At 61.0% G+C, this 55,797-nt stretch carries 53 protein-coding genes (2 of these 53 running past the window's edge); 35 read left to right on the top strand and 18 right to left on the bottom strand.

Annotated features, from left to right (window positions below):
- The 5 genes from cobT to ABEH28_RS16935 form a co-directional block, all read left to right on the top strand.
- Positions 1–547: the 3' portion of a nicotinate-nucleotide--dimethylbenzimidazole phosphoribosyltransferase gene (gene cobT / locus ABEH28_RS16955; RefSeq protein WP_346630618.1), read on the top strand. It extends 506 nt beyond the left edge of the window; the window shows 547 of its 1,053 coding nt (coding positions 507–1,053); its start codon lies beyond the left edge, outside the window; the stop codon is at positions 545–547.
- Positions 544–1,116, top strand: coding sequence for an alpha-ribazole phosphatase family protein (cobC, locus tag ABEH28_RS16950; RefSeq protein WP_346626504.1), 573 nt, complete (start codon positions 544–546; stop codon positions 1,114–1,116). The genes cobT and cobC overlap by 4 nt, the downstream gene beginning before the upstream one ends.
- Complete coding sequence (locus tag ABEH28_RS16945; protein ID WP_346630617.1) at positions 1,117–1,854, top strand: adenosylcobinamide-GDP ribazoletransferase; 738 nt, start codon at positions 1,117–1,119, stop codon at positions 1,852–1,854.
- 86 nt (positions 1,855–1,940) lie between these two features.
- Positions 1,941–2,888, top strand: a complete 948-nt coding sequence (locus ABEH28_RS16940) for a GlxA family transcriptional regulator (RefSeq protein WP_346630616.1) — start codon at positions 1,941–1,943, stop codon at positions 2,886–2,888.
- Positions 2,889–2,981: 93 nt separating this feature from the next.
- Positions 2,982–3,533 carry a glutathione peroxidase gene (locus tag ABEH28_RS16935; protein ID WP_346630615.1) on the top strand — a complete coding sequence of 184 codons (552 nt, stop codon included), beginning with the start codon at positions 2,982–2,984 and terminating at the stop codon, positions 3,531–3,533.
- Positions 3,534–3,643: 110 nt separating this feature from the next.
- On the opposite strand, the gene ABEH28_RS16930 is transcribed toward ABEH28_RS16935, so the two are convergent.
- The 3 genes from ABEH28_RS16930 to ABEH28_RS16920 form a co-directional block, all read right to left on the bottom strand.
- Positions 3,644–4,936 (bottom strand): outer membrane protein transport protein, encoded by a 1,293-nt coding sequence (locus ABEH28_RS16930; RefSeq protein ID WP_192172842.1) that lies wholly within the window; start codon positions 4,934–4,936, stop codon positions 3,644–3,646.
- A 177-nt stretch (positions 4,937–5,113) separates the two neighbouring features.
- On the bottom strand, positions 5,114–5,566 hold the full coding sequence (locus ABEH28_RS16925) for a hypothetical protein (protein ID WP_346630614.1): 453 nt from the start codon (positions 5,564–5,566) through the stop codon (positions 5,114–5,116).
- Between the two features lie 291 nt (positions 5,567–5,857).
- Positions 5,858–6,082, bottom strand: coding sequence for a hypothetical protein (locus tag ABEH28_RS16920; protein ID WP_122535677.1), 225 nt, complete (start codon positions 6,080–6,082; stop codon positions 5,858–5,860).
- A gap of 1,080 nt (positions 6,083–7,162) precedes the next feature.
- Between ABEH28_RS16920 and rmuC the strand changes: the two genes are divergently transcribed.
- The 3 genes from rmuC to ABEH28_RS16905 all read left to right on the top strand — a co-directional run bounded on the left by rmuC (position 7,163) and on the right by ABEH28_RS16905 (position 10,651).
- Complete coding sequence (gene rmuC / locus ABEH28_RS16915; RefSeq protein ID WP_282367612.1) at positions 7,163–8,527, top strand: DNA recombination protein RmuC; 1,365 nt, start codon at positions 7,163–7,165, stop codon at positions 8,525–8,527.
- A 364-nt stretch (positions 8,528–8,891) separates the two neighbouring features.
- The gene (locus ABEH28_RS16910) at positions 8,892–10,343 is read left to right on the top strand and encodes an NCS1 family nucleobase:cation symporter-1 (RefSeq protein ID WP_346630613.1); all 1,452 of its coding nucleotides are present in this window, start codon (positions 8,892–8,894) and stop codon (positions 10,341–10,343) included.
- Between the two features lie 182 nt (positions 10,344–10,525).
- Positions 10,526–10,651 carry a PA1414 family protein gene (locus ABEH28_RS16905; protein WP_122535674.1) on the top strand — a complete coding sequence of 42 codons (126 nt, stop codon included), beginning with the start codon at positions 10,526–10,528 and terminating at the stop codon, positions 10,649–10,651.
- A gap of 125 nt (positions 10,652–10,776) precedes the next feature.
- Here ABEH28_RS16905 and ABEH28_RS16900 read toward each other — a convergent pair whose 3' ends face one another.
- Complete coding sequence (locus ABEH28_RS16900) at positions 10,777–11,067, bottom strand: hypothetical protein (protein ID WP_346626511.1); 291 nt, start codon at positions 11,065–11,067, stop codon at positions 10,777–10,779.
- A 351-nt stretch (positions 11,068–11,418) separates the two neighbouring features.
- Complete coding sequence (gene speB, locus ABEH28_RS16895; RefSeq protein WP_192172838.1) at positions 11,419–12,369, bottom strand: agmatinase; 951 nt, start codon at positions 12,367–12,369, stop codon at positions 11,419–11,421.
- 165 nt (positions 12,370–12,534) lie between these two features.
- Between speB and ABEH28_RS16890 the strand changes: the two genes are divergently transcribed.
- Both ABEH28_RS16890 and ABEH28_RS16885 read left to right on the top strand, forming a co-directional pair.
- Complete coding sequence (locus ABEH28_RS16890) at positions 12,535–13,428, top strand: LysR family transcriptional regulator (protein ID WP_282367551.1); 894 nt, start codon at positions 12,535–12,537, stop codon at positions 13,426–13,428.
- Positions 13,429–13,438: 10 nt separating this feature from the next.
- On the top strand, positions 13,439–14,029 hold the full coding sequence (locus ABEH28_RS16885; protein ID WP_346630612.1) for a DTW domain-containing protein: 591 nt from the start codon (positions 13,439–13,441) through the stop codon (positions 14,027–14,029).
- A gap of 12 nt (positions 14,030–14,041) precedes the next feature.
- On the opposite strand, the gene ABEH28_RS16880 is transcribed toward ABEH28_RS16885, so the two are convergent.
- The 3 genes from ABEH28_RS16880 to ABEH28_RS16870 form a co-directional block, all read right to left on the bottom strand.
- Complete coding sequence (locus tag ABEH28_RS16880) at positions 14,042–14,263, bottom strand: DUF6316 family protein (protein WP_192172835.1); 222 nt, start codon at positions 14,261–14,263, stop codon at positions 14,042–14,044.
- A gap of 153 nt (positions 14,264–14,416) precedes the next feature.
- The gene (locus tag ABEH28_RS16875; RefSeq protein ID WP_346630611.1) at positions 14,417–15,031 is read right to left on the bottom strand and encodes an NAD(P)H-dependent oxidoreductase; all 615 of its coding nucleotides are present in this window, start codon (positions 15,029–15,031) and stop codon (positions 14,417–14,419) included.
- Complete coding sequence (locus ABEH28_RS16870; RefSeq protein ID WP_346630610.1) at positions 15,024–16,418, bottom strand: class II fumarate hydratase; 1,395 nt, start codon at positions 16,416–16,418, stop codon at positions 15,024–15,026. The genes ABEH28_RS16875 and ABEH28_RS16870 overlap by 8 nt, the downstream gene beginning before the upstream one ends.
- A 261-nt stretch (positions 16,419–16,679) precedes the next feature.
- On the opposite strand from ABEH28_RS16870, the gene ABEH28_RS16865 reads away from it, so the two are divergent.
- Positions 16,680–17,216: a DUF2059 domain-containing protein gene (locus ABEH28_RS16865; RefSeq protein WP_065992947.1), complete on the top strand. Its 537-nt coding sequence runs from the start codon at positions 16,680–16,682 to the stop codon at positions 17,214–17,216.
- 12 nt (positions 17,217–17,228) lie between these two features.
- Complete coding sequence (locus ABEH28_RS16860; RefSeq protein ID WP_346630609.1) at positions 17,229–17,525, top strand: BolA family protein; 297 nt, start codon at positions 17,229–17,231, stop codon at positions 17,523–17,525.
- 50 nt (positions 17,526–17,575) lie between these two features.
- Here ABEH28_RS16860 and ABEH28_RS16855 read toward each other — a convergent pair whose 3' ends face one another.
- The 3 genes from ABEH28_RS16855 to ABEH28_RS16845 form a co-directional block, all read right to left on the bottom strand.
- Positions 17,576–18,139, bottom strand: a complete 564-nt coding sequence (locus ABEH28_RS16855) for a TetR/AcrR family transcriptional regulator (RefSeq protein ID WP_346630608.1) — start codon at positions 18,137–18,139, stop codon at positions 17,576–17,578.
- Between the two features lie 105 nt (positions 18,140–18,244).
- Complete coding sequence (locus ABEH28_RS16850; RefSeq protein ID WP_346630607.1) at positions 18,245–18,946, bottom strand: glutathione S-transferase C-terminal domain-containing protein; 702 nt, start codon at positions 18,944–18,946, stop codon at positions 18,245–18,247.
- A gap of 133 nt (positions 18,947–19,079) precedes the next feature.
- Entirely contained in the window at positions 19,080–19,706 is a 627-nt protein-coding gene (locus ABEH28_RS16845) for an NAD(P)H-dependent oxidoreductase (RefSeq protein ID WP_346630606.1), read from the bottom strand.
- Positions 19,707–19,930: 224 nt separating this feature from the next.
- Here ABEH28_RS16845 and ABEH28_RS16840 point away from each other — a divergent pair, with 224 nt between their 5' ends.
- From ABEH28_RS16840 to ABEH28_RS16820, 5 genes are all read left to right on the top strand, one after another.
- On the top strand, positions 19,931–20,902 hold the full coding sequence (locus tag ABEH28_RS16840) for a rhodanese-related sulfurtransferase (RefSeq protein WP_346630605.1): 972 nt from the start codon (positions 19,931–19,933) through the stop codon (positions 20,900–20,902).
- A 36-nt stretch (positions 20,903–20,938) separates the two neighbouring features.
- Positions 20,939–21,541 carry a DsbA family protein gene (locus ABEH28_RS16835; RefSeq protein ID WP_192172951.1) on the top strand — a complete coding sequence of 201 codons (603 nt, stop codon included), beginning with the start codon at positions 20,939–20,941 and terminating at the stop codon, positions 21,539–21,541.
- Positions 21,489–23,375 (top strand): ABC transporter ATP-binding protein, encoded by a 1,887-nt coding sequence (locus ABEH28_RS16830; RefSeq protein WP_346630604.1) that lies wholly within the window; start codon positions 21,489–21,491, stop codon positions 23,373–23,375. The genes ABEH28_RS16835 and ABEH28_RS16830 overlap by 53 nt, the downstream gene beginning before the upstream one ends.
- 265 nt (positions 23,376–23,640) lie before the next feature.
- Complete coding sequence (locus ABEH28_RS16825) at positions 23,641–26,106, top strand: EAL domain-containing protein (protein WP_346626521.1); 2,466 nt, start codon at positions 23,641–23,643, stop codon at positions 26,104–26,106.
- Positions 26,107–26,141: 35 nt separating this feature from the next.
- On the top strand, positions 26,142–26,939 hold the full coding sequence (locus ABEH28_RS16820) for an iron-containing redox enzyme family protein (RefSeq protein WP_346630603.1): 798 nt from the start codon (positions 26,142–26,144) through the stop codon (positions 26,937–26,939).
- A gap of 4 nt (positions 26,940–26,943) precedes the next feature.
- Here ABEH28_RS16820 and ABEH28_RS16815 read toward each other — a convergent pair whose 3' ends face one another.
- The 5 genes from ABEH28_RS16815 to ABEH28_RS16795 all read right to left on the bottom strand — a co-directional run bounded on the left by ABEH28_RS16815 (position 26,944) and on the right by ABEH28_RS16795 (position 31,734).
- A complete protein-coding gene (locus tag ABEH28_RS16815; RefSeq protein WP_346630602.1) occupies positions 26,944–27,870 on the bottom strand; it encodes a GGDEF domain-containing protein in 927 nt (308 codons plus the stop codon).
- 286 nt (positions 27,871–28,156) lie between these two features.
- Positions 28,157–28,903, bottom strand: a complete 747-nt coding sequence (locus tag ABEH28_RS16810; protein ID WP_346630601.1) for a YciK family oxidoreductase — start codon at positions 28,901–28,903, stop codon at positions 28,157–28,159.
- A 58-nt stretch (positions 28,904–28,961) separates the two neighbouring features.
- On the bottom strand, positions 28,962–29,633 hold the full coding sequence (mupP, locus tag ABEH28_RS16805; RefSeq protein ID WP_346630600.1) for an N-acetylmuramic acid 6-phosphate phosphatase MupP: 672 nt from the start codon (positions 29,631–29,633) through the stop codon (positions 28,962–28,964).
- A gap of 3 nt (positions 29,634–29,636) precedes the next feature.
- On the bottom strand, positions 29,637–30,335 hold the full coding sequence (gene ubiG, locus ABEH28_RS16800) for a bifunctional 2-polyprenyl-6-hydroxyphenol methylase/3-demethylubiquinol 3-O-methyltransferase UbiG (RefSeq protein ID WP_192172823.1): 699 nt from the start codon (positions 30,333–30,335) through the stop codon (positions 29,637–29,639).
- 67 nt (positions 30,336–30,402) lie between these two features.
- A complete protein-coding gene (locus tag ABEH28_RS16795) occupies positions 30,403–31,734 on the bottom strand; it encodes a TRZ/ATZ family hydrolase (protein ID WP_282367515.1) in 1,332 nt (443 codons plus the stop codon).
- A 163-nt stretch (positions 31,735–31,897) separates the two neighbouring features.
- On the opposite strand from ABEH28_RS16795, the gene mtnA reads away from it, so the two are divergent.
- From mtnA to fabF, 17 genes are all read left to right on the top strand, one after another.
- A complete protein-coding gene (mtnA, locus tag ABEH28_RS16790) occupies positions 31,898–32,974 on the top strand; it encodes an S-methyl-5-thioribose-1-phosphate isomerase (RefSeq protein WP_282367513.1) in 1,077 nt (358 codons plus the stop codon).
- A 305-nt stretch (positions 32,975–33,279) separates the two neighbouring features.
- On the top strand, positions 33,280–36,090 hold the full coding sequence (gene gyrA / locus ABEH28_RS16785) for a DNA gyrase subunit A (RefSeq protein ID WP_346630599.1): 2,811 nt from the start codon (positions 33,280–33,282) through the stop codon (positions 36,088–36,090).
- Positions 36,091–36,348: 258 nt separating this feature from the next.
- Entirely contained in the window at positions 36,349–37,434 is a 1,086-nt protein-coding gene (gene serC, locus ABEH28_RS16780) for a 3-phosphoserine/phosphohydroxythreonine transaminase (protein ID WP_346630598.1), read from the top strand.
- A complete protein-coding gene (pheA, locus tag ABEH28_RS16775; RefSeq protein WP_192172818.1) occupies positions 37,434–38,528 on the top strand; it encodes a prephenate dehydratase in 1,095 nt (364 codons plus the stop codon). The genes serC and pheA overlap by 1 nt, the downstream gene beginning before the upstream one ends.
- Positions 38,529–38,582: 54 nt before the next feature.
- Positions 38,583–39,695 (top strand): histidinol-phosphate transaminase, encoded by a 1,113-nt coding sequence (gene hisC / locus ABEH28_RS16770; protein WP_346630597.1) that lies wholly within the window; start codon positions 38,583–38,585, stop codon positions 39,693–39,695.
- A 28-nt stretch (positions 39,696–39,723) separates the two neighbouring features.
- The gene (locus ABEH28_RS16765; protein ID WP_346630707.1) at positions 39,724–41,931 is read left to right on the top strand and encodes a bifunctional prephenate dehydrogenase/3-phosphoshikimate 1-carboxyvinyltransferase; all 2,208 of its coding nucleotides are present in this window, start codon (positions 39,724–39,726) and stop codon (positions 41,929–41,931) included.
- On the top strand, positions 41,928–42,617 hold the full coding sequence (gene cmk, locus ABEH28_RS16760) for a (d)CMP kinase (RefSeq protein ID WP_065992981.1): 690 nt from the start codon (positions 41,928–41,930) through the stop codon (positions 42,615–42,617). The genes ABEH28_RS16765 and cmk overlap by 4 nt, the downstream gene beginning before the upstream one ends.
- Before the next feature lie 121 nt (positions 42,618–42,738).
- On the top strand, positions 42,739–44,430 hold the full coding sequence (rpsA, locus tag ABEH28_RS16755; protein WP_065992985.1) for a 30S ribosomal protein S1: 1,692 nt from the start codon (positions 42,739–42,741) through the stop codon (positions 44,428–44,430).
- A 201-nt stretch (positions 44,431–44,631) separates the two neighbouring features.
- Positions 44,632–44,931: an integration host factor subunit beta gene (ihfB, locus tag ABEH28_RS16750; protein ID WP_037011901.1), complete on the top strand. Its 300-nt coding sequence runs from the start codon at positions 44,632–44,634 to the stop codon at positions 44,929–44,931.
- A 17-nt stretch (positions 44,932–44,948) separates the two neighbouring features.
- Positions 44,949–45,188 (top strand): lipopolysaccharide assembly protein LapA domain-containing protein, encoded by a 240-nt coding sequence (locus ABEH28_RS16745; protein WP_346630596.1) that lies wholly within the window; start codon positions 44,949–44,951, stop codon positions 45,186–45,188.
- A gap of 196 nt (positions 45,189–45,384) precedes the next feature.
- The gene (locus ABEH28_RS16740; RefSeq protein ID WP_346630595.1) at positions 45,385–46,758 is read left to right on the top strand and encodes a phosphomannomutase; all 1,374 of its coding nucleotides are present in this window, start codon (positions 45,385–45,387) and stop codon (positions 46,756–46,758) included.
- A 123-nt stretch (positions 46,759–46,881) separates the two neighbouring features.
- Positions 46,882–47,850 carry an SDR family oxidoreductase gene (locus ABEH28_RS16735; RefSeq protein ID WP_346630594.1) on the top strand — a complete coding sequence of 323 codons (969 nt, stop codon included), beginning with the start codon at positions 46,882–46,884 and terminating at the stop codon, positions 47,848–47,850.
- Positions 47,847–48,863, top strand: coding sequence for a glycosyltransferase family 4 protein (locus ABEH28_RS16730; RefSeq protein ID WP_192172812.1), 1,017 nt, complete (start codon positions 47,847–47,849; stop codon positions 48,861–48,863). The genes ABEH28_RS16735 and ABEH28_RS16730 overlap by 4 nt, the downstream gene beginning before the upstream one ends.
- A 106-nt stretch (positions 48,864–48,969) precedes the next feature.
- Positions 48,970–50,967, top strand: coding sequence for a nucleoside-diphosphate sugar epimerase/dehydratase (locus ABEH28_RS16725; protein ID WP_346630706.1), 1,998 nt, complete (start codon positions 48,970–48,972; stop codon positions 50,965–50,967).
- A 198-nt stretch (positions 50,968–51,165) separates the two neighbouring features.
- The gene (locus ABEH28_RS16720) at positions 51,166–51,510 is read left to right on the top strand and encodes a ComEA family DNA-binding protein (protein ID WP_192172811.1); all 345 of its coding nucleotides are present in this window, start codon (positions 51,166–51,168) and stop codon (positions 51,508–51,510) included.
- A 171-nt stretch (positions 51,511–51,681) separates the two neighbouring features.
- Positions 51,682–52,485, top strand: a complete 804-nt coding sequence (locus ABEH28_RS16715; protein ID WP_346630593.1) for an SDR family oxidoreductase — start codon at positions 51,682–51,684, stop codon at positions 52,483–52,485.
- A gap of 40 nt (positions 52,486–52,525) precedes the next feature.
- Positions 52,526–53,800: a beta-ketoacyl-ACP synthase II gene (gene fabF / locus ABEH28_RS16710; RefSeq protein WP_346630592.1), complete on the top strand. Its 1,275-nt coding sequence runs from the start codon at positions 52,526–52,528 to the stop codon at positions 53,798–53,800.
- 57 nt (positions 53,801–53,857) lie between these two features.
- Here the strand turns inward: fabF and ABEH28_RS16705 are convergent, their stop codons facing one another.
- The gene (locus ABEH28_RS16705; protein ID WP_346630591.1) at positions 53,858–54,421 is read right to left on the bottom strand and encodes a TetR/AcrR family transcriptional regulator; all 564 of its coding nucleotides are present in this window, start codon (positions 54,419–54,421) and stop codon (positions 53,858–53,860) included.
- Between the two features lie 140 nt (positions 54,422–54,561).
- The gene (dsbG, locus tag ABEH28_RS16700; RefSeq protein ID WP_346630705.1) at positions 54,562–55,320 is read right to left on the bottom strand and encodes a thiol:disulfide interchange protein DsbG; all 759 of its coding nucleotides are present in this window, start codon (positions 55,318–55,320) and stop codon (positions 54,562–54,564) included.
- Between the two features lie 210 nt (positions 55,321–55,530).
- On the opposite strand from dsbG, the gene ABEH28_RS16695 reads away from it, so the two are divergent.
- Positions 55,531–55,797 carry the 5' end (the start) of a response regulator gene (locus ABEH28_RS16695; RefSeq protein WP_282367483.1) on the top strand. Its footprint extends 417 nt past the window's final position, so only the first 267 of its 684 coding nucleotides appear in the window; its start codon is at positions 55,531–55,533; the stop codon falls past the right edge of the window.

Here is a 55,797-nt window from a genome sequence, read left to right as displayed (position 1 = left end):
CATCGGCGGCGAAATGGGCATCGGCAACACCACCGTCGCCAGTGCGCTGGCGTGCGCGTTGCTCGATTGCGCCGCCGCCTCGCTGGCCGGCCCCGGCACCGGCCTGGATGCCGAAGGCGTGAGCCACAAGGCGCAAGTGATCGAACGTGCCCTGCGGCTGCATGCCGCTTCTGTCGGTGACGCGCTGGCCAGTCTGCGCGCCCTCGGTGGTTTTGAAGTCGCGGCGCTGGTCGGCGCCTATCTGGCCTGCGCGCAGGAGGGCATCGCGGTGCTGGTCGATGGTTTTATCTGTTCCGTGGCGGCGTTGGTGGCGGTGCGTATTAATCCGTCGTGCCGGGAGTGGCTGTTCTTCGGCCATCGCGGCGCCGAGCCGGGCCATCGCCTGGTGCTGGACGCGCTGCAGGCCGAGCCGTTGCTGGACCTGGGGTTGCGTCTGGGCGAAGGCAGTGGCGCGGCGCTGGCGGTGCCATTGTTGCGTCTGGCCTGCGAGCTGCATAAAGGCATGGCGACCTTCGCCGAAGCCGCCGTGGCAGATCGCCCGGCATGACGCTGCGTCTGGATTTGCTGCGCCACGGTGAAACCGAATTCGGCGGCGGCCTGCGCGGCAGCATCGACGACGCGCTGACCGACATCGGCTGGCAGCAGATGCGTGCGGCGGTGGCTGATCGTGGGCCTTGGGACCGGATCGTCAGCTCGCCACTGCAACGCTGCGCCCGTTTCGCCGACGAGCTGGCCGGGCGGCTGGGCTTGCCCGTGGAATTGGAAGCCGGTCTTCAGGAATTGCATTTCGGTGACTGGGAAGGCCAGAGCCCTGCGCAATTGATGGAAACCGATGCTGCCGGGTTGGGACGTTTCTGGGAAGATCCGTACGGATTTACGCCGCCCAATGGCGAGCCGGTCCAGGTATTTGCCACCCGCGTGCTGACCGCTGTTGAGCGGTTGCAGCGGGCGTATGACGGACAGCGCATTCTGCTGATCAGCCATGGCGGGGTGATGCGTTTGCTGCTGGCCCGCGCCCGCGGTCTGCCCCGCGAACAATTGCTGCAGGTCACCGTGGCCCACGGTGGTATGTTCGGTCTCGCCGTTCAGGCCGACGGTGAGTTGACGGAGGTTTAAATGCTGCCGTTCCGGATCGCCTTGCAGTTCCTCAGCAGCCTGCCGATTCGCCTGCCGGGCATGCCGACGCCCCAGGAATCGGGGCGCTCGCTGCTGTTTTACCCGCTGGTGGGTTTGCTGTTCGGCGTGCTGTTGATGGCGCTGAATCATCTGCTCGACGGCGCGCCGATGTTGTTGCATGCCGCTTTGCTGCTGGCGGGATGGGTAATGCTCAGCGGTGGGCTGCACCTGGATGGCCTGGCCGACAGCGCCGACGCCTGGCTCGGTGGTTTCGGCGACCGCGAACGCACGCTGCTCATCATGAAGGATCCGCGCAGCGGCCCGATTGCGGTGGTCACGCTGGTGGTGGTGTTGTTGTTGAAATTCACCGCGCTGTTGGCGTTGATTGACGCGCACACGGATGTTGGCCTGCTGCTGGCCCCGGTGATTGGCCGCGCGGCGATGCTGGCGCTGTTTCTGAACACGCCGTATGTGCGCGCCGGCGGGCTGGGCCAGGCGCTGGCCGATCACCTGCCGCGCAAGACGGGCGTGCGGGTGCTGGCGGCGGTGGCGGTGGTCTGCGTGCTCATCGGTGGCGGCGCGGCGGCGTGGGTGCTGGTGGTGACAGCGTGTGGCTTCTTCTCGCTGCGTCGGGTGATGATGCAACGGCTGGGCGGCACTACCGGCGACACCGCTGGCGCGATGCTCGAACTGCTGGAAACCCTGGTGCTGGTCACATTGGCGTTGATGTGCGATTGATGCAGCAAAGATAACCTGTCCATGTGGGAGCGCCACCCCGGTCGCTCCCGTCATTCATTAGTCGGCAGACCAACCTGAGAGGTGTCATGCATAGCGTTGCGCTGGTGGTGTACCCGCAATTCCAGTCCCTTAGCCTGTCGGTCGGGTCCGTGCTGACCTGCGCCAACCTGATGCAGGGCGAGGCGGCGTACTCCTTTCATCTGGTGTCCGAGAGCGGCGGGGCCGTCATGTCGTCCGAAGGCTTTTCGGTCAATACCACGCCATTGCAGGCCGACGGTTACGACACCATCATCGTCAGCGGTTATATGGACCTGCAATTGCCGACTCCCAGCCTGCTTGAGTTCGTGCGCACTGCGTCGGCTCAATCGCGGCGGGTGGCGTCGCTGTGCACGGGCGGGTTTGTGCTTGCAGAGGCCGGTCTGCTCGACGGCAAGCGCGCCACCATGCACTGGATTCATGCCCCCGAGTTTCGCAAGCGCTACCCGAACGTTCGCGTCGAGGACGACAAACTGTTTACCGTGGACGGCCAGATCTGGACCGGTGCGGGCATGAGCGCCGGCCTTGATCTCGCTCTGGCGATGGTCGAGAACGACCTCGGCGCCGACATCGCCCGGCAGGTCGCGCGCAAGCTGGTGATCTATCAACGTCGCGGCAGCGAGCATTCCCAGTTATCGACGCTGCTGGAACTGGACCCCAAGTCCGACCGCGTGCAGCTGGCGCTGGCCTACGCCCGCGAGAACCTCAAAAGTGATCTCTCCATTGATGCACTTGCCGCCATCGCCCGCTTGAGTCCTCGCCAGTTCAGTCGGGTGTTCCGCGGGGAGACCGGCCAGACCCCGGCGAAAGCCATCGAATGCCTGCGGGTGGAAGTGGCACGGGCGATGATGGAAACCAGTCGGCACCCCATTGAAGTGGTCGCCCGGGAGACCGGTTTCGGCGATCGGGAAAGGATGCGCCAGGCGTTTCTGCGCAACTTCGGCGAACCGCCCCAGGCGATCCAGCGGGCGTTCACGGCCACCGACAAAGCCAGCTGATAGCCCGTTTGGTTGGCGCTAGGCATTCATCGCGCGGCGGAGTAGCGTAGCGGCAGCCCCACCTTTCCTGCCCGCTCATGAATGGACGTCGCCATGGCCCTACGCTGGATTCACGCGCCGCTGTTGTTGCTTGCCCTCAGTGGCGCCGCGGCGGCCGCCGATTGCCCGCCACTGCTGCAGGGCGACCTGCCCAAGCTGCGGGCGAAACAGGATATCGACCTGTGCAAACAGTTCGCCGGAAAGCCCATGCTGGTGGTCAACACCGCGAGCTTCTGTGGCTTCGCGCCGCAGTTCAAAGGGCTGGAAGCGCTCAATCAGCGCTTCAAGGGTGAGGGGCTTGAAGTCCTTGGGGTGCCCTCGGACGACTTTCTGCAGGAATCCAAAGACGCTGCCGAGACCGCCAAGGTCTGCTACGTGAACTACGGCGTCACGTTCACCATGACCGAACCCCAGCCGGTGCGTGGCGCCGATGCCATCAACCTGTTCAAGGTCCTCGCCGAGCAAAGCAATCCGCCGCGCTGGAACTTCTATAAATACGTGGTCGACGGCAAAGGCAACGTGGTTGCCAGCTTCTCCAGCAACACCGCGCCGGACGATCCCGAACTCATCTCAGCCATCGAAAAGGCCATCGCCTCCAAGCCGTAAAAACGCGCTGACGCAAAGCAGACCGGCCACAACGAAAAACCCCGCAGCCATTGCTGGCTGCGGGGTTTTTTGTGGGGCGGACAGGTGATCTGCCTGTCCCGCCTACTGCATCAGAAGCGGTAGGTCATGCCGACGCCGAAACCGTTGGCGCTGTTGTCGTACTTGGCGTTGTAGCTTTGACCCAGAGCGTTCGAGTCGGCGACCTTGACCTTCTCTTCCTGCAAGTAGGAGTAGGCCACATCGATGGTGATGTCGTCGGTCGGGCTGTAACCGGCGCCCAGACTGAAGATCGTGCGATCGCCTGTCGGGATGCGCGGCGAGCGGTTCTCGTTGTTGGTCGGCGACTGGTCGAACGACAGACCGGTACGCAACACCCACTGCTTGTTCAACTGATACGACGTACCCACGGCGTAGGCCCAGGTGTCGTGCCAGTTCTGCTCTTCGGTGATGGTACCGACCAGGCTTGGCGCAGCAACGCCACCCGCGCGAGTGACGCCCGAATTCTTCACAGTGATGTCTTCCAGACGGCTCCAGCGTGTCCAGGTGGCCCCCGCGTAAAGTTTCCAGGCATCGTTCATCTTCTGCGTGACCGAGAAGTCCACGGTTTCAGGCGTGTCGATGTTCAGCTTGGCGTCGTATCGACCCGCGCCCAGTACTTGGGCAGGCACGCCTGCGCCCGGAGTCACTTCAGTGTGGCCTTCGAGGTTGTAGGTCACTTTGGAGTGGTAGGTCAGGCCGACGCTGGTGGTATCGGTGGCTTGCACCAGGATACCGGCGTTGAAACCGTAACCGACGTCATCACCCTTGACCTGCACGCGGCCGTCGCCGGTGCGGGCACCCAGCAGCGGGCTGACATTGAGTGCCGATTCCAGCGCACCGGAAATACGGTTGATGGTCGGGCCGAAGCCGATCGACACCTTGTCGTTGAATGCGTAGCTGACGGTCGGCTGGAAGGTTACGACCTTGACGATGCTCTTGCTGCCGAAGTTGCGGCCCTGGAAGTTGTCTTCATAGTCGGTGACCAGGCCGAATGGCGCGTAGACACCGAAGCCGAACGCCCAGTGCTCGTCGACCGGGTTCACGTAGAAGCCCATCGGCACGGCGATGAAAGGAACCATGTCGCCTTTGTTGGAACCGGTGCTGCGGCCGCTGGTGTCGGTGATGTCGGTCGAGGCATCGATTGCGGCGACCCCCACGGTCGCCTGCGCGCGCTTGAGGCGCGACATGCCGGCCGGGTTGCCGTACACGATGCTGGCGTCATCGACGGACGAGGTACGGCCCGCAAAACCGGTCCCCATGCCGCTGATGCTTTGTTCGTTCAGGGCAAAGCCGGAGGCGAAAATCTGAGTAGAGGCAAGAGTGATGGCGAGACTGAGGCTGGATTTGATCATTGTTTTTTTCATTGTTAGAACTCCTGTTGATCACCGCGCGGAAATTACCAATATTTCTGCCAGCGCGCTATAGCCTGGATCAGCCGATTTAGAGCGGTTCTTGTAGGACAATCCTGAAAGTTCGCGGCTTTTTCATTCAATACCAATCGGTCACGAAATGGCCGTCGAGGGCTGAAACAAGGGGCTGACCTATGTTTGCCAGGCCAAGGTGAAATCCTGCAGTTGGCCGCCGGGCTGAAATATCTCGCGCCACATTTGCGCCATGGCCAACGAATCATCTGCATCCGGAAGCGAAATATGGCTCGCCTCGACCATCAACCACGCGATGGCGGTCGAATAACGCAGGTTGACCGTCAGTTCCAGATCGGGGCCAGTGAGGAACGCGTGCTGGCTCGCCAGCCCCCGAACGAGGCTAGCAAGGTCCGGATCGCGGGCGAGGTATTCGTCCCAGAGCTGGCGGTGCTGAGTGTCCGCAATGCTGTAAAGCCCATGGCCGCGCGGGTTATCCAGCTCGGCGCCTAGCGCGGACTGGCTGGCGGCGACCCCCAGCAGCAAGGATTCGGCGGCCTGATTGGCTCGGCCGAGATAGAGAAGCGTCGGGCGGATGACGTAGCGACACAGTTCACTGGCGGCGATTCCCATAACACCCTCGGGGAGTTGATGAGTCGGCGGGCCCTGGCGCTTGGCAGCAGTGATGGAGTGGGCCCACCGGCAGCGACCTGCGCCGCTGACTTGAAGTGTAGTGTGATATTTACGGTGTAAAGGCCTGTTTTAAGGTGAGTTCCCAGTCGGCATGTACGGCGCGATTGGTATTCATTACTGCATCTGTCGCTTTTTCTGTAAGTAAAACAGATACAAAAAAGCCCCACCGTTATCAGGTGAGGCCTTGTCGATGCAGCGATATTTACCGACGGACGGTATCAGGCAACGGTATCAAGCAACCAGGGCCTGACGCGTACGGTCGATGACAGCCTGCAGCGGAGCATCGGTGGAGTATTGATCCGGGTACAAACGTTCGCTATGGCGGGCGATGCCGTGCTCGTTGACGATGGTGAAGCTGAAGCAGCCTTTGCGGGTTGCCATGATCAGGCAGTTCATCGGGGCAAAAGCGTTGGTCAGTGTACGAATAGCGTTTTGAGTCTGGATATGAGTAGTCATGTTATGGGTGTTTCCTGAATCGACACGCAATAAGAGGCGTGCAAAATAAAAACGTTCCAGTAAACGCGGACCGATGCTCGAATGCGAGTCAGTGGCAGGGCGCAGAACCTGTCTGGAACAAAAAGCAGCCAGTTGAGCGCATTTAAAATGTGGCGCGGGGCTGACTGGTAGGTACTTAGGAGGGCAGGCAACACAACGCGAGCTAAGGTTCGATGCTCGAGGTGAAGATCCTGATCAATTTGCAGGCTGGTTGATAAGAGCATGAATGATCTGCACACCCCTCCGTTTCTTCGGCAGGTCGTGTGAGTTCATGTCTGGAAACCATCGAGGTGATCGATCCCTGTTTTCAATCCGTTCGCTCAGTTGGCGGACCTGGATTGGGGGATTTGTTCGATCAGAATTGACTTTCAGCTTGGTACTAACGGCGGCGATGCTAATGGAGTTACAGGAACAACGCAAGCGCTGACTTGCAATAGGTTAGCTAAGCGGCATAACGCGGGGCGGAAAAGACTACAGCATATGGAGCGGGAAGGGTGGGGCCGTGCCTTGTTTTCGCGAATTTTGAGCGAATGCCATGGCTATGGAAACCGGCTTAGGTACAGACGAAATTCACTTGTGCACATTGCGAAAGGTATCTGTCATGTCACTGTCACGTCGTCCGCTAACCGCTTGATTTAATGCAACGAATTATTAAGTCAATGAAAACCATCGTTTTTTTACGCTGGTGAAAAAATCGTCAGTTTGAACGCAGGCCCCATTCTACGTGCGTTTGCGAGAGCTTAAGGGGTGTTGTCCACTGAGTTATCCACAGGTTCTGTGGATTGTCCCAAGCGCTGGCTCTACGACGCTGCTTCTGAAGCATTCGCTCGTATTTTTGTCTTGGCCGGGCACTGATTAACCCGGATCGGACGTCGAGCTCGCTTCTGCGCATAATGCTGCCTGCCTGAATGTCGGAGTCTGGATTTTATGGTGTTTGAGTTAACCAGCCTGTTGCTGGGATTGGCGGTGGCGGCGGTGCCTTTGCTGGGGCTGGCGTGGCAGTTGCAGCGGCGCCTGGCGCAACGGGAGGCGGACGCCGCGTTGCTCGACGAGCGCTTGAGTAACGCTCAGATGGCGCAGGATGGGCTCAATGCTCAGTTGGATGCCAGCCGCGACGAGATCAGTGATCTCGCCCAAGCCAATGCAGTGAAGCAGGCAGACCTGGCGGCCCTGCGCCGGGAAGTGGAGTTGCTGCGCCAGCAGCATGAAGGCGCGCGCGAGGCCCAGGAAGACTGGGGCCGCGAACGGACCGCCAGAGAGGCCGAGCTGCGCCGACTCGACGCCCAGTGCGCATCCCTTGGCGCCGAGCTGCGCGAACAACAGGACAGTCACCAGCAGCGCCTCACCGATCTGCAGGGCTCCCGCGACGAGCTGCGTGCGCAGTTCGCAGAACTGGCCGGCAAGATTTTCGATGAGCGCGAACAGCGCTTCGCCGAGACCAGTCAGCAGCAGCTGGGGCAGTTGCTCAATCCGCTCAAGGAACGCATCCAGTCGTTTGAAAAGCGCGTCGAAGACAGTTACCAGAACGAAGCCCGCGAACGTTTCTCTCTGAGCAAGGAGCTGGAGCGCTTGCAGCAGCTCAACCTGCGCCTGAGCGATGAGGCAAACAACCTGACCCGTGCGCTGAAGGGCCAGAAGACCCAGGGCAACTGGGGCGAACTGATTCTGGAGCGGGTGCTCGAGCATGCCGGTCTTGAAAAGGGCCGCGAGTATCAGACCCAGGTCAGCCTGAAGGGGCCCGACGGCGAGCGCTTCCAGCCTGACGTGTTGATCATGCTGCCTGGCGACAAGCAGGTCGTTGTCGACGCCAAGGTCAGTCTGACGGCCTATCAGCAGTACGTGTCGGCCGACGATGAGGTGATTTCCCAGGCGGCGCTGAAGCAGCACGTGCTGTCCCTGCGCAATCACGTCAAAGGCTTGTCCGGCAAAGACTACAAACGCCTAGAAGGGCTGCACAGTCTCGATTTCGTTTTGCTGTTCGTGCCGATCGAAGCGGCGTTCTCTGCGGCGTTGCAGGCCGAGCCCAACATGTTCCAGGAGGCCTTCGATCGCAACATCGTGATCGTCAGCCCGACCACGCTGCTGGCGACGTTGCGGGTCATCGACAGTCTGTGGAAGCAGGAGCGGCAGAGCCAGAATGCCCGGGAGATCGCCGAGCGGGCAGGGTGGCTCTACGACAAATTCGTACTGTTCATCCAAGACTTGGACGAAGTCGGCAACCGTCTTCAGCAGCTGGACAAAGCTTACGGCGCCGCGCGTAACAAGCTCGTCGAGGGGCGCGGCAATCTGGTCAGCCGCAGCGAACAGCTCAAGCTGCTCGGCGCGCGGGCCAGCAAGAGTCTGCCGGCGGATCTGCTGGAGCGGGCGATGACTGACCCGGATGGCCTGGCGCAGTTGCCCGAGTGAATCGGGACTGTTTCTTACGAGGATGCGATAGCACGCGGGCTGATAAGTTGGAACAAAGCTCGCGGTGATCGTATACACATTTTGCCTCTCCCTTTTGCCCGTCTCCTGCCCCATGAAAACGCACCGACATTGGTCATGGTGCACTGCGGGCAGGCGCGGCATCTGCAATCCCCCGTTTTGAAATCTAAAATTTCGGTGTCTTCGATTGCTGGAAACCCGCTGTTTTGGCGCCTTGCCAGCGGTTTTAGTCCGCAATGGCACGCATTCTGCCTCTCGCTTCGTATACAACCCACACTCGCTCCCGTACGCAGTGTGAGCACCTGTGACGTCGGGAGCCGGTTCGTCCTAATAAGGGAGAAATGCGATGACCGAGCCATTGCCGAAGGGCTACAGCCCCCGCCTGTACAACCAGGACCTAGGTCCCGTGCCGCAGAAGTGGACCTGGTACAACATTTTTGCGTTCTGGATGAGTGATGTGCACAGCGTGGGCGGCTACGTCTTCGCCGCCAGCCTGTTCGCCCTCGGGCTGGCGAGCTGGCAGGTGCTGATCGCGCTGCTGGTGGGCATCTGCATCATTCAGGTGATCGCCAACCTGTTGGCCAGGCCCAGTCAGCAGGCAGCCGTGCCGTATCCGGTGATCTGTCGTCTGGCCTTTGGCGTGTTCGGTGCGAATATTCCTGCGGTGATTCGTGGCCTGATCGCCGTGGCGTGGTACGGAGTGCAGACGTACCTGGCTTCAAGCGCGCTGATCATCGTCGTGCTGCGCTTTTTCCCACACATGTCGGTCTACGCAGACCCGCACTTTGCCGGCTTGTCCTACCTTGGGTGGATGGGCTTCCTGGTGCTTTGGGTGGTACAGGCTGCGGTGTTCTGGACCGGCATGGATTCGATCCGCCGGTTCATCGATTGGGCCGGGCCCGTGGTCTATGCCGTGATGTTCATTCTGGCGGGCTGGATTGTCTGGAAAGCGGGCTGGGCCAACATCAGCTTCACCCTCTCCGAGAAATCCTTGACCGGCTGGGAAGCGTTCTCCCAAGTGATCATGGCCACGGCCCTGGTGGTGTCCTACTTCTCGGGTCCTACGCTCAATTTTGGCGATTTCACTCGCTACTGCCGGAGCATGTCTGAGGTGCGCCGCGGCAATTTCTGGGGCCTGCCGATCAACTTTCTGGCGTTCTCGCTGGTCACCGTCGTCATTGTTTCGGGAACGCTGCCGGTGTTCGGCGAGATGCTCCATGACCCGATCGCCACCGTGGCCCGCATCGACAACGACGTTGCAGTACTGCTCGGAGCGTTTGCCTTCGTGACCGCCACAATCGGCATCAACATCGTCGCCAACTTCGTGTCACCGGCCTTCGACTTCGCCAACGTCGCCCCCAGCAAGATCAGCTGGCGTGCAGGCGGGATGATCGCGGCAGTGGCGTCGGTCTTCATTACGCCCTGGAACCTGTTCAACAACCCCGCCGTCATCCATTACACGCTGGACGTGCTGGCGGCGTTCATCGGGCCGTTGTTCGGCATCCTGCTGGTGGACTATTACGTTATAAAGAAGCAGCAGATCGACGTCGATGCGCTGTTCAACGATGGGCCGACCGGGCGCTATTGGTACACCGGCGGTGTGAACTACACGGCGGTCAAGGCATTGATCCTGGCAACGGTGGCGGGCATTGCGATCACCTTCGTCCCGGCGTTGCAGCCGATGGCCAACTTCGCATGGTTTACAGGATGTTTCCTTGGCGGCGGGCTGTTCTATCTGTTCGCCAGACGCCGCCAGGCCCATGAATGTGCGGCTTTCACGGCTGTGGGCGCCGGTTGACCGCCTTGCCGTTTGTCGCGTGAAGTCTTCGAATGGGCGATTAGCAGTGTCATAACGTCATGTAGGGCAAAAAATTCCTGCCGCGACACTCGGTAGCAGGCGTAAAGTGCGCCTTAGCACTATGATCTGCTCTAAGCAGTTCGGACATTGGCTGCCGAGTATTTCCCTGAAGGGGGCGTTATATGAACAGCAAATTGCAAGAATGGCTTCACGATGTAGGCGTCGCGCTCGGGTTGATCGAAAAGCCAAAGCTGCAACCCATTCCCGTGCGCAGCAATGATGATGAGCGTCGTCGTCCACGGCGCTAAGCGCTCTTCGCCAGACGCGCTGAACAGCGGCGCTATCGCCCGATAGCCCGCTCCGTTTCCTCCGACCGTTCGGTCAAACGCCTAGCTCGCCTCCCTATCTTTTCTACATCGATCCCATTTGCGGCTCAGTGATGAGTTCGGCGTTTTTTCTCGTCAACAATCAGCTCGACAAGGCCCTGCAGAGTCAGTTGGTCATTGGCTGAATGTGCTGACATCCCTGCAATATCGGCTTTGATCTGGTTGGGCAGGACGATGCCAAAGTCGCTTTGCAGAATCGAGAAGAACTCTCTGAAGTCTTCTTCATCCAGCTCAAGCGCACTTAGCATCACGTCGTCTTCTTCCTGAATGAGGGTCTTGTCGACCAGGATCTTTCCGATCGTGTCGATCACATGCTGTCTGACTTCGCTCCGCTTCATGGCAGGCCTCTGCTTTGATTTAAGTGGTAATCACCCCAGCATCAAAATACAGAGGGTTGTGGCAGGAATCCCCAAAAGCAACCACCCTGAAAAACCCGCGCTGCGTTGCACAACGCCGACGGTCTCGCATTAAGGCTAGCCCAAGTTCGCGGAAGGGGAATGACAGGTGTGGGGAGATTTTTTGTATCGGCGCGCAATGGAGGAGCGGCGCGCCCGATGCAGGGCACTCTTGAGGGACCGGCTTCAGCCGGGAAAGCGTCAGTCGTCACGCCGCGAAAATTGAGGGCACTCGGACGAGCCTTTCCCGGATGAAGCCGGTCCCACTAAACAGCGAAGCGTGCAGGCCCGCTGTCAGCGGTGCGCCACACCCGGCAGCACGCAGAGCATTTCATACAGCAGATTCGCGCCCAGTAGCGAGGTGTTGCCGGTGGTGTCATAGGGCGGCGAGACTTCAACAAGGTCACAGCCAATCAGGTCCAGCCCCTGGCACCCACGAATGATTTCGATTGCCTGAATCGTCGTCAGCCCGCCGATTTCCGGTGTGCCAGTGCCCGGTGCCCAGGCCGGGTCGATGCCGTCGATGTCGAAACTGAGGTACACCGGACCGCCGCCCACCTTCTCGCGCACTTCGGCCATCAGCGGCGCCAGCGACTTGTGCCAGCATTCCTCGGCCTGGACCACCCTGAACCCCTGCTTGCGACTCCAGTTGAAGTCTTCAGCGGTATAACCCTGAGCGCGCAAACCGATCTGAACCACGCGATCGCAGTCCAGCAGACCTTCCTCTACCGCCCGGCGGAACGTGGTGCCGTGGGCGATCTTCTCGCCAAACATGTGATCGTTGACGTCCGCATGGGCGTCGATGTGCACCAGCCCGACCTTGCCGTGCTTCTTCTTCATGGCGCGCAGGATCGGCAGCGTGATGGTGTGATCGCCGCCGAGGGTCAGCGGGATGATGTCGTGCTCGAGAAAACCGTCGTAGGCCTCTTCGATGATGCGCACCGCATCCAGCAGGTTGAAGGTGTTGATCGCCACGTCGCCGATGTCCGCCACTGACAGCGAATCAAAAGGGGCGGCGCCGGTGGCCATGTTGTAGGGGCGAATCATCACCGATTCAGCGCGGATTTCCCGTGGGCCGAAACGGGTGCCGGCGCGCAGGGATGTGCCAATGTCCAGCGGCACGCCAACGAAAGCCGCGTCCAGACCGGCCGCAGTTTGCAGGTGCGGCAAGCGCATCATGGTGGCGATGCCGGCGAAGCGCGGCATTTCGTTGCCGCCCAGTGGTTGATGGAAAATCTTGTCCACGGGAATGCCTCATCGGTGGTAACAAAAGGGGCGGAAGCGGGCTTCCAGCATGGCCCCGATTTTGTTTACCGCGCCCGCTGCGAACAATCGGCCAGGCGAAATACTTAGTTCAGATATTCCTGAAGTATCGGGTAAGCTGCGCGCAAAACCCACCCTGGAACAACCATGGCCAGCGCGCTTCCCGACCTCAAATTGCTGCGCATCTTTGCCTGCGTGGTGCGCCATCAGGGCTTTGCCAGTGCTCAGCAAGAACTCAATCTGTCGACGTCGGCGATCAGCACCTACATGAGTCAGCTCGAAGCGGCGTTGGGTATCGTGCTCTGTCATCGCGGGCGCGGCGGGTTCAGCCTGACCAGCAAGGGCGAGCTGTTTCATCAGGAAACCCTGCGCCTGCTCGGCGAGCTGGAAGGCTTCGAACTCTACGCGGCTGCGCTCAAGGGCGAGCTGCGCGGCACGCTGAACCTGGGGGTGCTGGACTCGACGGTCAGTGACCGCGCTTTGCCCTTTGCGGAAGTCATCGGCGCCTACAGTGCGGAGCATCCAGCCGTGCATTTGCACCTGGCCGTGATGAGCCCTTATGAATTGCAGCTGGGCGTGCTGGACAACCGACTGGACCTGGCGATCGGCTCGTTCTCCACCCGCATGAACGGCCTGCTTTATCAGCCGCTGTACCGCGAGCAGCATTGGCTGTACTGCAGCAATCGCCACGCGCTGTATGCCGAACGGCGCATCCCGGAACCGGTCATCACCCAACAACGCATGGTCGGACGCGGCTACTGGAGCCAGGCCGAGCTCGCCCGCCACGGCTTCAAGCACAGCGCCGCGACCGTCGAGAGTATGGAAGCGCAGCTGATTCTGGTTCTGTCCGGCGCCTACATCGGTTACTTGCCCGAGCACTACGCTCAGTCGTGGGTGGATTCGGGGCACCTGCGCGTGTTGCTCCCGGCGACCTTTGGCTATCAGGCACCGTTTTCGATGATCCTGCGTCGCGGACGCAGCCGTGAGCCGTTGATCCAGACCTTTCGCGATCTGCTGAAAGCGCAGCTCAATCCACTGTAGGAAACCGACAATGTCCCGTGCCCGCTGCGAACGCTGCCTGCGTCCGACCGATCACTGCCTGTGTGCGCTGATTCCTGCGTTGGGCAGCCGCACGCGCGTGTTGATCCTGCAGCACCCCAGCGAAGTCAATCACGCGCTCAACACGGCGCGCCTGGCAGCACTAGGCCTGACGAATGCGGAATTGCAGGTGGGGGAGGTGTTTGAGGATCTGCCGCAATGGCTGAGCCAGCCCGGTTACCAAGCGTGTTTGCTGTTTCCGGGGGAGGAGGCTGTTTCGCTGAAGGCTAACCGGGTCGACGATGCACCCGTGCTGCTCGTCGTACCCGATGGCACCTGGCGCAAGGCGCGCAAGCTGCTGCACCTTAATCCGCTGCTGGCGGCGCTGCCCAGAGTGGTGCTAACCAACGCGCCAGCGTCACGCTACCGATTGCGCAAGGCACCGGGCCCCGAGGCGTTGTCGACACTCGAGGCCATCGTCCATGCGCTGCACACGCTGGAGCCGGAGACGTCATTCGATGGCTTGTTGCGTCCCTTCGATGCACTGATCGACGGACAGATCGCAGCGATGGGCGAGGAGACTTTTCGCCGCAATCATTCGTAAAGGCGGGATGAGTCAGCCGTTGAGCGAGGAGGGCATGCCTGGCTGATACGCGCTGGCGGCCTGCATGCGACGGACATAGACCTCGGTTTCCCGAGCAGCGTCTTCCTTGCTCATGAATGGACCCTCGAGGGTGTTTTCCCGGGTGCTGAAGAAATAAAGGCCATTGACGCGGGATACGCGGTCGCTGCGAAAACGTACGGTGGGAGCTGGATCTTGTTCACGCTTGCTTAACATGGCCTTCTCCGGGCATTAGGTCGGTACGCGAGTGATCTGGGTGGGCGACAAGTGTCGCCACAGGTAAGTCAGAGCATTTGAATAGCAGCGTTCTTAACGGTTCCATCAACGTGCGAGCCCGCGCAACCTGCCTGGCGGTGCGGGCCTCGGGTTTCAGTGTTTGCCCAACGCCTCGGCGTCGCGAATCCACTGTTGACGCTGCTCTTCGGTAGAGGTGCGTACCGGCGAGAACTCCGTCAGCCGTGTGGTCTTGATCCCACAGAACTCAAGGATCGTCCTGACCATCTGCCGGTGGGCAGGGGCCTTGAAGACCCAGCGAAAATAGCGCGACGGCGTGTCCATTGTCACCAGCAATTCTGCTGTTCGGCCCTTCAGCAGCTCATTGGAGGGGTGATGCCTGCCATGGGCCTTGAAGGCAAAACCGGGCATGAACACCCGGTCGAAGAATCCACCGAGCAGGCTCGGCAAACCGCCCCACCAGACCGGATAAACGAACACCAGATGCTGGGCCCAGTGCACCTCGCGCTGGGCTTCAAGCAGATCGTGTTCCAGTGTCTGGGCAGATTCGTAGCCACCGCGCAGCACCGGGTCGAAATCCATCTCGTCAAGTTTGAGCACCCGCACCACATGACCTTTGCTCCGCGCGCCCTGGGCATAAGCCTCGCCCAGCGCGTGGCCGAGGCTGATGCTTTTCGGCGTGCCGATGATCATCAGAATGCGTTTGCCGTAGCCTTCCAGTGGCGTGGCGCCGCTGATGGGTTCAGCCATTGCTGCCGGCCTCGAGCATTTTTTCCGGGCGCACCCAGGCGTCGAACTCGGCGTCGGTGAGGAAACCCAGTTGCAGCGCCGCTTCACGCAGCGTCAGGCCTTCGCTATAGGCTTTCTTGGCGATCTGCGCCGATTTGTCGTAGCCGATGTGAGGGTTCAGCGCGGTCACCAGCATCAGGCCGCGTTCCAGATGCTCGGCCATCTTGGCGGCATCCGGTTCCATGCCTGCGATGCAGTGCTCGTTGAAGTTGCGGCAGCCATCGCCCAACAAACGGATCGATTGCAGCATGTTGTGGATGATCACCGGCTTGAACACGTTCAGCTGCAAGTGGCCCTGACTGGCGGCGAAGGTGATCGTGGTGTCGTTGCCCATGACCTGACACGCCAGCATCGACAGCGCCTCGCACTGGGTCGGGTTGACCTTGCCCGGCATGATCGAGCTGCCTGGCTCGTTGGCTGGCAGCTTTACTTCAGCCAGGCCCGCGCGGGGGCCGGAACCCAGCAGGCGCAGGTCGTTGGCGATCTTCATCAGCGTCACGGCGAGGGTTTTCAGCGCGCCGGACAGCGCGGTCAGCGGCTCATGCCCGGCCAGCGCGGCAAACTTGTTCGGCGCGGTGACGAAGGGCAGGCCGGACAGCGCAGCCAGTTCGGCGGCCACCGCTTCGGCGAATCCATGGGGCGAGTTCAGGCCAGTGCCGACGGCGGTGCCGCCCTGGGCCAGCTCGCACACGGCCGGCAACGCGGCGCGAATGCTTTTTTCGGCGTAGTCCAACTGAGCGACGTAAGCCGAGAGCTCCTGGCCGAAGGTGATCGGTGTGGCGTCCATCATGTGCGTGCGGCCGGTTTTCACCAGCTTCATGTGCCGCGAAGACTGCTCGGCGAGGCCGGTGGACAGTTCGGCGATGGCCGGCAGCAGTTGCTCTTTAACTGCTTGCACGGCCGCGATGTGCATGGCGGTGGGGAAGCAGTCGTTGGAGCTTTGCGAGCGGTTGACGTGATCGTTGGGGTGAACCGGCGATTTGCCGCCGCGAACGCCACCCGCCAGTTCGTTGGCACGGCCGGCAATGACTTCGTTGACGTTCATGTTGCTTTGCGTGCCGCTGCCGGTCTGCCAGACCACCAGAGGAAACTGGTCGTCGAGCTGGCCCTGCAGCACTTCGTCGGCGGACTGCTCGATCAGGTTGGCGATGTCGGTGGGCAGGTCGCCGTTGCGGTTGTTGACCCGGGCGGCGGCTTTTTTGATCAGCGCCAGCGCGTGCAATACCGGCAACGGCATGCGTTCCTGGCCGATGGCGAAATTGATCAGAGAGCGCTGCGTCTGCGCCCCCCAGTAAGCGTCTTCGGGGACTTCGATCGGACCTATGCTGTCGGTTTCGGTACGGCTCACTGGACTCTCTCCTTAAGATCGATTTGCGCAGTTTAGTAACCGGGGAGCCGGTGGGGTTCCCCGTGGCTGCTGTGCGGTCGGAACAGGTGCGGACAGTGTGCGACAAAAGCCCCGGACTGGTCGCCCTAAACCTTCGTGCGCGCGAGTGCGTCAGGTCCGCGGGATAACCGCTCGTAGGGTCAGGGGTTGAGGGAAATGCGCAAAGGGGCGCAGAATGGCCGGCCTTGGGGTTCTGCCTCGCCTGCTAGATAAGGAAACTCGATGACCCGTCTTCGTGCCATTTGTGCTGCGGTTGCTCTGGTATGTGCCAGCGGCCAGGTTCTTGCCGATACCGCCAGCCATGAAGCCAGTGCTGTAGCGTTCCTCAAACTGGCTCACGCCGATCAACTGGGTGCGCCGGTTTACATGCAAGTCCAGCAGATGTTCGCTCAGCGCTTCGCTGAAACCAAAGCACCTGCGTCCAAGCAAGCCACCCTCGAAACCTATCAGGGCAAGGCCAATGCCGCGCTGGATCAGGTGATCAGCTGGCCAAAGCTGCAGCCTGACATGGTCAAGCTGTACACCTCCAACTTCACCGAAAGCGAGCTGAAAGATCTGGTTGCCTTCTACCAGTCTCCACTGGGCCAGAAAGTCCAGGCCAAGATGCCGCAGATCAGCCAGCAGTCGTTCCAGCTGACCCAGAGCAAACTGGAAAGCGCGGTGCCTGTAGTCAACAAGCTGCTCGCCGACATGACCAAGGAGCTGACCCCGGCTGGCGCCAAGCCTGCTGCACCGGCCGCTCCTGCGAAGAAGCCATAAGCGAAGCCTGACATGAGCATGCAACAGCGAATCGAATCCGCGTTGACGGTCTTTCAGCCCGAGTACCTCCAGGTGCTCAATGAAAGCCACATGCACAGTCGCGGCACGGACACTCACTACAAAGCGGTGGTGGTCAGCGAGCAGTTCGCCGGCCTCAACGCGGTCAAGCGTCACCAGAAGGTCTATGGCCTGCTCGGTGGCCTGATGGGTGAGTTCCACGCGCTGGCGCTGCACACCTACACCCCGGAAGAATGGACGAAGCTCGGCGCCGCGCCGTCCTCCCCGACCTGTGCGGGTGGGCACGACTGACGCCCGCCGCCCGAAGAAGGTGTTCACCTTCTTCGGGCGGCAAGCGACTGTTACGCCGGCAGGGGACCATAGGCACGGTAGGCTTCAATCAGCGTGTCGAAAACCGAAATGTCTGATGTGCTTCTCGCGATCAGTTGTGCACCCGCGACGGCCGAGAAAATGGCGCGCGCGCGGATGTCGCTGTTGGCTTCCTCGCAGTATTTCGCCGAGACGAGCAGTCGGCTCAGCCATTCAACGTTCACCTGAGCGAAAGCCTGCATCTCCTTGACCATTGCGGGGGGAAGATTATCGGCTTCAGCCCCTACAAAACTTCCCAGGCACAGCCGGTTGTCGGCCTCCAGCGAGCGACGAAAAATGTCGGGGAATCGGCGCAATGCCTCCACCGGATCCGGCGTCTGCTCGCTGAGCGTTTCCAATGCGGCCGCACCGTCCTGCCAGTATCGTTTGGCGACAGCAATGCCCAGATCGGCCTTGCTTGGGAAGTGGTAGTAGATACTGGCTGCCTTGATGCCAACTTCATGGGCCAGGTCGCGAAAATTCAGGCCATTGTAACCCTGTGACTGGGCAATGTTTCGGGCAGCCAGGAGTATGGCCTCGCGGGCGTTGATGCTCATTGTCGTGCCTTTCATGGGTCGGACGAGTTGCAGTGGAGCCGGCCATCTTAAAGCAAAAGCTCCAGCTCCCGTCCTCTCGGATCATGACGTGCCCATCCAGTCGGATCACGCGGAAGGCGAATGCAGCTCCGGTATGCCACTGCTGCGATCGGCGTAGGCGGCCTGGAAAGCCGGACGTTTCTGCCAGCGCTGCCAGTAGCTGTCCAGATGCTCGAAGCGCTCGTCCAGCGGGGTCGCGTTTACCGGGAACTTGGAGAAGGCAATGGCGGTGGCCAGCGTGATATCGGCAAACGTCGGTTCGGCCCCGCCCAGCAGCCATTCGCGACCGTCGGCCAGATGACGATTCACCAAGGCAGCATGCATCAGTGCCTCTTTGCGGCAGTGCTCACCCCATGCCTCATTCTTCGTCAGCTCCAGCTTGAAGCCCAGCCCGGTGTGCAAGACGTGAAAAGCCGTGACGATCCGATAAAGGATATGCACCCAGATGCGGTTATCCCACATGTTGTCCAGGCCCTGCTCCAGCGCGGTTTCGCCCATGATCTTGCGGCCGGGATAAGACTGGTCGAGAAAACGGGCAATGGCCGGTGTTTCGGAAATAAAGCTGCCATCCGCCAACTGCAGCGTAGGGGTTTCTCCCCACGGGTTCATATTCAGGTGACGCCAGCCACGCTGCTCGCCTCCGGGCGCCATGTCATAGATGGTTTCATCGAACTGATCGGCGATGCCCTTTTCGTGCATGAACAAGCGCAGTCGCTGGGGATTGGGGAACGCCGAAGGAGAGGTGAATAGCTGCAGTCTGGTCGTCATGGCGCTGTCCTGTGGGGGAAGATTAACTACCTAACGGTTGTTAGGTAGGCCAACCTTAGGCTTGAATACCGCCTCGGTCAATAGGCTACCTAACATTCGTTAGGTAAGAATGCATCCCTGATTTGACGGGCGTTCATGTCAGGTCGGCCGCCAGCTTCGAGGCCTGCGCCAGCGCCGCGTTGAAATTCTTCTCCGCCGTCGTCGCATCCGCGAGGGTGGCTTCCGAGATCACTGCATCGATGGCCGGAATACCCACCATCCGGGCCCAGGTTTTCAGGTAAGCGACCTGATGATCGTAGTCCTCCGTGGGGAAGTCCTCCCCAAGCGCTACCCCACGGGTCGCGAACACCACCACTTTCTTGCCTTTGAGCAGACCGCGCATGCCCTGAGCGTCGAAATCGAACAGCACGCCCCGCTGCGACACGGCGTCGATCAGATGCTTGAGGCGGTAAGGAATACCGAAATTCCACATCGGCACGCTGAAAACGATGACGTCGGCGCGATGGAAACGCTCGCCCAATGTGTGGATCTGCTCCCACACCGCCTGTTGCTCGGCGTTCATCTGCACGCCTTGCAGATCGGCGTACTTGGCCTCCAGTGCGGCACCGTCGAAGGGCAGCAGATCAGTCGTCCAGACGTCCAGGACATCCACCGTGGCGTCGGCGTGAAGCGAGGTCAGGGTTTCGAGGTAGCGCGCAGCGAGTTTGAGAGAGGCAGAGCGATCGCCGCGGGGAGAACTGGCGAGGTGAAGAATATGCATGGGATTCGTTCCTGTGGGGGTGGGCAAGCGATGTCATTTAGTCCGTGACGCTCAGGCCGATGTTCCCGGCAGGTAGACGGGGTGATGAGGCGATTGATCAACCCTCCTGCCTGCCCACGTTCGATTCTTGATAGAATCCGCGCCGCGTTGCCCGGTCGGCACGCGTTCATCTGAATCATTCACCCGGTAGGCCCTTTGCGAGGGTCACCACCTGGAGACGCCACATGACCCAACCCGCACCCATCGTCGTCGCGGCGCTGTACAAATTCGTCACCCTTTCCGATTACGTCGCACTGCGCGAGCCACTGCTGCAGGCGATGGTCGACAACGGCATCAAAGGCACCTTGCTGATCGCCGAAGAAGGCATCAACGGCACGGTGTCCGGCAGCCGCGAGGGCATCGACGGCTTGATGGCCTGGCTGAAGAAAGACCCGCGCATGGTCGACATCGACCACAAGGAATCGTACTGCGACGAGCAGCCGTTCTACCGCACCAAGGTCAAACTCAAGAAAGAGATCGTGACCCTCGGCGTCCCGGGCGTTGACCCGAACAAGGCGGTCGGCACCTATGTCGATCCCAAGGACTGGAACGCGCTGATCGCCGACCCTGAAGTGCTGCTCATCGACACGCGCAACGATTACGAGGTGTCCATCGGCACCTTTGAAGGCGCGATTGACCCCAAGACCACTTCACTCCGTGAATTTCCCGATTACATCAAGGCGAATTTTGATCCGGCCAGGCACAAGAAGGTCGCGATGTTCTGCACCGGCGGCATTCGCTGTGAGAAGGCCTCCAGCTACATGCTCGGTGAAGGGTTCGAAGAGGTCTATCACCTCAAGGGCGGCATTCTCAAATACTTGGAAGAAGTGCCCCAGGAAGAAACCCGCTGGCAGGGCGACTGCTTCGTGTTCGACAATCGCGTCACCGTGCGTCACGACCTGACCGAAGGCGACTACGATCAATGCCATGCCTGCCGCACGCCGATCAGCGCAGAAGACCGTGCCAGCGAGCATTATTCGCCGGGGGTCAGCTGCCCGCATTGCTGGGATTCGCTGAGCGAGAAAACCCGTCGCAGCGCCATCGACCGGCAAAAGCAGATCGAACTGGCGAAGGCGCGCAATCAGCCGCACCCGATCGGTCGCAATTACCGTGCGCTTGACGGCCAGGCGACTGAAACCCACAACAACGAGGCCTGAGCCATGTCCACCCGCCTGCTGTATGTGATGGACCCGATGTGTTCGTGGTGCTGGGGGTTTTCTCCGGTGGCCGAAGCATTGGTCGAGCAGGCGGCAGCGGCGGGGGTGCCGTTGCATCTGGTGGTGGGCGGATTGCGCACCGGCAGTGGCGCGGCCCTGGAACCGACGACCAAACGCTACATTCTCGAACACTGGCAAGCGGTGCACGACGCCACGGGGCAGGCATTCCGTTTCGACGGCGCCTTGCCCGACGGTTTCGTCTACGACACCGCGCCGGCCTGCCGTGCCATCGTTGCGGCGCGCAGCCTGGCGCCGGATGTCGCCTGGCGGCTGGTCAAAGAAATCCAGCAGGCCTTCTACCTGCACGGCCGCGACGTCACCCACGGCTCGGTGCTGGCCGAGCTGGCGGAAAAAGCCGGTCTGCCGCGCATCGAGTTCGCCGAAGCCTTCGACAGCGTCGAACAGCACACCGCGACCGCGTCGGATTTCTCCTGGGTCCAGGACTTGGGCATCGCGGGTTTCCCGACGCTGCTCGCTGAGCGCAATGGCCAACTGGCGCTGCTGACCAACGGCTATCAACCCCTCGATGTCCTCGGGCCTTTGCTGGGTCGTTGGCTGGAGCGCAACGCCAGTGCCTGACGTCCCCGACCTGGAACATCGCAGTAGCGCCGCATCGGCACATGAGCGCCCGGCCGGTGATCGCCTGAACTGGGCGCAGATCCGCCGCCTCGTCCTGCAGCACAAAAAGGCGCTGTGGGTGGCCAATGGTGTCGCTGTCCTGGCGGTCCTCTGCTCAGTGCCGATCCCGCTGCTCCTGCCCTTGCTGGTCGATGAAGTGCTGCTGGGCAAAGGCAATTCGGCGCTGATCTTCATGAATCAGTTCCTGCCCGACAGCCTGCACAAGCCTGTCGGTTACATCGGGCTGATGCTGGTGGCGACACTGTGCCTGCGACTGGGCGCGCTGGTGTTCAACGTGATTCAGGCGCGGTTGTTTGCCGGACTGGCCAAGGACATCGTCTACCGCATCCGCACGCGCCTGATCGAACGGCTCAAGCGCATCTCGCTGAGCGAATACGAAAGCCTGGGCAGCGGCACCGTCACCGCGCATCTGGTGACGGATCTGGACACCGTGGACAAGTTCGTCGGCGAGACGCTGAGCAAGTTTCTCGTGGCGATGCTCACCCTCACAGGCACCGCTGCGATCCTGATGTGGATGCACTGGCAACTGGCGCTGCTGATCCTGCTGTTCAATCCGCTGGTGGTGTTCGCCACGGTGAAGCTCGGCAAGCGCGTCAAACACCTCAAAAAACTGGAAAACGACAGCACCTCGCGCTTCACCCAGGCGCTCACCGAGACCCTCGACGCCATTCAGGAGATCCGCGCCAGCAACCGTCAGGGCTATTTCCTCGGTTTGCTCGGCCTGCGCGCCCGGGAAGTGCGCGATTACGCGGTGTCATCCCAGTGGAAAAGCGACGCATCGGGCCGCGCCAGCGGCTTGCTGTTTCAATTCGGCATCGACATCTTCCGCGCTGCCGCCATGCTCACGGTGCTGTTCTCCGACCTGTCCATCGGCCACATGCTCGCAGTGTTCAGCTACCTGTGGTTCATGATCGGGCCGGTCGAACAACTGCTGAATCTGCAGTACGCCTATTACGCGGCCGGCGGCGCCCTGACCCGCATCAATGAACTGCTGGCCCGCGCGGACGAGCCTCAGTACCCGGGACAGACCAATCCGTTCGTGGGGCGGCAGACGGTGAGCATCGACGTGCGCGGTTTGAGCTTTGGCTACAACGACGAGCTGGTCCTCGATCAGATGGACCTGTCGATCAATCCCGGCGAAAAAGTCGCGATCGTGGGGGCCAGCGGCGGCGGCAAAAGCACGCTCGTTCAGTTGCTCCTTGGCCTGTACACCGCCCGATCCGGGGTCATTCGTTTCGGAGGTTCAAGCTTGCAGGAGATCGGCCTGGACACCGTCCGCGAGAACGTCGCGGTGGTGTTGCAGCACCCGGCGCTGTTCAACGACACCGTCCGCGCCAACCTTCTTATGGGCCGCGAGCAGGATGACAACGCCTGCTGGCAGGCGCTTGAAATCGCTCAGATGGATGCGACGATCCGCTCGCTGCCCCTGGGACTGGACAGCGTGGTCGGGCGTTCGGGGGTTCGCCTCTCCGGCGGCCAGCGCCAACGGCTGGCCATCGCCCGCATGGTGCTGGCCGACCCCAAGGTGGTGATTCTCGACGAGGCCACTTCTGCGCTGGATGCCGCCACCGAGTACAACCTGCACCAGGCCCTGAACCGTTTCCTCAGCGGCCGCACGACGCTGATCATCGCCCACCGGCTGTCAGCGGTGAAACAGGCCGATCGCGTGTTGGTGTTCGATGGCGGGCGCATCGCCGAAGACGGGGATCATCAGCAATTGATTGCAGACGGCGGGCTCTACGCTAGGCTCTATGGACACCTGCAACAGGTGTGATACGACCGGGCGAGCTACGGGGCAGTACGCAATAGCGTATTGCCACTGGAGCACGTCAATTCTTGGGCTATGCTTGCTCAGGCGCTTACCGAAAATGTGAAAAGCGTCATATTTACGTCTTCGCACCCAATTGGCTGGTTACGTCTTGTAAAAGATGTGAGAGATTGTCTGCTGCGTCGTGGAATTAGCGAAGTCCCTCAGGCTCCAGGAAGGTTGCCTGGCGTGGGGGGACTGAGAATCTGGCAGTGCTGATCAAAGGGACACCATGAAGCAAAAGCGGATCCTCGGGAAGCCTCGTCTTCTGGGCATCGTCTGGCCGTTTATCGCTGTTGTGCTGTTACAGGCACTGCTCGGCTGCGTCAGCTTGTACATGATGTCCGCGGTCCGCAGCTACATCGGCGGTGAGAGCCTGTGGTCGAAGGGCCAGAAAGACGCCATTTATTATCTGAATCTCTACGCCAACAGCCGCGACGACATCAACTACCTGAAATACCAGCAGGCGATCGCCATTCCCCAGGGCGGGCATGATTTGCGCCTGGCGATGGATCAGCCGGTGCCCGACATCGTGCGCGCCAAGGCCGGGATTCTGCAGGGGGGTAACCATCCCGACGATGCGCAGAGCATCATCTGGCTCTATCTGAACTTCCAGCACTTCAGCTACCTGGAAAAGGCCATCGACCTGTGGAAGGTCGGTGACAACTATCTCGTGCAGCTCGATGAAGTCGCCCGTGAAATGCACGCCCGTATTCAGGAAGGCAACGTCACCAACAGTGAAGTCCTGGGCTGGCGCCAGCGCATCAGCGCCATCAACGAAGGTGTCACGCCGGCGGCCATGGCTTTCAGCGACGCACTGGGGGAGGGCTCGCGGGTCATCCTGCGGATTCTGCTGGTGGTCAACCTCGCCACGGCGCTGTGCCTGATCATCCTTGCGCTGCTGCGCACCCATAAACTGCTGGAGCAGCGCCACGCCTTTGCGATCGCGCTGCAGGCGGAAAAAGAGCGCGCGCAGATCACCCTGGAGTCCATCGGTGACGGCGTCATCACCACCGATGTCGACGGCTCCATCGTCTACATGAACCCCGCCGCAGAGCTCATGACCCACTGGAAGAACGAGCAGGCGGCCGGTCTGCCGCTGGCCGCGCTGTTCAGCCTGCTCGACGAGAACGATCAGAAAGACACCTCGACCCTGATCGAGCGCATGCTCAGTGGCAATCTGGGCGGCGGCAGTGAAAGCTCACGACTGATTCAGCGCCTGGACGGCAGTACCGTTTCGGTCGCGTTGGTCGGCTCGCCGATCCGCACCGAAGGCAAGGTCAGTGGCGCCGTGCTGGTGTTACACGACATGACTCAGGAGCGTCAGTACATCGCTAATCTGTCCTGGCAGGCGACCCACGATGCGCTGACCGGACTGACCAATCGCCGCGAGTTCGAATACCGCCTCGAGCTGGCCCTCAACGGCCTGGCCGAGCAGCCGGCGCAGCATGCATTGATGTTCCTTGACCTCGATCAGTTCAAGCTGGTCAACGACACCAGCGGCCATGCCGCGGGTGATGAGCTGCTGCGGCACATTTGCACGCTGCTGCAGCAGGGCGTGCGCGAAGGCGATACGCTGGCGCGCCTTGGGGGCGACGAGTTTGGCATCCTTCTCGAACACTGTGCGCCGGAGGCCGCCGAGCGCGTGGCCGAAAGCCTGCGGCAAACCGTGGAAAGCCTGCACTTTGTCTGGAAAGGCCGGCCGTTTGTCACCACCGTCAGCATCGGTCTGGTACACATCGACGATGTCCCGACCACGCTGGAGACCTCGCTGCGCGCCGCCGACATGGCCTGCTACATGGCCAAGGAAAAGGGCCGCAACCGGGTTCAGGTCTACCACGACGACGACTCTGATCTGTCCACCCGCTTTGGCGAAATGGCCTGGATTCAGCGCCTGCACATGGCCCTCGAAGACAACCGCTTCTGTCTGTACTCCCAGGAAATTGCAGCACTGGGCCGCAACGCCGTGCAAGGCCCTGGCCATATCGAGATTCTGCTGCGGCTGCGCGACGAGTCCGGGCGCATGATCCTGCCGGACAGTTTCATCCCCGCCGCCGAGCGCTACGGCATGATGACCACCCTGGACCGCTGGGTCGTGCAGCACGTTTTCATGATCATCGCCGACTGTCTCAAGTCCGGACACGGCAAAGGGCCGATGGCCGTGTGTGCGATCAACCTGTCCGGGACCAGCATTGGCGACGACGCCTTTCTTGAGTATTTGCGACAGCAGTTCCAGATCTACGCAATCCCTCCTGAACTTATCTGTTTTGAAATCACCGAAACCAGTGCGATCGCCAATTTGGGCAGCGCCATTCGGTTCATCAATGAACTTAAAAGTCTGGGATGCCGTTTCTCTCTGGATGACTTCTGTGCAGGCATGTCGTCATTCGCTTACCTGAAGCACTTGCCTGTGGACTTCCTGAAGATTGATGGCAGTTTCGTAAAAGACATGCTCGACGATCCGGTCAACCGGGCGATGGTGGAAGTGATCAACCATATCGGGCACGTAATGGGCAAACAGACGATCGCCGAGTTCGTCGAAAGCCCCCAGATAGAGCAGGCGTTATTGGAAATCGGTGTGGACTACGCTCAGGGGTACGTTATCGAGCGACCGCAATTATTCACCTGTGAATGTCTGCACGCACGGCCCGCGAGGCAGACCCCACTGTTGTTCAGCGCTCCCGGGACTTTTCGCTGAACACATCCTACGCAACTTACATAAGGAGCTACACAGTGATCGATATGTTCATTAGAACCGGTCCGCTGATGGATGCCAGCAGTTACCCCGCTTGGGCACAGCAATTGATTGACGATTGCAGTGACGCCAAGGCCAAGGTGGTAGGGCATGAACTTTATCAACGCATGCGTGACGGGCGGCTCAGTTCTAAGACCATGCGCCAGTACCTGATTGGGGGATGGCCGGTCGTCGAACAGTTCGCGGTCTATATGGCGCATAACCTGACCAAAACCCGATTCGCCCGACACCCGGGTGAAGACATGGCGCGACGATGGTTGATGCGCAACATTCGGGTCGAACTCAACCACGCCGATTACTGGGTCAACTGGAGCGCTGCCCACGGGGTGACGCTGGAAGACTTGCAGGCGCAGTTGGTGCCCTCGGAACTCCACGCACTGAATCACTGGTGCTGGCACAGTTGTTCGTCGGATTCACTGGTAGTCGCCATCGCGGCGACCAACTACGCCATCGAAGGTGCCACCGGTGAATGGTCGGCGGTCGTCTGTTCCCAGGACACCTACGCGGACATGTTCCCGCCGGACACACGAAAGCGGGCAATGAAGTGGCTGAAGATGCATGCGCAGTACGACGATTCCCACCCTTGGGAAGCGCTGGAAATCATCTGCACCCTGGCCGGCAACAACCCCAGCGAGCAATTGCAGAGCGACCTGCGAATGGCGGTCTGCAAGAGCTACGAGTACATGTTTCTGTTCCTTGAACGGTGCATGACGCTGGAACGATCTCAGGAATGTACCGGCTCGGTCCGTGAACACCGGATCCCCGCCCGCGCCTGATCGGTCAGCCCGCCATTTCCAGGCGGTTGCGGCCCTTGCGCTTGGCGGCGTACAGGGCCGTGTCGGCACGGCGCAACATGCTGTCGGACGATTCGCCCGGCAGCAGCGTCGAGCAACCGAGGCTGACGGTCAGATCCAGAGGCCGTCCTGTCACCGGATAACTGAGTTGCAGTGCCGCACTGCGCAGGCGCTCGCCCACCAGCGCGGCTGACTCACGGCTGGTGTTGGTCAGCACGATGAGAAATTCCTCACCGCCAAATCTGAACACCTGATCGATATTGCGCAGGCGATCCTTGACCGCGTTGGTCACGGCCCGCAGCACTTCATCGCCCGTGGCATGGCCATGGGTGTCGTTGATGCCCTTGAAGTGGTCGATGTCGAGCATCAGCACCGACAGCGGTTGCTGCTGGCGGCGTGCGATTTCGAACTCGCGAATCAGCGACTGCTCCATCGCGATCCGGTTACCGGCGCCGGTCAGCGGGTCACGCAGCGCACTCAGGCTGGCGTGGCGATACAGCAGGGCGTTGCGCAGGGGATACAGCAGGCTGGACAGCAACGATTCGAGTTGCTCAAGCTCATCCTCGGCGAAACGGTGGTCGCGCTGGAACGACAGCTCGCCCAACTGCTCGCCTTCGTGGGTCATGCGATAGATAGCGCTGTGCCGGGCGCGTTCCCCAAGTTCCAGGCGCAGATCGGTGGGCAGGTGTTTGTAGCTGAGGGCATTCAGCGGGATGAGTTGCTGAACGCTCTGGAAAAGCATCGACAGGATCTTGTCCGCTTCGAGGCTGGTCTGCAGTTGCAAATCGAGCTGACGCCTGAGCTGTTCGTAATCGAGGGCAGGCCGGACGAGGCTGTGGGGCGGCGCGAAACCATGGCGTTGCAGCCGGGCGCTGTCGAAATCTATGGCATTGGTGGTGGTTGGAAAACTCATGGTTCCGCTCCTTCGCCTCTACGGGCTTGAAATGGAGAGAGCGAAACTCGTGCCAATTCGACTGCCTGCGTGAAAAGTATTGTCAATCAATAAGTTGCGGCGGATTGTGACAGGTTTGATACCTTTCCGCGCCTTGAATTTGACTAACGTATCGATCCCCAAGGCATTCTGCTACACAAGACGGCAGGAAACTGCCGAGTGGAGGGTGCGCGGGGTTGTCTGATATTCAGATGAGGGCGCGAGTTCGGGAGCGCCCCTTGTGGTTAGCGGACGACTGGCCCCAAAGTCAGCGGGTCTGCGCATCCAGTGCCTGTCCGTTGATGCCTTTGCTGTCCGGGCCCATCAGGTACAGATACACCGGCATGATCTCGTCCGGCGTCGGGTTGTTGGTCGGATCTTCCGCCGGGTACGCCTGGGCGCGCATGTCGGTGCGGGTTGCGCCCGGATTGATGCTGTTGGCGCGCAGCGACCCAAGCCCGTCGATTTCATCGGCCAGCGTCTGCATCAGCCCCTCGGTGGCGAACTTGGACACGCCATAGGCGCCCCAATACGCGCGGCCTTTACGCCCGACGCTGCTGGAAGTGAAGGCGATGGACGCGTCACCCGAGAGCTTGAGCAGCGGCAGCAACGCGGTGGTCAGCATGAAGGTGGCGTTGACGTTGATGTGCATCACCTGCATGAACTGCTCGCCGGTGAGCTGCTCGATCGGCGTGCGCGGGCCAATGATCGAGGCGTTGTGCAACACGCCATCGAGCCGGCCGAACTCCGCTTCGATCATCGCGGCGAGTTCGTCGTACTGATGGGGCAGGGCGGTCTCGAGATCGAACGGGATGACCACCGGCTGCGGATGACCGGCAGCTTCGATCTCGTCATACAGCGCGCTCAGGTTCGCTTCGGTCCTGCCCAGCAGCAAGACCGTCGCGCCGTAGGCGGCGTAGGTTCTCGCGGCGGCGGCACCGATGCCTCGGCCGGCGCCGGTGACCAGAATCACCCGGTCCTTGAGCAGATCGGGGCGGGCGGAATAATTGAACATGGGGGCTCCTCTCTCTATGTAGTGCGCTGTGTCTATGCCGAGCTGCGCTGATGAGCGATCAGCAGCTGCACAACGCATCATCCAGCACCCGGCGCAGCTCCAGCGGGTGATCCACCACCACGTCCGCGCCCCAGTGATCGGGATTGTCGTTGGGATGGATGTAGCCATAGCGTACGGCGGCGGTCTTGGTGCCGGCGTCGCGGCCGGATTCGATGTCACGCAGGTCATCGCCCACGAACAGCACGCTGGACGGGTCCAGATCGAGCATCTTGCAGGCCAGCAACAGCGGCTCCGGGTCGGGTTTGCTCCTGGTCACATGGTCCGGGCAGATCAGCACCGCGGAACGCTCCGACAAGCCCAGCTGCTCCATGATCGGCTGAGCGAAACGCACCGGCTTGTTGGTCACCACGCCCCAGATCAGCTTGGCTTTTTCGATGTCGGCGAGCAATTCGGTCATGCCGTCGAACAGCTTGCTGTGCACGGCGCAATCGGTCTGGTAGCGCGCCAGAAATTCCAGTCGCAGCGCCTCGAATTCAGGCGCCTCGGGGGACATGGAGAACGCCGCCGAGACCATCGCCCTGGCCCCGCCGGAGATCTCGTCGCGAATCAGGTTGTCGTCCACACGCGGGAAGCCGCGTTCGGCCAGCATCGCCTGGCAGATCGCGATGAAGTCCGGCGCGGTATCGAGCAGCGTGCCGTCCATGTCGAAGAGAACTGCCCTCAAGCGCATGGCTCAGACGCCTCTCAGTGTCTGGATCATGTAATTGACGTCGACGTCGGACGCCAGCTTGTAGTGCTTGGTCAGCGGGTTGTAGGTCAGGCCGATGATGTCCTTGACCTGCAGCCCGGCATCGCGGCTCCACGCGCCCAGCTCGGAAGGGCGGATGAATTTCTTGAAGTCATGGGTGCCGCGCGGCAGCAGGTTCATGATGTATTCGGCGCCGATGATGGCGAACAGGTACGCCTTCGGGTTTCGGTTGATGGTGGAGAAAAACACCTGACCGCCCGGCTTGACCATCTTGTAGCAGGCGCGAATCACCGACGAGGGGTCCGGCACGTGCTCCAGCATTTCCAGGCAGGTCACGACATCGAACTGCTCGGGCATTTCGTCGGCCAGTGCTTCGGCGGTGATCTGCCGGTATTCCACGTTCACGCCAGATTCGAGCTGATGCAGGCGCGCCACGGCCAGCGGCGCCTCGCCCATGTCGATGCCGGTCACGGTGGCGCCGCGCAAGGCCATGGCCTCGCTCAGAATGCCGCCGCCGCAACCGACGTCGAGCACCTTCTTGCCAGCCAGATTCACGCGCTCGTCAATCCAGTTCACCCGCAACGGATTGATGTCGTGAAGCGGCTTGAACTCGCTGTTGCGATCCCACCAGCGATGGGCGAGGGCCTCGAATTTGGCGATTTCGGCGTGGTCGACGTTGCTCATGTGTGATCCTCTAAAACTTGAATTCGTTGTCCGGCCACGGTATCTGACCGTGGCGGTGCTCAATGGGTCAGGCTTTGTCTGCCGCGATGCGGTTGCCCCAGGCTTTGGCGGTTCGGGTCAGCGCTTCTTCGTCCATGCGGGTAAGGCGTTTGTCCTGCAGCAATGGCTTGCCGGCGACCCAGACGTGCGTGACGCAGTCGCGACCCGTCGCATAAATAAGCTGTGACACCGGGTCGTAGACCGGCTGTTGCGCCAGGCCCGAGAGGTCGAACGCGACCATGTCGGCGGCCTTGCCGATTTGCAGCGAGCCGGTGTGATCGTCGATGCCCAGGGCGCGGGCGCCGTTCAGCGTGGCCATGCGCAGCGCACGGTGGGCGTCCAGCGCAGTGGCCGAGCCGGCCACCGCCTTCGCCAGCAGCGCGGCGGTGCGGGTTTCGCCGAGCAGGTCCAGGTCGTTGTTGCTGGCCGCGCCGTCGGTGCCGATGGCGACGTTGACCCCGGCCTGCCACAGGCGCTCGACCGGGCAGAAGCCGCTGGCCAGTTTCAGGTTCGATTCGGGGCAGTGAATGACGCTGGAGTTGCTTTCGACCAGCATCGCCAGGTCGTCATCGCTGATCTGGGTCATGTGCACCGCCTGGAAACGCGGGCCCAGCAGGCCCAGACGCTGCAGTCGGGCGATGGGCCGTTCCTGGCGTTGCTGAACGGCCTCGTGTACTTCAAAAGCGGTTTCGTGAACATGCATCTGGATCATTGCATCCAGTTCATCGGCGATGACCCGGATCTTCTCCAGGTTCTCGTCGCTGACGGTATAAGGCGCGTGGGGCCCCATGGCGATCTTGATGCGATCGTGGTGGGCGAGGTCGTTGAACAGCTCGATACCGATGTGCAGCGATTCATCGCTGTTGCGCGCGCCCGGTATCGGGAAGTCCAGCACCGGCACGGTGATCTGTGCGCGAATGCCACTGTTGTGCACCCGCTCGCAGGCGACCTTCGGAAAGAAATACATGTCGGAGAAGCAGGTGATGCCACCTTTCAACTGCTCGGCAATGGCCAGATCGGTGCCGTCGCGGACGAAATCCTCATCGACCCATTTCGCCTCGGCTGGCCAGATATGGTCCTGCAGCCAGGTCATCAACGGCAGATCGTCCGCCAAGCCGCGGAACAGCGTCATGGCCGCATGGCCGTGGGCGTTGATCAGCCCGGGACTGAGCAGCATGCCCGGCAACTCGCGCACTTCGATGGCCGGCTGGCGCAGGGCCTCGGCGCGGGGGCCGATGTAAACGATCAGGCCATCGCGGATGCCGATTCCGTGCTGCTTCAACACAACGCCGGCGGGTTCGACCGGTACCAGCCAGTCCGGCAGCAACAACAGGTCGAGCGGGGCAGCGGAATGGGGCATGGGGCGGGCATCCAATGGCTTATTACGGGGACGGCGAAGTATACCCGAGCGTCTTCGCAGGCGGCTCGCTATAATCGGCGGCTTTTTAAGGTGCTGGCGATTTGCTTCTTTGCACCGTCGCTGTGGCGGCAGCTTTTCAAAAATTCATCAAGTGGGGTGTGCAATGCGCGATCGATTACTGGCTGCGGAGAAGGTAAAGGCCATCGATTGGCGGGACGGCACGTTGCATCTGCTCGATCAGCGGGTCCTGCCCTTCGAAGAAACCTGGCATCCCTACACCACAGCTGAAGGCGTGGCCGAAGCCATTCGCACGATGGTTGTGCGCGGCGCGCCAGCCATCGGTATCAGTGCGGCCTACGGCATCGTATTGGCGGTCATTGATCGTCTGGCCGAAGGCGGTGACTGGCAGATGGCCCTGGAAGAAGACTTCGACCTGCTGGCCAACTCCCGGCCCACGGCGGTCAACCTGTTCTGGGCGCTGAATCGCATGCGCGAACGCCTGTATCGCCTGAAGGATCATGAAGATCCGCTGAAGGCCATGGAAGCCGAAGCCGTGGCCATTCACTTGAGTGACCGCGAAGCCAATCTGACCATGGCGCAACTGGGTGCCGAGCTGATCCGCAAGCACCAGGGCAATCTGCAGACCGTGCTGACCCACTGCAACACCGGCGCGCTGGCCACAGGCGGTTTTGGTACCGCGCTTGGCGTCATCCGCGCGGCACACCTGGAAGGCATGATCGAACGCGTTTACGCCGACGAAACCCGTCCCTGGCTGCAGGGCTCCCGTCTGACCGCGTGGGAATTGGTCAACGAAGGCATTCCGGTCACCCTCAATGCCGACTCCGCGGCCGCGCACCTGATGAAAACCAAAGGCATCACCTGGGTCATCGTCGGCGCCGACCGCATCACCGCCAATGGCGACGTCGCCAACAAGATCGGCACTTACCAGTTGGCGGTGGCGGCGATGCACCACGGCGTGCGCTTCATGGTCGTGGCGCCGAGCTCGACCATCGACATGAACCTTGCCAGTGGCGACGACATTCCCATCGAAGAGCGCGACGGCCGTGAATTGCTTGAAGTCGGCGGCAAGCGCGTGGGTGCCGACGTCGACGCCTTCAACCCTGTGTTCGATGTGACGCCCGCCGATCTGATCGACGCCATCGTCACCGAGAAGGGCATCGTCGAACGCCCCGACACGACCAAAATGGCTTTGTTGATGTGCCGCAAACGCCTGCATTGATCACCCCGCAGCCGATAATGCCATTCGTCGCCAAACGCGCTATCGGGCTCTGTGAGCGCGTATCAGGCGTCTGCTGGCGAAATGGCGTGTTCACGGCGCCTGCAAAGACTTCGTGCCTGACGGCGATTGTGGTACCATCCGGCGGTTTCCAAAGGGGCGCATGGCGACCCTTATGACTGCGCACATTCATGGCATAACTCGCTGATTTGTCGTAAGTCGTTGCCTGACAATCGTCGGCAGCGGCAAGCCTTGTTCATCCCGGATGGCTGAGCGAGGTTTCACCAGAAAAAGGAATCAGGCTTCTCATGGGCGAACTGGCCAAAGAAATCCTCCCGGTCAATATCGAAGACGAGCTGAAGCAGTCCTACCTCGACTACGCGATGAGCGTCATCGTCGGACGAGCTCTGCCCGATGCGCGCGACGGCTTGAAGCCCGTGCACCGGCGGGTACTGTTCGCGATGAGCGAACTGGGTAACGACTGGAACAAGCCGTACAAGAAATCCGCCCGTGTGGTCGGTGACGTTATCGGTAAGTACCACCCGCATGGCGACACCGCGGTCTACGACACCATCGTTCGTATGGCCCAACCCTTTTCCCTGCGCTACCTGCTGGTAGACGGCCAGGGCAACTTCGGTTCGGTGGACGGCGACAATGCCGCTGCCATGCGATACACCGAAGTGCGCATGACCAAGCTGGCCCATGAGCTGCTGGCCGACCTGCACAAGGAAACCGTGGACTGGGTGCCGAACTACGACGGCACCGAACAGATTCCTGCGGTCATGCCGACCCGTATTCCCAACCTGCTGGTCAACGGCTCGAGCGGCATCGCCGTAGGCATGGCGACCAACATTCCGCCGCACAACCTCGGTGAAGTCATCGACGGCTGTCTGGCGCTCATCGACAACGGCGACCTCACCGTCGACGAGTTGATGCAGTACATCCCCGGCCCCGACTTTCCGACTGCCGCGATCATCAACGGTCGTGCCGGCATCGTCGAAGCCTACAAGACCGGCCGTGGCCGCATTTATATGCGCGCCCGCTCCATCGTCGAAGACATCGACAAGGTCGGTGGTCGCCAGCAGATCGTCATTACCGAGCTGCCGTACCAGCTGAACAAGGCCCGTCTGATCGAGAAGATCGCCGAGCTGGTCAAAGAGAAGAAGCTCGAAGGCATCACCGAGCTTCGCGACGAGTCCGACAAGGACGGCATGCGCGTGGTCATCGAGCTGCGTCGCGGCGAAGTGCCTGAGGTCATCCTCAACAATCTCTACGCTCAGACCCAGCTGCAAAGCGTCTTCGGCATCAACATCGTTGCGCTGATCGACGGCCGCCCACGCATCCTGAACCTCAAGGACCTGCTGGAAGCCTTCATTCGTCACCGTCGTGAAGTCGTTACCCGCCGCACCGTGTTCGAACTGCGCAAGGCCCGCGAGCGGGGTCACATCCTCGAAGGTCAGGCCGTTGCCCTGTCGAACATCGACCCGGTCATCGCCCTCATCAAAGCCTCGCCGACCCCGGCTGAAGCCAAAGAAGGCCTGATCAGCACGCCGTGGGAATCCAGCGCCGTGGTCGAAATGGTCGAGCGCGCAGGCGCCGAATCGTCCCGCCCGGAAAACCTCGATCCTCAGTACGGCATGCGTGACGGCAAGTATTTCCTGTCGCCGGAACAGGCTCAGGCGATCCTCGAGCTGCGTCTGCACCGCCTGACCGGTCTGGAACACGAAAAGCTGCTGACCGAGTACCAGGAAATCCTGACTCAGATCGGCGAGCTGCTGCGCATCCTCAACAGCGCTACGCGCCTGATGGAAGTCATCCGCGAAGAGCTGGAGCTGATTCGCGCCGAATACGGCGATGTGCGCCGCACCGAGATCCTCGATGCGCGCCTGGACCTGACCCTCGGCGACATGATCCCCGAAGAAGAGCGCGTCGTGACCATCTCCCACGGTGGCTACGCCAAGACTCAACCGCTGGCCGTTTATCAGGCCCAGCGTCGCGGTGGCAAAGGCAAATCGGCCACCGGCGTCAAGGATGAGGACTACATCGCTCACCTGCTGGTCGCCAACAGCCACACCACGCTGCTGATGTTCTCCAGCAAGGGCAAGGTGTACTGGCTCAAGACCTACGAGATCCCGGAAGCGTCCCGCGCTGCCCGTGGTCGTCCGCTGGTCAACTTGTTGCCGCTGAGCGAAGGCGAATACATCACCACCATGCTGCCGGTCGACCTCGAAGCCATGCGCAAGCGCGCTGACGAAGAAGAAGCCGAAGGCGTGGAAGCCGACGCCGAAGACCTCGAGAACAGCAACGAGACCGAAGAAGAGCGCAAGGCGCGCATCAAGGCCGCCGACAAGAAGAAGGCGCCGTTCATCTTCATGTCGACCGCCAACGGTACCGTCAAGAAGACCCCGCTGGTGGCGTTCAGTCGTCAACGCAGCGTCGGTTTGATTGCGCTTGAGCTGGACGAAGGCGACATCCTGATTTCCGCGGCCGTCACCGATGGCGAGCAGGAAATCATGCTGTTCTCCGACGGTGGCAAGGTCACCCGCTTCAAGGAATCCGAAGTGCGCGCCATGGGCCGTACGGCTCGCGGTGTGCGCGGCATGCGTCTGCCGGAAGGGCACAAGCTGATTTCCATGCTCATTCCGGAGCAGGGCAGCCAGATTCTCACCGCTTCCGAGCGTGGCTACGGCAAGCGCACCGCGATCACTGAGTTCCCTGAGTACAAACGTGGCGGTCAGGGCGTCATCGCCATGGTCAGCAACGAGCGTAACGGCCGTCTGGTCGGCGCGGTTCAGGTGCAGGACGGCGAGGAAATCATGCTGATTTCCGACCAGGGCACGCTGGTGCGTACCCGCGTTGGCGAAGTATCGAGTCTGGGCCGTAACACCCAGGGCGTGACCCTGATCAAACTGGCCAAGGACGAGAAACTGGTCGGTCTGGAGCGCGTGCAGGAGCCATCGGAAGTCGAAGGCGAAGAGCTGGAAGGCGAAGAGCTGGAAGGCGAAGCGTTCGAGGGCGAAGAGGTTGATGGCGACGTGATTGGCGCCGTCGACACCGACGAGTCCGCTGACGATGTGCAGGCGGATCCCGCGGCTGACGAAGAAGAGCCGCAGGAGTAACGCTGAGAGGGGGCTGGTGATCCGGCCCCCTCCTTAGAATTATGGGGCGCACGCTGTCAGGCAGACCGCTTTCGCGATCGTCGCAAACTCCGATTGCTCCTACAGTCGATCTCAGCGCTCGACCAGAGAACGTCTGTAGGAGCAATCGGAGGTAACGACGGTCGCGATGCGGATCTTCTGACACAATACAGTCCCTGTTTCGCACTTCCCCGCATTTCACCCGTTCCAAATTAATTCAGTGACACGACGAGAGTGGATATGAGCAAGCGAGCCTTTAACTTCTGCGCAGGTCCTGCCGCGCTCCCTGAAGCTGTTCTGCTGCGTGCCCAGGCCGAACTTCTGGACTGGCACGGCAAAGGCCTGTCCGTCATGGAAATGAGCCATCGCAGCGACGAGTTCGTCTCCATCGCCACCAAGGCGGAGCAGGATTTTCGCGATCTGCTGTCTGTCCCCTCCAATTACAAAGTGCTGTTTCTTCAAGGTGGCGGCAGTCAGCAATTCGCTCAGGTTCCGTTGAACCTGCTGCCGGAAAAAGGCACGGCCGACTACATCGACACCGGCATCTGGTCGCAGAAAGCCATTGAAGAAGCATCGCGCTACGGCAACATCAATGTCGCCGCCAGCGCCAAACCTTCCGACTACTTTGCCATTCCCGGTCAGAACGAGTGGAAGCTGTCGAAAGACGCGGCCTACGTTCACTACGTGCTCAACGAGACCATTGGCGGTCTGCAATTCAACTGGATTCCGGATACCGGTGACGTGCCGCTGGTGGCAGACATGTCCTCGGACATCCTCTCGCGCCCTGTCGACGTCTCGCGTTTCGGCATGATCTTCGCCGGTGCCCAGAAGAACATCGGCCCGAGTGGCATCGTCGTGGCAATCATCCGCGAGGACCTGCTGGGTCGCGCGCGTTCGCTGTGCCCGACCATGCTCAATTACAAGGTCGCGGCCGACAACGGCTCCATGTACAACACGCCACCAACGCTGGCCTGGTACCTGTCCGGTCTGGTCTTTGAATGGCTGAAAGAGCAGGGCGGCGTCGAGGCCATGGCCACGCGCAATGAACTCAAGCAACGCACGCTGTACGACTTCATCGACGCCAGCGGTCTGTACAGCAACCCGATCAACCCGTCCGACCGCTCGTGGATGAACGTGCCGTTCCGTCTGGCCGATGATCGCCTGGACAAGCCGTTCCTCGCGGGTGCCGAAGCGCGCAACCTGCTCAACCTCAAAGGCCACCGTTCTGTCGGCGGCATGCGCGCGTCCATCTACAATGCCATCGACCTCAGTGCGGTCAACGCCCTGACCGCGTACATGGCAGAGTTCGAGAAGGAACACGGCTAATGTCTGAACAAGAGCTCAAGGCACTGCGGGTCCGCATCGACAGCCTGGACGAAAAGGTTCTGGAACTGATCAGCGAGCGCGCCCGCTGCGCCCAGGAAGTGGCGCGGGTCAAGATGGCCGAACTGCCGGCAGGCGAAGAGCCGGTGTTCTATCGGCCCGAGCGTGAAGCGGCGGTGCTCAAGCGCGTCATGGAGCGTAACCGTGGCCCGCTGAGCAACGAAGAGATGGCGCGGCTGTTCCGCGAAATCATGTCCTCGTGCCTGGCGCTGGAGCAGCCGCTTAAGGTCGCGTATCTCGGCCCTGAGGGCACCTTCACTCAAGCCGCTGCGCTGAAGCATTTCGGCCACGCCGTGATCAGCAAGCCCATGGCAGCGATCGACGAAGTGTTCCGTGAAGTGGTCGCCGGTGCGGTCAACTTCGGCGTCGTCCCGGTGGAGAACTCCACCGAAGGTGCGGTCAACCACACTCTGGACAGCTTCCTTGAGCACGACATGGTCATCTGTGGCGAAGTCGAGCTGCGCATTCACCATCATCTGCTGGTGGGCGAGAACACCAAGACTGACAGCATCAGCCGCATCTACTCCCACGCCCAGTCCTTGGCCCAGTGCCGCAAGTGGCTGGACGCGCATTACCCGAACGTCGAACGCGTCGCCGTTGCCAGCAACGCCGAAGCGGCCAAGCGGGTCAAGGGTGAGTGGAACTCGGCGGCGATCGCCGGTGATATGGCGGCGGGCCTTTATGGCTTGACGCGGATTGCCGAGAAGATCGAGGACCGTCCGGACAACTCCACGCGCTTCCTCATGATCGGCAATCAGGAAGTGCCGCCGACCGGCGACGACAAGACGTCGATCATCGTCTCGATGAGCAACAAGCCCGGTGCGCTGCATGAGCTGCTGGTGCCTTTCCACCAGAACGGCATCGACCTGACGCGCATCGAGACGCGTCCCTCGCGAAGCGGTAAGTGGACCTACGTATTCTTCATCGATTTCGTTGGCCACCACCGCGACCCGCTGATCAAGGCCGTTCTCGAGCAGATCAGTCAGGAAGCCGTGGCGCTCAAGGTGCTGGGTTCCTATCCGAAAGCAGTGCTTTGATCCTGCGACCGGACTTGCAGCCCCACGGGTTTTTCTGAAGAGGTAAAGCGGTACATGAGCGGCGACTTCCTCGCGCTGGCACAGCCCGGCGTGCAAAAACTATCGCCTTACGTTCCCGGTAAGCCGGTGGACGAACTGGCGCGTGAACTGGATATCGATCCTGCGCGCATCATCAAGCTGGCGAGCAACGAAAACCCCATGGGCGCCAGCCCCAAGGCGTTGCAGGCGATCAAAGACGCACTGGCGGAGTTGACCCGCTACCCTGACGGCAACGGTTTCGAGCTCAAGCAGCGCTTGTCGCAAGCCTGTGGCGTGCAGCCCGAACAAGTGACGCTGGGCAACGGCTCCAACGACATTCTGGAAATCGTCGCCCGCGCCTACCTGGCGCCGGGGCTCAATGCGGTGTTCAGCGAACACGCGTTTGCGATCTATCCGATCGTCACCCAGGCCGTGGGCGCCACCGCCCGCGTCGCCAGGGCGAAAGAGTGGGGTCACGACCTGCCGGCCATGCTCGCCGCCATCGACAGCAACACCCGGGTCGTCTTCATCGCCAACCCGAACAACCCCACCGGGACCTGGTTCGGACCGAGTGCGCTGGCTGACTTCCTCGCGCAGGTGCCCGACAACGTGTTGGTCGTGCTGGACGAGGCCTACATTGAATACGCCGAGGGCGCTGACCTGCCAGACGGTCTCAACTTCCTGAGCGATCACTCGAACCTGCTGGTGTCGCGTACGTTCTCCAAGGCCTATGGTCTGGCCTCTTTGCGCGTTGGTTATGCCCTGTCCTCGCCGGTCGTGGCCGACGTGCTGAACCGCGTGCGTCAGCCATTCAACGTCAACAGCCTCGCACTCGCCGCTGCGTGCGCCGCGCTGGACGACGTTAACTATGTTGCGCAAAGCCGTCAGTTGAATGAAGCCGGCATGCAGCAGCTGGAAGCAGGGCTTGGTCAGATGGGCCTGAGCTGGATTCCTTCCAAAGCCAATTTCATCGCCGTGGACCTGGGCCGCGAAGCCGCTTCGGTCTATCAAGGATTGCTGCGCGAAGGCGTGATCGTTCGCCCGATCGGCGGTTACGGCATGCCCGATCACCTGCGTGTGAGCATTGGTCTGCCGGCCGAGAACAGTCGTTTCCTCGAGGCGTTGAGCAAGGTTCTGGCGCGTGGTTGATGTCACGTCGCTGCAACCTGCTGCGCCTATGATCGGCCGCCTGGTGGTGGTCGGCCTCGGCTTGATCGGTGGTTCGTTCGCCAAAGGGTTGAAGGAAAGTGGCCTGTGCCGCGAAGTCGTGGGCGTCGATCTCGACCCGCAATCGCGAACGCTGGCCGTCGAACTGGGCGTGGTCGATCGCTGTGAAGACAATCTTGCGGCCGCCTGCGTGGGGGCTGACGTCATTCAGTTGGCCGTGCCGATCCTGGCCATGGAAAAGCTCCTCGGCGTGCTGGCGGGCCTGGATCTGGGCAATGCCGTGCTGACCGATGTCGGCAGCGCCAAAGGCAACGTGGTCCGCGCTGCTCGCGAAGCCTTCGGCGTGATGCCGGCGCGCTTCGTGCCGGGTCACCCGATTGCCGGCTCCGAGCAGAGCGGGGTGGAAGCCTCCAACGCCGAGCTGTTCAAACGGCACAAAGTCATTCTCACCCCTCTGGCGGAAACCGATCCGTCGGCGCTGGCGCTGGTCGACCGTCTCTGGTCGGCTCTGGGCGCAGACGTCGAGCACATGCAGGTCGAGCGCCACGATGAAGTGCTGGCGGCGACCAGTCATCTGCCGCACCTCCTGGCGTTCGGTCTGGTGGACTCGCTGGCCAAGCGCAACGAAAACCTCGACATCTTCCGTTATGCCGCGGGCGGTTTCCGCGACTTCACGCGCATCGCCGGCAGTGATCCGGTGATGTGGCATGACATCTTCCTGGCGAACCGCGAGGCCGTGCTGCGCACCCTCGACACCTTCCGCAGTGATCTCGATGCGCTGCGCGACGCCGTGGATGCAGGCGATGGCCACCAATTGCTCGGTGTGTTCACCCGGGCTCGCGTCGCCCGGGAGCATTTCGGCAAGATCCTCGCCCGTCGCGCCTACGTTGAAAAAGCAGCGGGCGCCGACCTGACGTTTATGGCGCAGCCCGGCGGTGTTGTCCGCGGACAGGTTCGCGTGCCGGGTGACAAGTCGATTTCCCATCGGGCGATCATGCTCGGGTCCTTGGCCCAAGGCACCAGCGTCGTCGAAGGTTTTCTCGAAAGCGAAGACGCGCTGGCAACGTTGCAGGCGTTCCGCGACATGGGCGTGGTCATCGAAGGGCCGCACCACGGTCGCCTGACCATTCATGGCGTCGGTCTCAACGGGCTTCAACCGGCGCCGGGGCCGCTTTATCTGGGTAACTCGGGCACTTCTATGCGGCTGCTCTGTGGCCTGTTGGCCGCGCAGCGATTCGACAGCGTGCTGACTGGCGATGCCTCGCTGTCTCGGCGCTCGATGACCCATGTCGTTGAGCCATTGCGCCAGATGGGCGCCATGATTGAAACCGCAGAGGACGGCCGGCCGCCGCTGACCCTTCGCGGCGGGCAGGGTCTTCAGGCCATCCGCTACGACATGCCGTTGCCCAGCGCTCAGGTGAAATCCGCGCTGTTGCTCGCCGGTCTCTACGCAAATGGCACAACGATGGTGCATGAGCCCGCGCCGACCCGGGACCACACCGAGCGCATGCTGCAAGGCTTCGGTCATTCGGTTGCCGTTCATGACGGGACAGTGGCGCTGCAGTCAGGGGTTGAACTCAAGGCCGCACCCATCGAAGTGCCCGGAGATATCTCCTCGGCGGCGTTCTTTATGGTGGCAGCGTCCATTGCCGAAGGCTCCGACCTGATTCTGGAAGGCGTGGGTGTCAACCCGACGCGCTCCGGCGTTATCGATATCCTGCGCCTGATGGGCGCGGACATCACGCTGCACAACCCGCGCGATGCGGGCGGCGAGCCGATGGCTGATCTGCACGTGCGCCCTGCGCGCCTCATGGGTATCGACGTTCCACGGACGCTGGTGTCTCTGGCGTTCGACGAGCTTCCAGCACTCTTTATTGCCGCCGCGTGCGCGGAAGGGCGAACAGTGTTTTACGGTGTCCAGGGCTCACGCGTCAGGGAATCCGGCCGTCTTGAGGCCATGGCCGACGGTCTGGCGACGCTCGGTATAAACGTTGAATCCACCGCAGATGGCATCATTATTGATGGTGGAACCGTTGGCGGTGGTGAAATCAATGCGCAGGGTGATCACCGTATCGCCATGGCATTCAGTATCGCGTCGTTGCGCGCGGCCAGTCCGATCCGCATCCGGGACTGCGCCAATGTGGCGACTTCATTTCCCAGTTTCCTGACGCTGTGTGCTCAGGTGGGTATTCGTGTAACGCAAGAGGGGCAATCGTGAAAGTTCAAGCTCCGGTCATAACGATCGACGGACCCAGCGGTTCCGGGAAGGGCACGGTGGCCGGCAAGCTGGCCAAACGTCTGGGCTGGTCCCTGCTGGATTCCGGCGCGCTGTATCGGTTGCTGGCCTTTGCGGCCGTCAACCATGGCGTCGACCTGACCAATGAAGAAGCATTAAAGCTGCTGGCTGCGCATCTGGACGTGCAGTTCATGGCAGCGACCGACGACCACGGTCAGCGCATTATCCTGGAAGGGGAGGACGTCACGTCAGCCATCCGCAATGAGCATGTCGGCAGCGGCGCGTCGCAGGTGGCCTCGTTGCCGGCTGTCCGCGAAGCACTGCTGCAGCGCCAGCGGGCTTTTCAGGAGTTTCCGGGCCTGATTGCCGACGGCCGCGACATGGGCACGGTGGTCTTTCCCGGCGCGCCACTGAAGATTTTTCTGACGGCCAGCGTCGACGAGCGTGCCCGTCGGCGATATTTGCAGTTGAAGGCCAAGGGTGACGATGTTAGTCTGCCGAGTCTGCTAGATGAGATCCGTGTCCGCGACGAGCGCGACACCCAGCGAGCGGTAGCCCCGCTCAAGCCGGCGCATGACGCCATTCAGCTGGATTCCACCGAATTGTCCATCGAGCAGGTGCTTGAACGCATCCTGAGTGAAGTCGCACTCCGCGATCTCGCCGGATGACCAGAAAGCCACGTGGGAGACCAGTCATAGTCCCGCAGGCTTTCTTTCATATGAACGAAACCCACGTTGTCTGGAGCGTGGCAGATGGGCGTATTCTTCGCCCTTATCAACAGGAATTAAAATGAGCGAAAGCTTTGCTGAACTTTTCGAAGAAAGCCTAAAGACTCTTAACCTTCAGGCCGGTTCGATCATCACCGCGATCATCGTCGATATCGATTACCAGGCTGGTTGGGTCACCGTTCACGCTGGTCTGAAGTCTGAAGGCCTCATCCCGCTGGAGCAGTTCCACAACGATGCTGGCGAGCTGACCATCAAGATTGGCGATGAAGTCCACGTTGCGCTGGACGCGGTCGAAGACGGCTTTGGCGAAACCAAGCTGTCCCGCGAAAAAGCCAAGCGTGCTGAGTGCTGGATCGTTCTGGAAGCGGCTTTCGCAGCTGAGGAAGTGGTCAAGGGCGTTATCAACGGTAAGGTTAAAGGCGGCTTCACAGTCGACGTTAACGGCATCCGTGCGTTCCTGCCAGGTTCTCTGGTTGACGTCCGTCCAGTGCGCGACACCACGCACCTGGAAGGCAAAGAGCTGGAATTCAAGGTCATCAAGCTGGACCAGAAGCGCAACAACGTTGTCGTTTCCCGTCGCAGTGTCCTGGAAGCCGAAAACAGCGCCGAGCGCGAAGCTCTGCTGGAATCGCTGCAGGAAGGCCAACAGGTCAAGGGTATCGTCAAGAACCTCACCGATTACGGCGCATTCGTCGATCTGGGTGGCGTCGATGGCCTGCTGCACATCACCGACATGGCCTGGAAGCGCATCAAGCATCCATCGGAAATCGTCAACGTTGGCGATGAGATCGATGTAAAGGTCCTGAAATACGATCGCGAGCGCAATCGTGTTTCCCTGGGTCTGAAGCAACTGGGTGAAGATCCATGGGTTGCTATCAAGGCTCGTTACCCGGAAGGCACTCGCGTTACCGCGCGTGTTACCAACCTGACCGACTACGGCTGCTTCGCAGAGCTGGAAGAAGGCGTGGAAGGCCTGGTACACGTTTCGGAAATGGACTGGACCAACAAGAACATCCACCCGTCGAAAGTCGTTCAGGTTGGCGACGAAGTGGAAGTCATGGTTCTGGACATCGACGAAGAGCGTCGTCGTATCTCCCTGGGCATCAAACAGTGCAAATCTAACCCGTGGGAAGATTTCTCTGGCCAGTTCAACAAGGGCGACAAGATCTCCGGCACCATCAAGTCGATCACCGATTTCGGTATCTTCATTGGTCTGGACGGCGGCATCGACGGCCTGGTTCACCTGTCCGACATCTCCTGGAACGAAGTGGGCGAAGAAGCCGTACGCCGTTTCAAGAAAGGCGACGAGCTTGACACCGTGATCCTGTCGGTTGATCCAGAGCGTGAGCGCATCTCGCTGGGTATCAAGCAGCTGGAAAGCGATCCGTTCTCCGAGTATGTCACTGTCAATGACAAAGGCGCTATCGTCCGCGGTATCGTTAAAGAAGTTGACGCCAAAGGCGCCATCATCACTTTGGCCGACGACATCGAAGCGACCCTCAAAGCCTCCGAAATCAGCCGTGACCGCGTTGAAGACGCGCGTAACGTTTTGAAAGAAGGCGAAGAGATCGAAGCCAAGATCATCAGCGTTGACCGCAAGAGCCGCGTGATCAGCTTGTCCATCAAGTCGAAAGACGTTGAAGACGAGAAAGAAGCGATTCAGAGCCTGCGTAGCAAGCCTGAAACCGCTGAAAGCACTGGTCCTACCACTCTGGGTGACCTGCTGCGTGCTCAAATGGAAAAACAGAACTGAGTTCTGTCTGACCATTGAAAAAGGGCGACTTCGGTCGCCCTTTTTTGTGGGCGGGTGATTTTGCGCTGTGTTCGGCCAATGCCTGTTGAGGATCTTCAATCTCCACTCATTTAAGTCTGGACATACTCTGTTCAAATCCTTCTGGTCATGCTAAAACCTTCAAAGCGCTTTACCTAGCTGCTTGAAAAAGAAGGGAAAAATATGACGAAGTCGGAGTTGATCGAACGAATTGTCACCCATCAAGGACTGCTCTCATCCAAGGATGTGGAGTTGGCCATCAAGACCATGCTCGAGCAGATGTCGCAGTGCCTGGCGACGGGCGACCGTATTGAAATACGCGGCTTCGGCAGCTTTTCCCTGCACTATCGCGCACCTCGCGTAGGCCGCAATCCGAAGACAGGTCAGTCTGTCAGCCTCGACGGCAAGTTCGTACCTCACTTCAAACCAGGCAAAGAGCTCCGCGACCGGGTGAACGAAGAAGAGGAGCATGAGCTCCAATAGCTCTTTGAGGAGTTCTCATGCGAAATGTGAAGCGTCTGATCTTTCTGGCTATCGCCCTGTTGATCGCAGCGGTGATTGTCGTATTTGTGCTGGAAAACCAGCAGAACGTCGCCTTGGTGTTCTTTGGCTGGAATGCACCCGAGCTGCCGTTCGCCGTGCCGGTGATCTTTGCATTGCTGGTGGGCATGTTGATTGGCCCCCTGTTGGTTTCAGTCGCGCGTCTGCGCAGGAAACCCAAGGCGTCACGTCTACCCTGATAGAATCCCTGCGCGCCAGACACCTCAACGCTTGCGTTGAAGATAATTACAAGCGCACCTATAACTAATCTCCTTTTTCAATGCCTAACCCACGCCTCAAGCTTTCAGGCGCGAGGGTTGCGTGCAGTTCATCATTCGAGCTGCTTCTACTGAACAGAGGAACCTTCGGGTTTTTTCGTCGCATAGGTTTTTACACATGAATTCCGACTATCCCGCTCTTCAGACTCGCTGTTTCAAGGCCTACGACATCCGTGGTCAGGTACCCAATGACCTTGATGATGACATTGCTTACCGCATCGGCCGGTCCATGGTGGTTGAACTGGGTGCCAAAAATATCGTAGTGGGCCGAGACATGCGTCTTGAAAGCCCGGCCCTGGCTCAGGCGTTGATCAAGGGAATCCAAGAAGCCGGCGCGGATGTCATCGACATCGGCCTGTGCGGCACCGAAGAAGTCTACTTCGCCACCAGCCACTACGATGCAGACGGCGGCGTGATGGTCACGGCCAGTCATAACCCGAAGGGTTATAACGGCATGAAACTGGTCCAGAAATCGTCACGTCCCATTAGTGGTGATACAGGCCTTGATGCCATTCGCCAGCGCGTGGATGCGGGCGACTTCGGTCAAGTGGCCGCTCAGCACGGCAGCGTCCAGTCCAAGCCGGACAAGACCGCCTACATCGAGCACCTGCTGACCTACGTCAAAGGTGCCGACCTTCGTCCATTGAAGATCCTCGCCGATCCGGGCAATGGCGCCGTCGGTCCCGCACTGGACGCGATCCGCTCCCAGCTCCCGTTCGAGTGGGTGATCATCAACGCCGAACCGGATGGCAACTTCCCCAATGGCGTGCCGAACCCGCTGCTGCCGGAAAACCGCAGCATCACCCGCGACGCGCTGCTCAAGCACGGCTGCGATCTGGGCTTGGCGTGGGACGGCGATTTCGACCGCTGCTTCTTCTTTGACGAGCAAGGCCGTTTCGTCGAGGGCTACTACCTGGTGGGCCTGCTGGCCGAAATGCTGCTCAAGCAACACCCGGGTTCGAAAATCATTCACGACCCGCGCCTGACCTGGAACACCATCGATCAGGTCAAGCAGGCGGGCGGTACGCCAGTGCTGTGCAAAACCGGTCACGCGTTCATCAAGGAGCGCATGCGCCTGGAAGACGCCGTGTATGGCGGCGAAATGAGTGCTCACCACTACTTCCGCGATTTTGCCTACTGCGACAGCGGCATGATCCCGTGGCTGTTGGTCGCCGCGCTGATGTCGGTGTCGGGCAAGAAGTTCTCGCAGCTGGTTGATGAGCGGATGGCGGCCTACCCGTGCAGCGGCGAAATCAACTACAAGGTTGAAGACGTCAAATCCATCATCGCCAAGATCCTGGAACACTACACGCCGTCTTGCTCGAACATCGACAGAACCGACGGCATCAGCCTTGAGTTCGCCGAATGGCGCTTCAACCTGCGCGGCTCCAACACCGAGCCACTGCTGCGTCTGAACGTCGAGAGCCGTCGTGATCCAGCCCTTGTAGAAGCCAAGGTCAAAGAGATCGAAGCGCTGATCAACGGCAAGTGATGCACCGGGCGCGCGGTCCCGCTTGCTGATTGGCAGGGCCGCACGCCTATCGTCTACAATGGCGCCGCTATTTCGCAGCGGCCGTCATGATGGACGGCGAATTCTTATGTGCATGGATCGGATATGACCAGAAAAATCCTGGTAACAGGCAGTTCGGGATTTTTGGGAACAGCGCTGGTTGACCACCTTGCACACCTGCCCGACGCACACATTGTCGCGGTCAGCAGAGGGGCGACGCCCCATTCTTCTCCAAACGTGACGACGGCCATTGTTGCCGGGCTGACTGCCGACACCCCATGGCAGGAAGTTCTGCATGACGTCGACACGGTCGTTCACGCCGCAGCGCGGGTGCATGTCATGCACGACACCGCGGCCGATCCGCTTTCGCTGTACCGGGGGGTCAACACCCTCGGCACGCTGAATCTGGCTGAGCAGGCCGCCGCAGCAGGCGTTCGGCGTTTCATCTTCATCAGCACGATCAAGGTCAACGGTGAGTCCACCGCGGGGGGCGACTGCTTTCGTCCGGGCGACGCGCCCAATCCGAGCGATGCCTACGCCATCTCCAAGCACGAAGCGGAACAAGGCCTTCAGGCCTTGGCCAAAACCTGCGCGATGGAAGTCGTCATCATTCGCCCGGTGCTGGTTTACGGCCCCGGCGTCAAAGCCAACTTCCTGCAACTGATGCGCACGTTGCGCAAAGGCGTGCCGCTGCCGCTGGGCGCGGTGAACAATGCGCGCAGCCTGGTCTCGCTGGACAACCTGACCGACCTGATCCGCGTCTGCATCGATCATCCTGCCGCCGCGAATCAGGTCTTTCTGGTCAGCGATGGCCAGGACCTCTCCACGACCGAACTGGCCAGCCGCCTCAAGGCGCAGATGGGGACATCCGGTTGGCTCATTCCCGTACCCGAATCCCTTATCATGCTCGGCGCCACACTGTTGGGTCGCAAATCGGCGGCCGAGCGTGTGCTGGGTTCGCTGCGCGTGGACATCAGCAAAACCCGCGAGCGGTTGCAGTGGCAGCCGCCGGTGTCGGTAGAGGACGGCCTCAAGAAGACCGTCGAGCATTTTCGGGTGACGGATCGAGCATGAATTATTGGTGGGTCGCAGTTGCGGTTGTCGTGTTTTCGTTTGCGCTGACGCATGTATTGCGACGCTATGCGTTGCACAAAAGCTTGCTTGATATCCCGAACGGTAGAAGCTCCCACACCCTTCCGACGCCAAGGGGCGGCGGCGTGGCGATTGTCATCAGTTATCTGGTCGCGCTGGTCTGGATGCTATGGGCGGGGCTGATGGGCCGCGACCTGTTCCTGGCCATGTTCGGCGCGGGCGCGTTGATCGCGGCGCTGGGGTTTCTCGACGATCACGGCCACATCGCCGCGCGATGGCGCCTGCTGGGGCATTTTTTCGCGGCGGCGTGGGCTTTGTTCTGGCTGGGGGGGCTTCCGGCAATCAGCGTGTTCGGCATGACCCTCGATCCGGGCTTGATCGTTAATGTGCTGACGGCGTTCTACTTGGTGTGGCTGCTCAATCTGTACAACTTCATGGACGGCATCGACGGCATTGCCAGCGTAGAGGCAATCTGTGTCTGCGTCGGCGCTGCGATCATCTACGCCCTGAGCGGTGTTGCCACTCTGGTGTGGCTGCCGATCCTGTTGGCGTGCGCCGTGGCGGGCTTTCTGTTCTGGAATTTTCCTCCGGCGAAGATCTTCATGGGCGACGCCGGCAGCGGATTCCTCGGCATCATGCTCGGTTGTCTGTCACTGCAGGGCGCGTGGATTTCCTCGCAGTTCTTGTGGGTATGGCTTATTCTCCTCGGGGTTTTCATCGTAGACGCTACAGTAACCCTCATCCGTCGGCTCGTTCGGGGCGACAAGGTCTATGAGGCGCACAGAAGTCACGCTTATCAATTCGCCTCGCGACGTTTTGGCAAGCACCTTCCGGTGACGTCCGCAGTCGGTGTAATCAATCTGTGCTGGCTGTTGCCGGTCGCTGTGTGTGTCGCCCGTTTCGGGCTGGATGGCGCACTCGGCGTGATCATTGCTTACGCTCCACTGCTCGCTCTGGCAGTCATCTTTAAAGCAGGGGCGCTTGAAAAGGGCTGAGCCCGGACATTGGCGCTGATGCTGTTGATCCGATTCCCCCGCGGGGCAGGAATCAATGGCCGGTGCAGGGGTCGACTGAAAGGAGTTTGAACGCGTGCTTGAGGGGATGATGGGAAAAATACGCACTTCGCTGCTGGCGCTGCCTCGCCGGCACAAGCGGATCATGCAGGTCGCCGCAGACGTCTGTCTGATCTGGTTCGCGTTGTGGATGGCGTTTGTCGTCCGCCTGGGCATCGATGAACTCATCAACCCCCTGGAAATCCATACCTGGCTGTTTGCAAGCGCGCCCGTTGTGGCGATCCCGTTGTTCATTCGTTTCGGCATGTACCGCGCGGTGATGCGCTATTTCGGCAACGACGCACTGATCGCGATCATCAAAGCCGTCAGCCTGTCGGCCCTGATTCTCGGGGTCGTGGTCTATCTCTACAGCAACCACCAGCATGTGGTGCCGCGATCGGTGATGTTCAATTACTGGTGGCTGAGCATGGTCATGATCGGTGGCCTGCGCCTGGCGATGCGTCAGTATTTTCTCGGTGACTGGTTTTCCGCCGCTCGCCATGTGCCCTTTGCAACCCGCGACGATGGCCTGCCAAAAGTCGCCATCTACGGTGCCGGCGCGGCAGGTAACCAATTGGTCGCTGCACTGCGCATGGGCCGGTCGATGCGTCCGGTAGCGTTCATCGATGACGACGACTCGATCTCCAACCGGGTCATTTCCGGGCTGCTGGTCTATAAGCCCAAGCACATTCAGCAGATGATCGACGTCACCGGCGCCCAGGAAATTCTGCTGGCGATTCCGTCGTCGGCCCGAGCCCGTCGCCGGGAAATCCTCGGCTTCCTGGAAGGCTTCCCGCTGCATGTTCGCAGCGTACCGAATTTCTCTGATCTGGCGGCAGGCCGGGTGAAGGTGGACGATCTTCAGGAAGTCGACATCGCTGACCTGCTCGGGCGCGACGCCGTGCCTGCGCAAGAGGAGCTGCTCGAACACTGCATCAAGAACCAGTGCGTACTGGTCACCGGGGCCGGGGGGTCGATCGGTTCGGAGCTGTGCCGGCAGATCCTGCTGTTGAAGCCGACCACGCTGTTGCTGCTCGATCACAGCGAATTCAACCTGTACACGATTCTTACCGAGCTGGAGCGGCGGGTGGCCCGCGAGTCGCTCAAGGTCAAACTGCTGCCGATCCTGGGCTCCATTCGCAATCACGCCAAGCTGCTGGATGTGATGAAGACCTGGCAGGTCAACACCGTGTACCACGCGGCGGCCTACAAGCATGTGCCGATGGTCGAGCACAATATCGCCGAAGGCGTGCTCAACAACGTGGTCGGTACGCTAAACGCGGCCCAAGCGGCGCTGCAGGCGGGCGTGGCCAACTTCGTGCTGATTTCCACCGACAAGGCCGTGCGTCCGACCAATGTGATGGGCAGCACCAAGCGCCTGGCCGAGCTGACGTTGCAGGCACTGAGCCGGGAAACCGCGCCGGTCATGTTCGGCGACCGCTCCAATGTGCATCAGGTCAACAAGACGCGATTCATCATGGTGCGGTTCGGCAACGTGCTGGGTTCATCCGGCTCGGTGATTCCGCTGTTCCATCAGCAGATCAAATCCGGCGGCCCGCTGACGGTGACGCACCCGAAAATCACCCGCTACTTCATGACCATCCCGGAAGCGGCGCAGTTGGTGATCCAGGCCGGTTCCATGGGGCAGGGCGGCGACGTGTTCGTGCTCGACATGGGCGAGCCGGTGCGCATCATCGAGCTGGCCGAGAAGATGGTGCACCTGTCGGGCCTGAGCATCCGCTCGGAGCACAATCCCCAGGGCGACATTGCCATTGAGTTCACCGGTCTGCGGCCTGGCGAGAAGCTCTATGAGGAGCTATTGATCGGCAACAACGTGGCGGCGACTCGCCACCCGATGATCATGAGCGCGCAGGAAGACTTTCTGTCGTGGGACATCTTCAAGCAGAGCCTCTCGCAGCTGCTCAAGGCACTGGACGACGACGATTACACCCGCGTTCGGCAGATCCTCGGCGACACCGTCGCTGGCTATGCGCCAGAGGGCGATATCGTCGACTGGATTCATCAGCAGCGTCGCCGGGAACCGTAGACGCTCGCGTTCCGGAAACCTTTTCTTACGCAGCGACATGGGGCACTGCAACCGGCGCGAGGCCCGGCGGTACGGGGCCTGCGAGTCGATACATATCCGGTCACCGATCCCTGCGTTGACGGTCTGTCGCCATCGGCTAGGTTTGGGAAGCAGCTCAGGAATGCTGCTTCCACTTACGATGCCCATGGAGCATGACTCATGCGTACTTCTTATCTGTCCTCCCTGATCTTCGCGCTGCTGGCGGGTACGTCCCTCGCTGTGACTGCCGCGCCTTCTGCCACCCCTGCCGTCACCCCGGCAGACGCCACCCAACCTGCCATTTCCGCGCCAGCGGGTGCGCAGGGCTCAAAGGTTAATCTTAACGCCGCGAGTGCGGAAACCCTTCAGAAAGAGCTGTCCGGGATTGGCGCAGCCAAAGCCAACGCCATCGTTGCTTACCGTGAAGAACACGGCGGATTCACGGCCGTGGATGAGTTGATCGAAGTGAAGGGCATCGGCAAGGCGCTGCTGGACAAGAACCGCGACAAGCTGGCAATTGACTGAGACCCCATGAGCTCAAGGCCGATCTTTTGATCGGCCTTTTTTATGTCCGTCATGACTCCAGGCGCACCGTTTACCCACCAACATAGAAAAATGTCGACCGACATATTATTTTTTAAATTACGGGCGTAATATCCCTCCGCAGCTACGCTCACTTTCCCATGGAGAACGTTCATGACTACTCAGACTCAAGGCAAGGCTGTCATCACCGGCGCGTCGTCGGGCATTGGCTTCACCTATGCGGACCGCCTGGCGCAGCGCGGATTTGATCTGCTGCTGGTGGCCCGTGACCAGTCGCGACTGGAAGCACTGGCGACGGATCTGCGCGCAAAACATTCGATCAATGTCGAGGTGATCAAAGCCGACTTGACCCAGCCCGCCGATGTCAGCGTCCTCGAGCAGCGTCTGCGCTCGGACGCATTGATCACGCTGCTGGTGAACAACGCCGGAGTTGCGCTGAGCACGCCCCTCGCCGAATCGGATCTGGACGAAGTGGACCGCCTGATTCAACTCAACATCGTTGCGCTGACCCATCTGGCGTCCGCCGCAGCGTCCGGTTTTGCGGCGCGCGGTACCGGGGCGATCATCAATATTGCGTCCGTGGTGCCACTGTTGCCGGAGCGCTTCAACGCGGTGTACGCCGCCAGCAAGGCTTATGTGTTGAGCCTGACCCAGTCGCTCGCTGCCGAGATGAGCGAAAAGGGCGTGCAGGTTCAAGCCGTGCTGCCCGGCGCCACTCGCACTGAAATCTGGGAGCGCGCCGGTCTGGACATCAACGCCTTTCCGCCGGAAATGGTCATGGACGTCAACGAGATGGTCGACGCTTCGCTGGCCGGGTTCGATCAGAAAGAGCTGATCACCATTCCATCGTTGCCGGATGCCGCTGACTGGCAGGCCTTCACCCAGGCCCGCCTGGCACTGGGCCCGAATCTGTCGCTGCAGCACGCGGCGCAACGTTACAAAACGGCTGGCGCTTAACGGTGCCGGCGACTGCCAAAAATGAGGAAAAGGTGAACCCATGAGCGAGCGTCGCATCGTAGTGACGGGTATGGGGCTGGTGACGCCATTAGGCTCCGGCGTCGAAGCGGTATGGAAGCGATTGCTTGAAGGCCGCTCGGGCATTGTGCAGTTGCCTGAGCAGACGGTGGCTGACCTGGCAGGCAAGGTCGGCGGCCCGGTGCCGACCCTGGAGCAAGACCCTGAAGCCGGGTTCGACGCTGACGCCGCCGCGCCGCCCAAGGAGCAGAAGAAGATGGACCGCTTCATTCTGTTTGCCCTGGGCGCTGCGCAGCAGGCGGTCAAACAGGCAGGCTGGGCGCCATCGACTGAAGAGGAGCGGGAGCGTACTGCGACCATCATTGGCGCCGGCGTAGGTGGTTTTGGTGCCATCGCCGAGGCGGTTCGCATTACGGATACCCGTGGGCCGCGACGCTTGTCGCCGTTCACCATTCCTTCGTTTCTGGTGAATCTGGCGGCCGGGCATGTGTCGATCCAGCACGGTTTCAAAGGCCCGCTGGGCGCGCCGGTGACGGCGTGTGCGGCGGGTGTTCAGGCGATCGGCGATGCCGCGCGGCTGATCCGCAACGGCGAAGCGGATGTGGCCATCTGCGGTGGCGCCGAAGCCTGTATCGATCGCGTCGCCTTGGGTGGTTTCGCTGCCGCGCGGGCGCTTTCCAATGGCTTCAATGACACACCGGAGCGCGCCTCACGGCCCTTCGACCGTGACCGCGACGGCTTCGTCATGGGCGAGGGCGCGGGGATCATCGTCATCGAAACCCTGGAGCACGCACTCGCTCGCGGTGCAACGCCCATCGTTGAACTGGTCGGTTACGGCACCAGCGCGGACGCCTATCACCTGACGGCCGGGCCTGAAGATGGCAGTGGCGCGCGTCGGGCGATGCAGGCAGCGATTCGGCAGGCCGGCATTCAGCCCTCCGATGTCCAGCACGTCAACTCCCATGCCACGTCCACCCCGGTGGGCGACAAGGGTGAAATGGCGGCGATCAAAACGGTGTTCGGTGACCAGAATGGCGTCGCGGTGACGTCGACCAAATCAGCCACCGGGCACTTGCTCGGCGCGGCAGGCGGCATCGAGGCGATTTTCACGGCGTTGGCGATTCGCGATCAGATCGCGCCGATGACGCTGAATCTGGAGAACCCTGATGAGGCGGCGGCAGGCATCGACATCGTCCACGGCAAGGCACGCCCGATGGACATCGAGTACGCCCTGTCGAACGGGTTTGGCTTCGGCGGTGTGAACGCCAGCGTGCTGTTTCGTCGCTGGCATCCCTGAGCGGTGCTGAGACAAGCAAGACACTTCCCTGCCGCGAGAAGGGCAGGGAAGTGAGCGTCAGCCTTCGATCAGCTGCTTGAGCTGATCGCGGGTGGTTTCCAGAATTCGCTCGGCCAGCGCGGGATCTTTCGCGCTGCGCGCCAGTACCATCGCCCCCACCAGCCCGGACATGACCATCACGCTCTTGTCGCTGCTTTGCCCCTCGGCTGGCATGCCTGCTTCGAGGGTGGCGAGCATGCGGTTGATCAACTCGTCGGTAATCTCGCTCGGTTGCCCGCGCTGGCCCAGCTCGGACGCCATGGTCGGCAATGGGCAGCCCTTTTCCGGGTGATCACGATGGGCGCTCGACAGGTACGCATCGATGAACGCCTGGGTCGAACTGTCCTCGGCCATTTTCTCGGCACGTGAGGCGTACAACTGGTCAACAGCGCAGCGCAGCGACTTTTCGACCAAGTCGTCCTTGGATTTGAAATGGGCATAAAAACCACCGTGGGTCAGGCCCAATGCCTTCATCAACGGTTGCAAACCGGTGGCGCCGATGCCGTCACGGCGAAAGCGTGCGGCGGCTTCCTGAAGGATGCGCTGGTGGGTCTGGGCTTTGTGATCTTCGGCGTAACGCATGGAGCGAGCCTCCTGACTGTGGCTCTTGAAATGGTGATCGACATTTTTACACGTATGACTCGTCGACGCAGTACCCACGTTGTCACGCGCGTCGCCACCGGTCAGGAGGCCCCACGCCAGACGGCCTCACTCATGCGCAGCTATTTGGGACCCATCATCTTCGCCAGTGCCTCAGGCCGGGGCGCGCCTTGTTGCTGCTGAAGGTGTCCGGCCTCGTCCTTGTAGAAGATCGACGGGGTGGCTGACAGGCCCATGTCTTCCATCAGTTTCATGTTGGCGTCGAGTTTGGCCTGGATGTCTTTGGGAATGTTCTGCATGGCCTTGAGCGTGCTGGCTTTGCCCGCCTGTTCGTGGTTCTGCAAGGCCGCTTCCGGGTTCGCGTCGGCCAGGAGGCTCGCGGCTTTGGCGGCGCTGTCTTCGCGAATCACGCCGACCATGATATGACGCAATTGCACGTTGCCGGACTTCACCCAAGGCCGCGCCTGCTCCCAGAACAGGTTGCAGTACGGGCAGTTGGCGTCGCTGAACAGGTAGATGACTTTGGGCGCGGTTTTGGCGCCGTCGGCGATCCAGGTGCTGTTTTCCATGCGACTCCACATCGCCTCGGCCATCGGCCCATAGACCAGCTTCTGCAGGGGCGCGGTGCTCAGGTCCTCGCCCTTTTCATCGAACAGATTGCCGGCCAGCACGTGCGTGCCGTCAGGGGTCAGGTACAGCGCCATGCCTTGATTCTGATACTCGGCGGCATAACCCTTCAGCCCGCCCGGTGCGTCGAAGCTGCCTTTGATGGTTGCGCCCTTGGCTTCGAGCGCCTTGATCGGGGCGGGGAGATCTTCGGCGTGGACCAGCGCGCCTGGCAGGCTGAGCGAAACGGCGATGGCGATAAGCGCAGGGCGCATGAAGTTCATGGGGTGGTCCTTGCAGAGAGGAGGCAGACATGCGCTGATGCTGCGGGATGAGTGTGTGCAGCGCGTGCTCGGTTGCCCGATGCTGAGCAGCGGCGATTAACAGTCGATTAACCCTACGGGGCGCGTCGTGTCTGCGGCGGCTGGTGCATAATCCGCCGTTAATCCCTCTGCGCTTCAATCGCCTTTTTTTCGGGGCCGACCATGCACGTACTGCTTTGTGAAGACGACGACCTGATTGCCAGCGGCATCGTCGCGGGCCTCGACGCCCAGGGCCTGACGGTGGATCGCGTGGCCACGGCCTCGTCCGCGCGGGCGATGCTGTCGGCCGCACATTTCGACGTGATGATTCTCGACCTCGGCCTGCCCGATGAAGATGGCCTGAAGCTGTTGCGGCAGTTGCGCCAGCAGGGGGTCGAAATCCCGGTGCTTATTCTCACCGCTCGCGACACCGTGACCGACCGCGTCGAC

It is taken from the genome of Pseudomonas sp. Ps21-P2 (assembly GCF_039672565.1).
Taxonomy (GTDB): Bacteria; Pseudomonadota; Gammaproteobacteria; order Pseudomonadales; family Pseudomonadaceae; genus Aquipseudomonas.
This window is presented reverse-complemented; position numbering and strand designations above follow the sequence as displayed.

What these genes read in the sequence shown, in the direction of transcription:
- ABEH28_RS16815 (WP_346630602.1), bottom strand. Translation starts at nt 27,870, where the DNA reads ATGAGTTTTCCAACCACCACCAATGCCATAGATTTCGACAGCGCCCGG.
- gyrA (WP_346630599.1), top strand. Translation starts at nt 33,280, where the DNA reads ATGGGCGAACTGGCCAAAGAAATCCTCCCGGTCAATATCGAAGACGAG.
- ABEH28_RS16735 (WP_346630594.1), top strand. Translation starts at nt 46,882, where the DNA reads ATGACCAGAAAAATCCTGGTAACAGGCAGTTCGGGATTTTTGGGAACA.
- ABEH28_RS16720 (WP_192172811.1), top strand. Translation starts at nt 51,166, where the DNA reads ATGCGTACTTCTTATCTGTCCTCCCTGATCTTCGCGCTGCTGGCGGGT.
- ABEH28_RS16845 (WP_346630606.1), bottom strand. Translation starts at nt 19,706, where the DNA reads ATGCATATTCTTCACCTCGCCAGTTCTCCCCGCGGCGATCGCTCTGCC.
- hisC (WP_346630597.1), top strand. Translation starts at nt 38,583, where the DNA reads ATGAGCGGCGACTTCCTCGCGCTGGCACAGCCCGGCGTGCAAAAACTA.
- ABEH28_RS16925 (WP_346630614.1), bottom strand. Translation starts at nt 5,566, where the DNA reads ATGGGAATCGCCGCCAGTGAACTGTGTCGCTACGTCATCCGCCCGACG.
- ABEH28_RS16880 (WP_192172835.1), bottom strand. Translation starts at nt 14,263, where the DNA reads ATGTTAAGCAAGCGTGAACAAGATCCAGCTCCCACCGTACGTTTTCGC.
- ABEH28_RS16850 (WP_346630607.1), bottom strand. Translation starts at nt 18,946, where the DNA reads ATGACGACCAGACTGCAGCTATTCACCTCTCCTTCGGCGTTCCCCAAT.
- mtnA (WP_282367513.1), top strand. Translation starts at nt 31,898, where the DNA reads ATGCGCGATCGATTACTGGCTGCGGAGAAGGTAAAGGCCATCGATTGG.
- dsbG (WP_346630705.1), bottom strand. Translation starts at nt 55,320, where the DNA reads ATGCGCCCTGCGCTTATCGCCATCGCCGTTTCGCTCAGCCTGCCAGGC.
- ABEH28_RS16825 (WP_346626521.1), top strand. Translation starts at nt 23,641, where the DNA reads ATGAAGCAAAAGCGGATCCTCGGGAAGCCTCGTCTTCTGGGCATCGTC.
- ABEH28_RS16905 (WP_122535674.1), top strand. Translation starts at nt 10,526, where the DNA reads ATGAACAGCAAATTGCAAGAATGGCTTCACGATGTAGGCGTCGCGCTC.
- ABEH28_RS16745 (WP_346630596.1), top strand. Translation starts at nt 44,949, where the DNA reads ATGCGAAATGTGAAGCGTCTGATCTTTCTGGCTATCGCCCTGTTGATC.
- ABEH28_RS16725 (WP_346630706.1), top strand. Translation starts at nt 48,970, where the DNA reads ATGATGGGAAAAATACGCACTTCGCTGCTGGCGCTGCCTCGCCGGCAC.
- ABEH28_RS16835 (WP_192172951.1), top strand. Translation starts at nt 20,939, where the DNA reads ATGTGTTCGTGGTGCTGGGGGTTTTCTCCGGTGGCCGAAGCATTGGTC.
- ihfB (WP_037011901.1), top strand. Translation starts at nt 44,632, where the DNA reads ATGACGAAGTCGGAGTTGATCGAACGAATTGTCACCCATCAAGGACTG.
- ABEH28_RS16715 (WP_346630593.1), top strand. Translation starts at nt 51,682, where the DNA reads ATGACTACTCAGACTCAAGGCAAGGCTGTCATCACCGGCGCGTCGTCG.
- ABEH28_RS16795 (WP_282367515.1), bottom strand. Translation starts at nt 31,734, where the DNA reads ATGCCCCATTCCGCTGCCCCGCTCGACCTGTTGTTGCTGCCGGACTGG.
- ABEH28_RS16885 (WP_346630612.1), top strand. Translation starts at nt 13,439, where the DNA reads ATGTCCCGTGCCCGCTGCGAACGCTGCCTGCGTCCGACCGATCACTGC.
- fabF (WP_346630592.1), top strand. Translation starts at nt 52,526, where the DNA reads ATGAGCGAGCGTCGCATCGTAGTGACGGGTATGGGGCTGGTGACGCCA.
- ABEH28_RS16920 (WP_122535677.1), bottom strand. Translation starts at nt 6,082, where the DNA reads ATGACTACTCATATCCAGACTCAAAACGCTATTCGTACACTGACCAAC.
- ABEH28_RS16705 (WP_346630591.1), bottom strand. Translation starts at nt 54,421, where the DNA reads ATGCGTTACGCCGAAGATCACAAAGCCCAGACCCACCAGCGCATCCTT.
- ABEH28_RS16830 (WP_346630604.1), top strand. Translation starts at nt 21,489, where the DNA reads ATGTCCTCGGGCCTTTGCTGGGTCGTTGGCTGGAGCGCAACGCCAGTG.
- ABEH28_RS16945 (WP_346630617.1), top strand. Translation starts at nt 1,117, where the DNA reads ATGCTGCCGTTCCGGATCGCCTTGCAGTTCCTCAGCAGCCTGCCGATT.
- serC (WP_346630598.1), top strand. Translation starts at nt 36,349, where the DNA reads ATGAGCAAGCGAGCCTTTAACTTCTGCGCAGGTCCTGCCGCGCTCCCT.
- cobC (WP_346626504.1), top strand. Translation starts at nt 544, where the DNA reads ATGACGCTGCGTCTGGATTTGCTGCGCCACGGTGAAACCGAATTCGGC.
- ABEH28_RS16855 (WP_346630608.1), bottom strand. Translation starts at nt 18,139, where the DNA reads ATGAGCATCAACGCCCGCGAGGCCATACTCCTGGCTGCCCGAAACATT.
- rpsA (WP_065992985.1), top strand. Translation starts at nt 42,739, where the DNA reads ATGAGCGAAAGCTTTGCTGAACTTTTCGAAGAAAGCCTAAAGACTCTT.
- ABEH28_RS16810 (WP_346630601.1), bottom strand. Translation starts at nt 28,903, where the DNA reads ATGTTCAATTATTCCGCCCGCCCCGATCTGCTCAAGGACCGGGTGATT.
- ABEH28_RS16875 (WP_346630611.1), bottom strand. Translation starts at nt 15,031, where the DNA reads ATGGCTGAACCCATCAGCGGCGCCACGCCACTGGAAGGCTACGGCAAA.
- ABEH28_RS16765 (WP_346630707.1), top strand. Translation starts at nt 39,724, where the DNA reads ATGATCGGCCGCCTGGTGGTGGTCGGCCTCGGCTTGATCGGTGGTTCG.
- ABEH28_RS16840 (WP_346630605.1), top strand. Translation starts at nt 19,931, where the DNA reads ATGACCCAACCCGCACCCATCGTCGTCGCGGCGCTGTACAAATTCGTC.
- ABEH28_RS16865 (WP_065992947.1), top strand. Translation starts at nt 16,680, where the DNA reads ATGACCCGTCTTCGTGCCATTTGTGCTGCGGTTGCTCTGGTATGTGCC.
- ABEH28_RS16860 (WP_346630609.1), top strand. Translation starts at nt 17,229, where the DNA reads ATGAGCATGCAACAGCGAATCGAATCCGCGTTGACGGTCTTTCAGCCC.
- pheA (WP_192172818.1), top strand. Translation starts at nt 37,434, where the DNA reads ATGTCTGAACAAGAGCTCAAGGCACTGCGGGTCCGCATCGACAGCCTG.
- ABEH28_RS16900 (WP_346626511.1), bottom strand. Translation starts at nt 11,067, where the DNA reads ATGAAGCGGAGCGAAGTCAGACAGCATGTGATCGACACGATCGGAAAG.
- ABEH28_RS16910 (WP_346630613.1), top strand. Translation starts at nt 8,892, where the DNA reads ATGACCGAGCCATTGCCGAAGGGCTACAGCCCCCGCCTGTACAACCAG.
- ABEH28_RS16740 (WP_346630595.1), top strand. Translation starts at nt 45,385, where the DNA reads ATGAATTCCGACTATCCCGCTCTTCAGACTCGCTGTTTCAAGGCCTAC.
- ABEH28_RS16935 (WP_346630615.1), top strand. Translation starts at nt 2,982, where the DNA reads ATGGCCCTACGCTGGATTCACGCGCCGCTGTTGTTGCTTGCCCTCAGT.
- mupP (WP_346630600.1), bottom strand. Translation starts at nt 29,633, where the DNA reads ATGCGCTTGAGGGCAGTTCTCTTCGACATGGACGGCACGCTGCTCGAT.
- ABEH28_RS16940 (WP_346630616.1), top strand. Translation starts at nt 1,941, where the DNA reads ATGCATAGCGTTGCGCTGGTGGTGTACCCGCAATTCCAGTCCCTTAGC.
- ABEH28_RS16730 (WP_192172812.1), top strand. Translation starts at nt 47,847, where the DNA reads ATGAATTATTGGTGGGTCGCAGTTGCGGTTGTCGTGTTTTCGTTTGCG.
- ubiG (WP_192172823.1), bottom strand. Translation starts at nt 30,335, where the DNA reads ATGAGCAACGTCGACCACGCCGAAATCGCCAAATTCGAGGCCCTCGCC.
- ABEH28_RS16930 (WP_192172842.1), bottom strand. Translation starts at nt 4,936, where the DNA reads ATGAAAAAAACAATGATCAAATCCAGCCTCAGTCTCGCCATCACTCTT.
- ABEH28_RS16890 (WP_282367551.1), top strand. Translation starts at nt 12,535, where the DNA reads ATGGCCAGCGCGCTTCCCGACCTCAAATTGCTGCGCATCTTTGCCTGC.